The 57,671-nt window shown below is 72.2% G+C and carries 45 protein-coding genes and 2 tRNA genes (1 of these 47 running past the window's edge); 22 read left to right on the top strand and 25 right to left on the bottom strand.

Translation table 11 applies throughout. From position 1 onward, the window contains the following. The 3 genes from J2X60_RS13855 to mnmA all read right to left on the bottom strand — a co-directional run. Positions 1-1,130: the 5' portion of an alpha/beta hydrolase gene (locus J2X60_RS13855; RefSeq protein ID WP_309888265.1), read on the bottom strand. Its footprint begins 85 nt before the window's first position; 1,130 of the gene's 1,215 nt are visible here — the first part of the coding sequence; it begins with the start codon at positions 1,128-1,130; its stop codon lies off the left edge, out of view. 362 nt (positions 1,131-1,492) lie between these two features. Then, positions 1,493-3,832, bottom strand: a complete 2,340-nt coding sequence (gene ligA / locus J2X60_RS13850; RefSeq protein WP_309888263.1) for an NAD-dependent DNA ligase LigA — start codon at positions 3,830-3,832, stop codon at positions 1,493-1,495. A 68-nt stretch (positions 3,833-3,900) separates the two neighbouring features. Then, positions 3,901-5,007, bottom strand: a complete 1,107-nt coding sequence (gene mnmA, locus J2X60_RS13845; RefSeq protein WP_309888262.1) for a tRNA 2-thiouridine(34) synthase MnmA — start codon at positions 5,005-5,007, stop codon at positions 3,901-3,903. 56 nt (positions 5,008-5,063) lie between these two features. Here mnmA and J2X60_RS13840 point away from each other — a divergent pair, with 56 nt between their 5' ends. The 3 genes from J2X60_RS13840 (at position 5,064) to J2X60_RS13830 (ending at position 7,356) form a co-directional block, all read left to right on the top strand. Beyond that, on the top strand, positions 5,064-6,371 hold the full coding sequence (locus J2X60_RS13840) for an MFS transporter (RefSeq protein WP_309778935.1): 1,308 nt from the start codon (positions 5,064-5,066) through the stop codon (positions 6,369-6,371). Positions 6,372-6,458: 87 nt separating this feature from the next. Further along, a tRNA-Leu gene (locus tag J2X60_RS13835) sits at positions 6,459-6,542 on the top strand. A gap of 115 nt (positions 6,543-6,657) precedes the next feature. Further along, positions 6,658-7,356, top strand: a complete 699-nt coding sequence (locus tag J2X60_RS13830) for a DedA family protein (RefSeq protein WP_070416665.1) — start codon at positions 6,658-6,660, stop codon at positions 7,354-7,356. Positions 7,357-7,848: 492 nt separating this feature from the next. Here the strand turns inward: J2X60_RS13830 and rdgB are convergent, their stop codons facing one another. The 3 genes from rdgB to murI are packed head-to-tail and all read right to left on the bottom strand — an operon-like array spanning position 7,849 to position 10,018. Continuing rightward, complete coding sequence (gene rdgB / locus J2X60_RS13825; RefSeq protein WP_071302032.1) at positions 7,849-8,442, bottom strand: RdgB/HAM1 family non-canonical purine NTP pyrophosphatase; 594 nt, start codon at positions 8,440-8,442, stop codon at positions 7,849-7,851. Then, complete coding sequence (rph, locus tag J2X60_RS13820) at positions 8,439-9,176, bottom strand: ribonuclease PH (protein ID WP_309778933.1); 738 nt, start codon at positions 9,174-9,176, stop codon at positions 8,439-8,441. The genes rdgB and rph overlap by 4 nt, the downstream gene beginning before the upstream one ends. Further along, complete coding sequence (gene murI / locus J2X60_RS13815) at positions 9,173-10,018, bottom strand: glutamate racemase (RefSeq protein WP_070419170.1); 846 nt, start codon at positions 10,016-10,018, stop codon at positions 9,173-9,175. Before murI ends, rph begins: the two co-directional genes overlap by 4 nt. Positions 10,019-10,516: 498 nt before the next feature. On the opposite strand from murI, the gene J2X60_RS13810 reads away from it, so the two are divergent. After that, a complete protein-coding gene (locus tag J2X60_RS13810; protein WP_309888258.1) occupies positions 10,517-11,851 on the top strand; it encodes a nicotinate phosphoribosyltransferase in 1,335 nt (444 codons plus the stop codon). A gap of 9 nt (positions 11,852-11,860) precedes the next feature. Here J2X60_RS13810 and J2X60_RS13805 read toward each other — a convergent pair whose 3' ends face one another. The 3 genes from J2X60_RS13805 to J2X60_RS13795 all read right to left on the bottom strand — a co-directional run bounded on the left by J2X60_RS13805 (position 11,861) and on the right by J2X60_RS13795 (position 15,188). Beyond that, positions 11,861-12,121 carry a DUF3039 domain-containing protein gene (locus J2X60_RS13805; RefSeq protein ID WP_092384164.1) on the bottom strand — a complete coding sequence of 87 codons (261 nt, stop codon included), beginning with the start codon at positions 12,119-12,121 and terminating at the stop codon, positions 11,861-11,863. A gap of 146 nt (positions 12,122-12,267) precedes the next feature. Continuing rightward, complete coding sequence (locus J2X60_RS13800) at positions 12,268-13,839, bottom strand: ABC transporter permease (RefSeq protein WP_309888256.1); 1,572 nt, start codon at positions 13,837-13,839, stop codon at positions 12,268-12,270. Continuing rightward, a complete protein-coding gene (locus tag J2X60_RS13795) occupies positions 13,815-15,188 on the bottom strand; it encodes an ABC transporter ATP-binding protein (RefSeq protein ID WP_309888254.1) in 1,374 nt (457 codons plus the stop codon). The genes J2X60_RS13800 and J2X60_RS13795 overlap by 25 nt, the downstream gene beginning before the upstream one ends. 321 nt (positions 15,189-15,509) lie before the next feature. On the opposite strand from J2X60_RS13795, the gene J2X60_RS13790 reads away from it, so the two are divergent. The 4 genes from J2X60_RS13790 (at position 15,510) to J2X60_RS13775 (ending at position 18,256) form a co-directional block, all read left to right on the top strand. Continuing rightward, positions 15,510-16,205, top strand: a complete 696-nt coding sequence (locus J2X60_RS13790) for an NTP transferase domain-containing protein (protein ID WP_070416669.1) — start codon at positions 15,510-15,512, stop codon at positions 16,203-16,205. 44 nt (positions 16,206-16,249) lie between these two features. After that, entirely contained in the window at positions 16,250-17,074 is an 825-nt protein-coding gene (locus J2X60_RS13785; RefSeq protein WP_396127802.1) for an ABC transporter permease, read from the top strand. Beyond that, positions 17,074-17,844, top strand: a complete 771-nt coding sequence (locus J2X60_RS13780) for an ABC transporter ATP-binding protein (RefSeq protein WP_070416671.1) — start codon at positions 17,074-17,076, stop codon at positions 17,842-17,844. Before J2X60_RS13785 ends, J2X60_RS13780 begins: the two co-directional genes overlap by 1 nt. A 109-nt stretch (positions 17,845-17,953) precedes the next feature. Continuing rightward, positions 17,954-18,256 (top strand): hypothetical protein, encoded by a 303-nt coding sequence (locus tag J2X60_RS13775; RefSeq protein ID WP_309778929.1) that lies wholly within the window; start codon positions 17,954-17,956, stop codon positions 18,254-18,256. A 46-nt stretch (positions 18,257-18,302) separates the two neighbouring features. Here the strand turns inward: J2X60_RS13775 and J2X60_RS13770 are convergent, their stop codons facing one another. From J2X60_RS13770 to J2X60_RS13750, 5 genes are all read right to left on the bottom strand, one after another. Further along, entirely contained in the window at positions 18,303-19,535 is a 1,233-nt protein-coding gene (locus J2X60_RS13770) for a CDP-glycerol glycerophosphotransferase family protein (protein ID WP_309888251.1), read from the bottom strand. Between the two features lie 42 nt (positions 19,536-19,577). After that, positions 19,578-20,486, bottom strand: coding sequence for a glycosyltransferase (locus J2X60_RS13765; protein WP_309888249.1), 909 nt, complete (start codon positions 20,484-20,486; stop codon positions 19,578-19,580). Next, positions 20,483-21,301: a CDP-alcohol phosphatidyltransferase family protein gene (locus tag J2X60_RS13760; RefSeq protein ID WP_071294999.1), complete on the bottom strand. Its 819-nt coding sequence runs from the start codon at positions 21,299-21,301 to the stop codon at positions 20,483-20,485. Before J2X60_RS13760 ends, J2X60_RS13765 begins: the two co-directional genes overlap by 4 nt. Positions 21,302-21,310: 9 nt before the next feature. Then, positions 21,311-22,354, bottom strand: coding sequence for a glycosyltransferase family 2 protein (locus J2X60_RS13755; RefSeq protein WP_309888247.1), 1,044 nt, complete (start codon positions 22,352-22,354; stop codon positions 21,311-21,313). A gap of 238 nt (positions 22,355-22,592) precedes the next feature. Then, positions 22,593-24,623: a trypsin-like peptidase domain-containing protein gene (locus J2X60_RS13750; protein WP_309888245.1), complete on the bottom strand. Its 2,031-nt coding sequence runs from the start codon at positions 24,621-24,623 to the stop codon at positions 22,593-22,595. Between the two features lie 192 nt (positions 24,624-24,815). Here J2X60_RS13750 and J2X60_RS13745 point away from each other — a divergent pair, with 192 nt between their 5' ends. Then, entirely contained in the window at positions 24,816-26,018 is a 1,203-nt protein-coding gene (locus tag J2X60_RS13745) for an aminotransferase class I/II-fold pyridoxal phosphate-dependent enzyme (RefSeq protein WP_309888243.1), read from the top strand. Positions 26,019-26,552: 534 nt separating this feature from the next. On the opposite strand, the gene J2X60_RS13740 is transcribed toward J2X60_RS13745, so the two are convergent. From J2X60_RS13740 to J2X60_RS13725, 4 genes are all read right to left on the bottom strand, one after another. Next, a complete protein-coding gene (locus J2X60_RS13740) occupies positions 26,553-27,368 on the bottom strand; it encodes a carbon-nitrogen hydrolase family protein (protein ID WP_070416678.1) in 816 nt (271 codons plus the stop codon). A 217-nt stretch (positions 27,369-27,585) separates the two neighbouring features. Next, positions 27,586-27,662 (bottom strand) — tRNA-Met (locus tag J2X60_RS13735). A 64-nt stretch (positions 27,663-27,726) separates the two neighbouring features. After that, entirely contained in the window at positions 27,727-30,720 is a 2,994-nt protein-coding gene (locus J2X60_RS13730) for a UPF0182 family protein (protein ID WP_309888239.1), read from the bottom strand. 240 nt (positions 30,721-30,960) lie between these two features. Then, positions 30,961-32,070: a S16 family serine protease gene (locus J2X60_RS13725; protein ID WP_309888236.1), complete on the bottom strand. Its 1,110-nt coding sequence runs from the start codon at positions 32,068-32,070 to the stop codon at positions 30,961-30,963. A gap of 106 nt (positions 32,071-32,176) precedes the next feature. Between J2X60_RS13725 and J2X60_RS13720 the strand changes: the two genes are divergently transcribed. Both J2X60_RS13720 and J2X60_RS13715 read left to right on the top strand, forming a co-directional pair. Beyond that, positions 32,177-33,553 carry a zinc-dependent metalloprotease gene (locus J2X60_RS13720; RefSeq protein ID WP_070416680.1) on the top strand — a complete coding sequence of 459 codons (1,377 nt, stop codon included), beginning with the start codon at positions 32,177-32,179 and terminating at the stop codon, positions 33,551-33,553. 59 nt (positions 33,554-33,612) lie between these two features. Next, positions 33,613-34,470, top strand: a complete 858-nt coding sequence (locus tag J2X60_RS13715; protein WP_309888235.1) for a hypothetical protein — start codon at positions 33,613-33,615, stop codon at positions 34,468-34,470. Here J2X60_RS13715 and J2X60_RS13710 read toward each other — a convergent pair. Both J2X60_RS13710 and nudC read right to left on the bottom strand, forming a co-directional pair. Next, on the bottom strand, positions 34,361-36,124 hold the full coding sequence (locus J2X60_RS13710; RefSeq protein WP_309888233.1) for an ATP-dependent helicase: 1,764 nt from the start codon (positions 36,122-36,124) through the stop codon (positions 34,361-34,363). The two genes, J2X60_RS13715 and J2X60_RS13710, sit on opposite strands and share 110 nt — an antisense overlap. Continuing rightward, the gene (gene nudC, locus J2X60_RS13705; protein ID WP_071294993.1) at positions 36,121-37,056 is read right to left on the bottom strand and encodes an NAD(+) diphosphatase; all 936 of its coding nucleotides are present in this window, start codon (positions 37,054-37,056) and stop codon (positions 36,121-36,123) included. The genes J2X60_RS13710 and nudC overlap by 4 nt, the downstream gene beginning before the upstream one ends. 108 nt (positions 37,057-37,164) lie before the next feature. Between nudC and J2X60_RS13700 the strand changes: the two genes are divergently transcribed. Then, positions 37,165-38,163, top strand: a complete 999-nt coding sequence (locus tag J2X60_RS13700; RefSeq protein WP_070416684.1) for a phosphotransferase — start codon at positions 37,165-37,167, stop codon at positions 38,161-38,163. A gap of 210 nt (positions 38,164-38,373) precedes the next feature. Here the strand turns inward: J2X60_RS13700 and J2X60_RS13695 are convergent, their stop codons facing one another. Together J2X60_RS13695 and J2X60_RS13690 are read right to left on the bottom strand one after the other, a co-directional pair. Beyond that, positions 38,374-41,646, bottom strand: a complete 3,273-nt coding sequence (locus J2X60_RS13695) for an ATP-dependent DNA helicase (protein ID WP_309778918.1) — start codon at positions 41,644-41,646, stop codon at positions 38,374-38,376. Continuing rightward, positions 41,643-44,798, bottom strand: a complete 3,156-nt coding sequence (locus tag J2X60_RS13690) for a PD-(D/E)XK nuclease family protein (RefSeq protein ID WP_309888229.1) — start codon at positions 44,796-44,798, stop codon at positions 41,643-41,645. The genes J2X60_RS13695 and J2X60_RS13690 overlap by 4 nt, the downstream gene beginning before the upstream one ends. An 84-nt stretch (positions 44,799-44,882) precedes the next feature. Here J2X60_RS13690 and J2X60_RS13685 point away from each other — a divergent pair, with 84 nt between their 5' ends. Continuing rightward, on the top strand, positions 44,883-45,107 hold the full coding sequence (locus J2X60_RS13685; RefSeq protein WP_070419176.1) for a DUF3107 domain-containing protein: 225 nt from the start codon (positions 44,883-44,885) through the stop codon (positions 45,105-45,107). Between the two features lies 1 nt (position 45,108). Next, positions 45,109-45,405: a hypothetical protein gene (locus J2X60_RS13680; protein ID WP_070416685.1), complete on the top strand. Its 297-nt coding sequence runs from the start codon at positions 45,109-45,111 to the stop codon at positions 45,403-45,405. A gap of 19 nt (positions 45,406-45,424) precedes the next feature. Here J2X60_RS13680 and J2X60_RS13675 read toward each other — a convergent pair whose 3' ends face one another. Then, positions 45,425-46,141 (bottom strand): ferritin-like fold-containing protein, encoded by a 717-nt coding sequence (locus tag J2X60_RS13675; RefSeq protein WP_070416686.1) that lies wholly within the window; start codon positions 46,139-46,141, stop codon positions 45,425-45,427. Between the two features lie 82 nt (positions 46,142-46,223). Between J2X60_RS13675 and J2X60_RS13670 the strand changes: the two genes are divergently transcribed. Continuing rightward, entirely contained in the window at positions 46,224-47,738 is a 1,515-nt protein-coding gene (locus tag J2X60_RS13670; RefSeq protein WP_309778915.1) for a DEAD/DEAH box helicase, read from the top strand. 82 nt (positions 47,739-47,820) lie between these two features. On the opposite strand, the gene J2X60_RS13665 is transcribed toward J2X60_RS13670, so the two are convergent. Next, positions 47,821-48,693, bottom strand: coding sequence for a PHP domain-containing protein (locus J2X60_RS13665; protein ID WP_083403228.1), 873 nt, complete (start codon positions 48,691-48,693; stop codon positions 47,821-47,823). Between the two features lie 70 nt (positions 48,694-48,763). On the opposite strand from J2X60_RS13665, the gene J2X60_RS13660 reads away from it, so the two are divergent. Further along, positions 48,764-50,248 (top strand): aminopeptidase P family protein, encoded by a 1,485-nt coding sequence (locus J2X60_RS13660; protein ID WP_309888226.1) that lies wholly within the window; start codon positions 48,764-48,766, stop codon positions 50,246-50,248. A gap of 9 nt (positions 50,249-50,257) precedes the next feature. Then, on the top strand, positions 50,258-50,746 hold the full coding sequence (locus J2X60_RS13655; RefSeq protein ID WP_309888225.1) for a GNAT family N-acetyltransferase: 489 nt from the start codon (positions 50,258-50,260) through the stop codon (positions 50,744-50,746). Between the two features lie 365 nt (positions 50,747-51,111). Here J2X60_RS13655 and J2X60_RS13650 read toward each other — a convergent pair whose 3' ends face one another. Continuing rightward, on the bottom strand, positions 51,112-52,080 hold the full coding sequence (locus J2X60_RS13650) for a general stress protein (protein WP_309888223.1): 969 nt from the start codon (positions 52,078-52,080) through the stop codon (positions 51,112-51,114). A gap of 104 nt (positions 52,081-52,184) precedes the next feature. Between J2X60_RS13650 and J2X60_RS13645 the strand changes: the two genes are divergently transcribed. The 5 genes from J2X60_RS13645 to J2X60_RS13625 all read left to right on the top strand — a co-directional run bounded on the left by J2X60_RS13645 (position 52,185) and on the right by J2X60_RS13625 (position 57,519). Next, positions 52,185-53,504 (top strand): magnesium transporter MgtE N-terminal domain-containing protein, encoded by a 1,320-nt coding sequence (locus tag J2X60_RS13645; RefSeq protein ID WP_070416690.1) that lies wholly within the window; start codon positions 52,185-52,187, stop codon positions 53,502-53,504. A 52-nt stretch (positions 53,505-53,556) separates the two neighbouring features. Beyond that, positions 53,557-54,054: a DUF1003 domain-containing protein gene (locus J2X60_RS13640; protein WP_070416691.1), complete on the top strand. Its 498-nt coding sequence runs from the start codon at positions 53,557-53,559 to the stop codon at positions 54,052-54,054. Further along, a complete protein-coding gene (locus J2X60_RS13635; RefSeq protein WP_309888221.1) occupies positions 54,047-55,207 on the top strand; it encodes an Mrp/NBP35 family ATP-binding protein in 1,161 nt (386 codons plus the stop codon). Before J2X60_RS13640 ends, J2X60_RS13635 begins: the two co-directional genes overlap by 8 nt. Positions 55,208-55,217: 10 nt before the next feature. Beyond that, positions 55,218-56,066 (top strand): class I SAM-dependent methyltransferase, encoded by an 849-nt coding sequence (locus tag J2X60_RS13630; RefSeq protein ID WP_309888219.1) that lies wholly within the window; start codon positions 55,218-55,220, stop codon positions 56,064-56,066. A gap of 160 nt (positions 56,067-56,226) precedes the next feature. Continuing rightward, positions 56,227-57,519, top strand: a complete 1,293-nt coding sequence (locus tag J2X60_RS13625; protein ID WP_309888217.1) for a carbohydrate-binding protein — start codon at positions 56,227-56,229, stop codon at positions 57,517-57,519. The last annotated feature ends 152 nt before the right edge of the window (positions 57,520-57,671 follow it).

Here is a 57,671-nt window from a genome sequence, read left to right as displayed (position 1 = left end):
CGCCGGACCTGCTCGCGGACGAGGTCCCCGCGGCCGACGGCGATGAGCGCGACGTCGTGCAGCGACGCCGTCCCCGGCTTGAGGTAGTCGTTGTGCCCGACCGGTCGGCGGAACACCTCGCCGGCCTCCTGCACGTCGACGCCGCCGGTCAGGTCGAGCACCGTCGATCCGAACCCCGCGGAGCCGGGATCGGTGCCGAAGTACCCGGAGCCGGCGATCGGGTCGCTGTGCGCATCGCCGACGAACACCTGCCCGGCGCTGACGGCCAGGTCGGCCGAGGTGCGCACGTCGCTCCCCGGCGAGCCCAGGACCGTCAGGGTGTCCGCGCTCATCTCCCCCGAGGCCAGCGCCATGAGCGCCGCGGTCGACCCGTACGAGTGCGCGACGATGTTCACCCGCGGTTCGTCGCCGTCGCGGATCTCCCGGAGCCCGCCGACCGTCCGGGCGAGGCGCTCCCCGCCCGTCTTGGCCATGCCGAGCGACATGATGTTCGACAGGTCCGGCGTGCGGTACCCCATCCACGCCACGACGGCGACGCCGTTGCCCGAGCCGGGCGCGGCCAGACCGGCCACGGTCGCCTGCTCGGTGTAGAGGTCGTTCGCGGTGTTCGTGAAGTCCGCCATCTGGCCGGTCACGGTGAAGAACATGCCGGGGACGACGACCGTGACGTCGGCGGCGGTGTCCAGGTCCCCGACGGCGATGGCCGCGCGCCCGGCCCCTCGCGTGTCGAGCGTGATGAGGTACCGGTCCGGTGCACCGACCTCGTGCACGAGTGCGTCGCGGACCTGGCCGAGCATCGCGGTCACGGCGGCCGCGGCCGAGTGGTCGGCGAGACCCGTGGCGAGGACCGCCCGGTTCGCACGGTCCCGGACCGCGTAGGGCACGCCCTCGAGGTTCCCGACGACGGACGGCGCGAGGGTCGTCAGCGTGTCGCGCTCGTCGTCCGAGAGTCCGGACCACCAGGCGGTGACCTCGGCGGCGGTCGGCGGGTCGTCCTCGGCGGTCGCGAGCACGTGACGGTCCTGACCGGCACGGAGGAGGTCCGCGCCGCTGAGCGACGACAGGTCGGTGAGGAACGCCCGCCCGTGCTCGACGGTGACCCCACCCGACGCGGACGACGGCCCGGACACGGACACTGACGCGGTCAGGTGTACCCCGGTCAGGACCGGTGCGGCTCCTGAGGTCCCCTCAGGGACCTGTGCGGAAGCATGCGCGACGGCCGCGGAGTGGGTGGCGGGCGCGACTGGGGCCTCGACCACTCCGAGCGAGTGCATCGAGGCGGTGAGCAGAGCCGCGGCGATGAGCAGCAATCGGGTCTCCCCCGGGAAGGCCGTCCCGTCGTCCCCCTGCAGACGACGGGTGATGCTCTAGCGAGTGTAAGGAGAATAGCCTTCCCGACGACGTGCGCGCTGCAACTTGTCCCCCGAACTGGGTGCACACTCAGGCGCGCCGTACCTCGCAGACCGAGGCCGGACGTGCTCCTGAGTCGGACTCAGTCCTCGGGCTCGTCCCCGGCAGCGTCGCCGAGCGCCGACGGCCCCTCGGTCACCAGCAGGCGGAACTGCTCGGCGTCGATGATCCGGACCCCGAGCTGTTCGGCCTTCGTGAGCTTCGAACCGGCACCGGGACCGGCCGCGACGAAGTCCGTCTTCTTGCTCACGCTCGAGGCCGCCTTGCCGCCCGCCGCGATGATCGCCTCCTGCGCGCCCTCGCGGCTGTACCCCTCGAGGGAGCCGGTCGCCACGACGGTCAGCCCGCTGAGCACGCCGCCTTCCTCGTCCGCGGCGCCCGGTCCGGGGTGCCCGGGCGTGGTGAACTGCACGCCCGCCGCCGTCCAGCGGTCGATGATGTCGCGGTGCCAGTCGACCTCGAACCAGTCGAGCAGGGCGTCGGCGATGATCCCGCCGACACCGTCCACCGCGGCGAGTTCCTCGCGCGAGGCGGCCCGGATCGCGTCGAGCGACCCGAAGTGGTTCGCGAGCGCGCGGGCTGCCACCGGCCCGACGTGCCGGATGCTCAGGCCGACCATGATCCGCCAGAGCGGCTTCGTCTTCGCGGCGTCGATGTTCGCCAGCATCTCGAACGCGTTCTTCGACGGGTACCGGCTCGGTTCGCCCGTGTAGTCCGCCCCCCGCGCGTCGGGGTCGAACGGCGGGTCGCTCTTCTTGCGCGCCCGGCTGAAGGGCGTGACCCGCTTCGGCGCACCGTCGTCGGTGGTCTTCTCCATGCCGGTCTCGGCGTCACGGACGATGACCTCGATCGGGACGATGTCCTCCATCGTCAGGTCGAACAGGCCGGCCTCGGTCTCGAGCGGGGGCTGCTCGGGGTGGAGCGGCTGCGTCATGGCCGCGGCAGCGACCTCGCCCAGCCCCTCGATGTCGAGCGAGCCACGGGAGGCGATGTGCTCGACCCGGCCGCGCACCTGCGCCGGGCAGCTCTTCGCGTTCGGGCAGCGGAGGTCGATGTCGCCTTCCTTCGCGGGGGCGAGGGGCGTGCCGCACTCGGGGCAGTTCGTCGGCATGACGAACTCGCGCTCGGTGCCGTCGCGGAGTTCGACGACCGGACCGAGCACCTCGGGGATGACGTCGCCGGCCTTCCGGAGCACGACGGTGTCCCCGATGAGGACGCCCTTCGCCTTGACGACCTGCTGGTTGTGCAGGGTCGCCTGGCGCACGACCGACCCGGCGACCTCGGCCGGGGCCATCACCGCGAAGGGCGTGGCGCGACCGGTCCGACCAACGCTGACGACCACGTCGAGGAGCGTCGTGTGGACCTCTTCCGGCGGGTACTTGTACGCGATCGCCCATCGCGGGGCGCGCGACGTCGACCCGAGTTCCTCGTGCAGGGCGAGGTCGTCGACCTTGATCACGATGCCGTCGATCTGGTGCTCGACCGAGGCCCGTCGCTCGCCGTAGTCCTTGACGAAGGCCAGCACCTCGTCGATGGAGTCGAAGACCCGGTAGTGCGAACTCGTCGGCAGGCCCCACGTCTGCAGGAGCTCGTACACCTCGGACTGCGCGCGGACGTCGGTGTCCCGTTCGAGTTCGCGGACGGGCCACGCGCCGATGCCGTGCACGAGCATGCGCAGCCGACGGAGCCGGTCCACCATGAGCTCGCGCTTCGCCTCGGACTTGCCCTCCTCCTTCTGGCGGAGCGATCCGGCTGCAGCGTTGCGCGGGTTCGCGAAGACCCGCTCCCCCGCGTCGCGCTGCTTGGCGTTCAGTTCGTCGAACTGCTCGACCGGGAAGAAGATCTCGCCACGGACCTCGACGAGGGGCGGGTGCCCGGAACCGGACAGGCGGTCCGGGATCGTCCCCATCGTGCGGACGTTGCCGGTGACGTCCTCGCCGACGACCCCGTCACCGCGCGTCGCGGCCGAGACGAGCCGACCGTTCTCGTACCGGAGGTTGATCGCGAGCCCGTCGATCTTCAGCTCGGTGAGGAACCGGACGCGCTCGGCACCGGCGTCGCGCTGCACCTTGACCGCCCAGTCGACGAGTTCGTCCGGGCTGAAGACGTTGTCGAGGCTGAGCATCCGTTCGGCGTGCTCGACCGGCGCGAACTGCACGGTCTGCGCCTGGCCGCCCACGGTCTGGGTCGGGCTGTCCTCGGTGAGGAGTTCCGGGAAGCGCTGCTCGATCGCGTCGAGGCGGTGGACGAGCCCGTCGTACTCGCCGTCCGCGACCGTCGACCCGTTCTCGTCGTAGTACGCGTGCCGCAGCTCGTTGATGCTGGACCGGAGCCGGTCGACCTCACGCTGCGCCTGCGCCGCGTCGAGTGCGGCGGGGTCGATCGTCTCGAACGTCGAGTCCGCGGGCGTCGTGTCGCTCATGCCCTCAGTTCTACCGGCAACCACCGACCGGACGCGCAGCCGACGGGCAACCCGGGAGCGCCGCGCGGTCAGACGGCGGCGGCCACCGCCGACACCGTCGCGTCGATCGTGCACTGCCCGAGCACCCGGGTGCCGACGTACACGACCGCGGTCTGCCCCGGCGCGACGCCCGAGAGCGGCTCGTCGACGTCGATGACCAGCTGGGCGTCGGTGACCCGTGCGGTCGCGGGCACCGGGTCGGCGTGCGCCCGGATCTGCACGTCGCACGCGAAGGGCGTGGACGGGTCGGCCGGCGCGGTGCCGGCCCAGGTGAAGCGCGACCCGGACATCGAGGTCACGTCGAGCGCCTCCTTCGGGCCGACCACGACGGTGTTCTCCTTCGGGCGGATCTCGAGCACGAACCGCGGCTTGCCGTCCGGTGCCGGTCGACCGAGGTGCAGTCCGCGCCGCTGTCCGACCGTGTACCCGGTCGCCCCGTCGTGCGCACCGACGACCGTGCCGTCCCGCTCGACGACCTCGCCGGGGGCCGCGCCGACGCGGTCCGCCAGCCAGCCCCGGGTGTCGCCGTCCGGGATGAAGCAGATGTCGTAGGAGTCGGGCTTCTGCGCCACGGTGAGGCCCCGCGCTGCCGCCTCGGCCCGGACCTCGTCCTTCGAGGGCGTCGCTCCGAGCGGGAACATCGCGTGCTGGAGCTGCTCGGCGGTCAGGACGCCGAGGACGTACGACTGGTCCTTCGCCCACGCCGCCGAGCGGTGCAGCTCGCGCGCCCCGTCCGGACCGGTGACGATCGAGGCGTAGTGCCCGGTGCAGACGGCGTCGAACCCGAGGGCGAGCGCCTTCTCGAGCAGCGCCGCGAACTTGATCCGCTCGTTGCAGCGCATGCAGGGGTTCGGCGTCCGGCCGGCCTGGTACTCGGCCACGAAGTCGTCGACGACGTCCTCCTTGAACCGGGCCGAGAAGTCCCACACGTAGTACGGGATGCCGAGCGCGGACGCGGCGCGCTGGGCGTCCATCGAGTCCTCGATCGTGCAGCAGCCGCGGCTGCCGGTGCGCAGGGTCCCGGGCATGCGGCTCAGCGCCAGGTGCACACCGACCACGTCGTGCCCGGCGTCGACCGCCCGGGCTGCGGCCACCGCCGAGTCGACACCACCGCTCATCGCCGCCAGAACTCGCATGGCTCCAGGGTAACCCGCCGACGAAGCGGTACCGCGGGCGTACCGTTGTCCGAGCGATGACCTCCGAGACCCCTGCCTTCGACTTCCGGTCGGTCCTGCTGTCCGGGTTCCTGCCCGCAGCGCTCTTCGCGATCGGCGAGGGCGCGATCATCCCGATCATCCCGATCGCGGCGAGCTCCCTCGGCGCGAGCCTGGCGTTCGCGGGCTTCGTCGCGGCGCTCATCCTCGTTGGCGAGCTCATCGGGGACGTGCCGTCCGGGGTGGTGGTCGCCCGCATCGGGGAGCGCAACGCGATGATCGGCGCGGCGGTCGTCTCGGTCGTCGGGCTCCTGGTGTGCACGGCCGCCCCGAACGCCTGGGTCCTCGCGCTCGGGGTGTTCCTCGTCGGTGTCTCCACCGCCGTCTTCGCGCTCGCCCGGCACGCCTACATGACGACCGCGATCCCCCTGCACATCCGGGCACGGGCGCTGTCGAGCCTCGGCGGCGTGTTCCGCTTCGGCTACTTCGTCGGTCCGTTCATCGCCGCCGGTGTCGTGCACCTGACGGGCACCACGCAGAGCGCGTTCTGGATCCACATCGTCTGCTGCCTCCTGGCGGCGGTGACGCTCCTCGTCCTGCGCGACCCCGCGACGGGCGCACGCGGCTTCCGCAGGCCGAGCCGCGCCTCCCGGCTCACGACGGACGACGCGACGAACGCGACGGGCGCGACCACGACGGAGCCGCCCACCGACACCGGTGCGCAGTTCGTCCAAGAGGAAGCGCACGGCCTCTTCCGCACCATCCGCGCGAACCGGGCCGTGCTCCTCCGGCTCGGCAGCGGTGCCGGCCTGATCGGCGCGCTCCGCGCCGGCCGCCAGGTCATCCTGCCGCTCTGGGCGGTCAGCGTCGGGCTCGACGACTCGACCGCAGCGCTCGTCATCGGCATCGCCGGTGCGGTCGACTTCGCGCTCTTCTACACGAGCGGGCAGATCATGGACCGGTGGGGCCGCCTGGCGAGTGCACTCCCCTGCATGGTCGGGCTCAGCATCAGCTACTTCCTGCTCGCGTGGTCCGGGCACCTCGACGCCCGGGTGGGCTGGTTCGTCGCGATCGCGATGGGGATGTCGCTCGCGAACGGGGTCGGGTCGGGCATCCTCATGACGCTCGGCGCGGACCTCGCGCCGCGGGACCACCCGGCGCCGTTCCTGGGCGCCTGGAGGTTCACCGGCGACTTCGGGCAAGCCGCTGCACCGCTCCTCATCTCCGGCGTGACCGCCGTCGCGTCGATCGCGGTCGCGAGCGGGGTGATGGGGGTGCTCGGCCTGGTCGGCGCGGGCATCCTGTTGCGGTACGTGCCGCGGTACCTCCCGCGGAAGCTGCGCTGACCGTCCGCCGAACGGCCGGTCGGGGCGGCCCAGGAGGCGCGGATCACGTCCGGCGCGCGGGCGGCGCTCGGTAGACTGCCGCTGCTCGCGGGAGTGGTGGAATCGGTAGACACGCAGGATTTAGGTTCCTGTGCCCCTGGCGTGAGGGTTCGAGTCCCTCCTTCCGCACCAGAAGTTGCGTCCTCACGCATCTCATACCACCGAGGGACGTTGCCGTCATCGGCGGACGGTACCCTCGTCCTGCGGGACGCCTCCCCGTGTCCCCGCCTCCACGACCGGAAGAACCATGCACTCCGTCGCACTCGCCCTGATCCCCTGGCTGGATCCGCAGTACATCCTCGACAACTTCGGGGCCATCGCCGTGTTCGTGGTGTGCGCCATCATCTTCGCCGAGACCGGGCTGCTCGTCGGCTTCATCTTCCCGGGCGACAGCCTGCTCGTGATCACCGGCCTCTTCGCGTTCGACCGCGGCGGCGAGATCGGCGGCATCCCCGTCTGGATCGCCGCGCTGATGATCGCCGCGTCCGCGTTCCTCGGCGGCGAGCTCGGCTACTACATCGGCAAGAAGGCCGGCCCGCCCATCTTCGAGCGCAAGGAGAGCGGGCTGTTCTCCAAGGCGAACGTCGACCGCACGAACGCGTTCTTCCACCGGTTCGGGCCCCTCGCGGTGATCCTCGCCCGGTTCGTCCCCGTCGTGCGGACGTTCCTGCCGATCGCCGCCGGTGTGGGCCGGATGAACTACAAGAAGTACTCGCTGTACAACGCGATCGGCGCCGTCGTGTGGGGCGTCGGGGTGACGTTCCTCGGGTACTTCATCGGGCACATCCCGTTCGTCGCGCACATCGTCCGCGAGTACATCGACATCATCCTGCTCGCGGCCGTCGTCGTGACGGTCGTGCCGATGGCGCTGACGTACTTCCGGAACGCGCGCAAGGCGAAGCGCGACGAGGCCGCGGCCGAGGCGGGGACCGAGCCGCAGCGCTGACGGTCCGTCCTGCCGGACAGGAGGCGCGGTGCCGGCTGGCGCCGCGCCTCCTGTCCGTCGCGGGCCGTGCCGGCCCGGGCGCTCGCGCCGGGCCGCTCGCCCGCGCCGCCGAGCGGGCGAAATACGTCCCCCTCGGCACCCCCCGGCGGCACATTCCGCCCGCTCGCCGCACGCCCGCGGCTGCGCCGCCCCCTCGGCCGAGCGGGCGAAGTACGTCCCCCTCGGCGGCTTCCGGCGGCACATTCCGCCCGCTCGCCGCACGCCCGCCGCGCCCAGCCGCCGCCCCTCGGCCGAACGGGCAAAATACGCCCCGCTCGGCGCCCCCGCGCCGCACATTCCGCCCGCTCGCCGCACGTTCCGCCCGCTCGCCGCGGGCCCGCGGCGGCGCCGGGCCCTCGCACAACCAAAGACAACCCGAGCCACGTCGCGACGTGGCTCGGGTTGTCTTTGGTTGTGCGGACGCGCAGCCGCGTGCAGACGCTCAGCCGCGCGTCAGACGCCGAAGTACTCCCGCACCACCGGCGCGATCCCACGGAACGCCTTGCTCCGGTGCGACAGCGCGTTCTTCTCCTCGCGCGTCAGCTCCGCCGACGTCCGATCGGCGTCGTCCGGCCGGAAGACCGGGTCGTACCCGTGCCCACCGTCGCCGATGGGCTCGGTCGTGACCTCGCCGTTCCAGACCGCCTCGACCACGTGCTCGGTGCCGTCCGGCGTGACGAACGCCGCGGCGCACACGAACGCCGCCGTGCGCTCGACGACCCCGTCGAGGTTCCGCAGCAGCAGCGCGATGTTGTCCGCGTCGACCCGCGTGCCGGCGTACCGCGCCGAGTGGATGCCGGGAGCACCGTCCAACGCGTCCACCGCGATGCCCGAGTCGTCGGCGAGCGCCGGGAGCCCCGTGTGCGCGACCGCCGCCCGGGCCTTGATGAGGGCGTTCGCGGCGTAGGTGTCCCCGTCCTCGACGGGCTCCGGGCCGTCGTACCCGACGAGCTCGACGCCGTCGCCCAGCGCCGACCCGAGGATCTCGCGCAGCTCGACGACCTTGCCCTTGTTGTGCGTCGCCAGGACCACCGTGCGGGAGGTCACGCGAGCCCCAGCACGGACTTCTGGATCGCCGCGAGGGACTGGTTGCCCGCGAGCCCGAGGTCCAGCAGCACGTTGAGCTCGTCGCGGTCGAAGGGTGCGTGCTCGGCGGTCCCCTGCACCTCGATGAACTTGCCCGAGCCGGTCGTGACGATGTTCATGTCGGTGTCGGCGGCGGAGTCCTCGGTGTACGCGAGGTCGAGCATCGGCTCGCCCTTGACGATCCCGACGGAGATGGCCTGCACGCTGTCGAGCAGCGGGGTCGCCTTCTTCGCCACGAACCCGCGGTCGCGCCCCCACTCGATCGCGTCCACCATCGCGACGTACGCGCCGGTGATCGACGCCGTGCGGGTGCCGCCGTCGGCCTGGAGCACGTCGCAGTCGATGACGAGCGTGTTCTCGCCGAGACCCTTCGTGTCGACGACCGCGCGGAGCGATCGGCCGATCAGGCGGGAGATCTCGTGCGTGCGCCCGCCGACCTTGCCCTTGATCGACTCACGCTGCATGCGCTCGTTCGTCGAGCGGGGCAGCATCGAGTACTCGGCGGTGACCCAGCCGGTGCCCTTGCCGGCGAGCCACCGCGGGACGCCGTTCGTGAAGGACGCGGTGCAGAGCACCTTGGTGTTGCCGAACGAGATGAGCGCGCTGCCCTCGGCCTGCGTGCTCCACCCCCGCTCGATCGTGACGGGACGGTGGTCGGTCGCGGTGCGGCCGTCGATGCGAAGCGTGTCGCTCATGGGGTCCTTTCGATGCGGGGCAGCGTGATGGCCCCGGTCTGGAGGTGGCCGACGCTGGAGACCTCGGGGCCGAGGAAGCGTCGGGCGAGTCGGATGAAGCCGTTCTTGTCGTCGCCGGTCGCTTCGAACGAGTAGGTCGGCGGCTCGGTGGCAGTGCGTTCGAGTCCGTGCTCGACGAGTCGTCGGTACACGTCGTTGGCGGTCTCCTCGGCGCTGGAGACGAGCGTCACGTCCGGACCCATCACGTACTGGATCGCGGCGGACATGAGCGGGTAGTGGGTGCACCCGAGGACGAGCGTGTCGACGTCGGCTGCGCGGATCGGTGCGAGGTAGCCCGCAGCGACCTCGCGGAGCGCTGGGGAGGAGGTGTCCCCCGCCTCGACGAACTCGACGAAGCGCGGGCATGCCGCGAGGCTCAGACTGATGTCCGACGCGACCGCGAAGGCGTCCTCGTACGAGCGCGACGCGATGGTGCCGACCGTGCCGATCACGCCGATGCGTCCGGTGCGGGTCTGCTTGACGGCGGCGCGTGCAGCGGGCTGGATGACCTCGACGACGGGGATGCCGTACGCCTGCTCGTACCGTTCGCGGGCGTCCCGGAGCACCGCGGACGAAGCGGTGTTGCACGCGATCACGAGGGCCTTCACACCCTGTTCGACGAGGTCGTCCATCACCTCGAGCGCGTAGCGACGGACGTCCGCGATGGGCTTCGGGCCGTACGGCGAGTGCACGGTGTCGCCCACGTACCGGATGCTCTCGCGTGGCAGCTGGTCGATGATGGCGCGGGCCACCGTGAGTCCGCCCACCCCGCTGTCGAAGACTCCGATCGGTGCATCCGTCACGACACCAGCGTACCGAGCGTGCGGGCCCGCCCGCCCCGCGAGCGGGCGAACACGCACCGCTCGCCGCGCCGACACGGCAGGTACCGCCCGCTCGCGTCCACGGCCCGCCCAGGAGGCGCGAGCCGACCCCGCCAGGCCGCCCCGCGCCTCCAGGCGGCCACCTAACCCGCGAGCGGGCGAAACACGCACCGCTCGCCGCACCGACGCAGCACATACCGCCCGCTCGCGACCGCGCGGGTCCGCCCGCCCCGCGGGCGGGCGAAATACGCACCCCTCGCCGCGCGCACACGACGGAATCCGCCCGCTCGCGTCCACGTCCCGCCCGGGAGGCGCGAGCCGACCCCGCCAGGCCGCCCCGCGCCTCCAGGCGGCCACCCCCACCCGCGAGCGGGCGGAACACGCACCGCCCGCCGCGCCGACCCGGCACGTACCGCCCGCTCGCGCGCGCCGGCCGGCGGATCCGTACCTCCGAGCCCGGGCGACACTAGTGTCGGAGAGGTGACCAGCGCGCTCCTCACGGACCAGTACGAACTCACCATGGTCGACGCGGCCCTCAAGGACGGCACGGCCGACCGCCGGTGCGTGTTCGAGGTCTTCGCCCGCCGCCTGCCGGACGGACGCCGCTACGGTGTCGCCGCGGGCCTCGGCCGGTTCCTGACCGCGCTGACGGACTTCCGGTTCGGCGACGACGAGATCGCGTTCCTGCGCGACCGCGGCGTCATCGATGCCGGGACGGCCTCGTACCTCGCCGACTACCGGTTCACCGGGGACATCCGGGCCTACCGCGAGGGCGAGGTCTTCTTCCCGAACTCCCCCGTCCTCCAGATCGAGGGCACCTTCGCCGAGGCCGTCGTGCTCGAGACCCTCGCGCTGAGCATCTTCAACGCCGACAGTGCGATCGCGAGCGCCGCCGCACGCATGGTCTCCGCTGCCGACGGTCGTCCGCTCGCCGAGATGGGCTCCCGGCGCACCGGCGAGTGGAACGCCGTCGCCGCCGCCCGGGCCGCGTACATCGCGGGCTTCGGGGCGACGAGCAACCTCGAGGCCGGGCGCACCTGGGGCATCCCGACGATGGGCACCGCGGCGCACGCGTTCACGCTCCTCCACGACTCGGAGGAGGACGCCTTCCGGTCGCAGATCGACGCCCTCGGGACCGGCACGACGCTGCTCGTCGACACCTACGACATCGAGGCCGCGGTCGACACCGCGGTCCGGCTCACCGACGGCAAGCTCGGCGCGGTCCGCATCGACAGCGGCGACCTGCCGTCCGTCGTGGCGTCGGTCCGCGCACAGCTCGACCGGCTCGGGGCGACCGACACGAAGATCACGGTCACGAACGACCTCGACGAGTACACGATCGCGGCACTCCGCGCGGCGCCGGTCGACTCCTACGGCGTCGGGACCTCGGTGGTCTCCGGATCGGGCCACCCGGCCGCGGGCATGGTCTTCAAGCTCGTCGCACACCGCGACGCGAGCCACCGCGACGCGGGCCACCGCGACACAGCCGACGGCGGTACGAACGACGACGGCTGGGTCCCGGTCGCGAAGAAGTCGGCCGAGAAGGCCACCGTCGGCGGACGCAAGCAGGCGGGCCGCCGCCTCCGGAACGGCATCGCCACCGCCGAGGTCGTGCTGACCACGGGTCAGGTCGGGCCGGACGAGCGCCCGCTGCTCGTCCCCGTGGTGACGAACGGCGTGGTGGACCCGGCGTTCCTCGGCGTGCAGGGCGTCGAAGCTGCCCGCGCGCACCACAAGATGGCGAAGGCCGAGCTGCCCGCCGACGCGTCACGCATCGGTCGGGGCGACCCGGCCATCCCCACGCTCGTCATCTGAGCGTCGGCGTCACTCCGCCTTCATCTTCTCGTAGATCGCCTTGCAGTCGGGGCAGACCGGGAACTTCTCGGGGTCGCGCCCGGGGATCCACTTCTTCCCGCACAGCGCCTTGACGGGCTTGCCGGTCAGGGCCGACTGCAGGATCTTGTCCTTCTTGACGTAGTGCGAGAAACGCTCGTGGTCGCCGGGCTCGATCGCCTCTTCCTCGAGGAGCTTCTCGAGCTCGCGGTCCATCACGTCGAGGCCGCCACCGGGTTCCGTCATGCTCATGCGTCCAGGGTACGACGACCGGGCGCGCGCCGCGACGGTCCGCGACGCGCGGGGGGCGTGGCCGACCCGTGACGGCCTGGAGGCGCGGGGCGGGGTCGACCCGCGCCTCCAAGCCGTCAGGTGGTCACCCCGGGGAGCGACCCGGCTCAGTTGCGCTGCGCTGCGGCCAGCAGGTCCGGCCCGTGGCGGTCGAAGAGGCGACCGCCGATCGCGACGCCCGCCACCAGCACGACCACGCCGACCAGGACCCCGACGACGAGGGTCAGGACTCCCCACGGCTCTGGGCCGTCGACGAAGGCGAGCACCGCGAGCCACGCCGCGGGGACGGAGCAGACCAGGATCCCGACCACCATCGACGACTGCGCGACCGAGGCGAGGACGCCGGCGGCCTGCGGCTGCTGGAAGGGGTGGTCGCCCGGTCGGACGGTCGGGTACGGCAGCAGGACGGACACGACGCTCGACAGCCCGAGGCCGGACAGGAGCGCACTCGTGCTCACGCCGACCAGCAGCGGGAAGGCCGTCCAGTCGCCGAACAGCCACGCGGAGACCCACGAGCCGGCGACGAGTGCGGGGATGCCCACGGTGAGCACCGGCACGAGGCGACCGAGTCGGTCGCTCCAGCCCGGGGCTCCCGAGGCGACGTGCAGCCACACCGCGGTGTTGTCGTACGAGACGTCGTTGTGCGGCAGGAAGCCCGCGATGAGCGCCATCAGCGGCAGCGGCACCAGGGCGGTCCAGTGCCACGGCACGCCGGCCACCCCGAGCGGGATGACGACGAGCGGGACGAACACGATGATCAGGTAGGACGCGCGGTACCGCGGGTCGCGTCCCCAGTAGGTGAGGGCCCGTGCCGCCACCGCGCCGACGGGCGTGGAGCCGAGCGTGTCGAACCATCCGAGGCCCCGGTACCGACGGGTCCGCGCACGGCCGTCGACGGTCTCGAGCGCCCGGCCGACCACGGCCCACCAGGCGACGCCGAGCAGGGCCACGACGACCACCGCGATGACGAGCTTGACGATGCCCTCGCCCACACGGCCGCTCGCGACGTCGGCCGGGACGGCCCAGGCGGCGCCCCACGGCGTCCACCCGGCGATGTCGGCGACGCGCTGCATCTCGGCGCCGGCCGGGTCGAGCCAGTCGACGCGGAGCAGGAGCGACACGGCCGGGATCGCCAGCACGACGATGACCAGCGCGACCAGCCAGCCGGCGTCCCGCGACCGGTGCGGACCGATCAGGGACGCTCCGACGGCGCTGCCGACGCGGATGAGCAGGGCGCACGTGGCGATGGCGAGGAGGGCGGCGACGACGCCGAGGACGCCGACACCCGCACCGCGCATCCACGCGACCGACTGCGCGACGACCACGACGGCGACCGCGACGACCGGGACCCCGATGAGTCCGGCGACGCCGAGCCCGACCGCCAGGTCGCGTCGGCCGATGCCGAACACGGTGAAGCGCCGCGGATCGAACTGGTCGCCGCGCCCGACGACGAGCGGGACGACCGTGAACGCGAAGGCGATGAGCGTGCCGACCGGGACGACGACCGAACGTGCGACCTCGGGTGCGGCGTCACGGAGCCCGACGACCTCGATCGCCACGAGCACCGCGGCGACGAGTCCCGCGAGGCTGCCGAGCACGACGAGGACCGAGCGGCGGGCGCTCCCGCGGACCTCGCCCGCGAGCAGGTCCGCCCTCAGCCGGAGAAGCTGTGCAACCATTCCATGCTCTCTGCCACGACGCGGCCGCCCGCGAGCTCGACGAACTTGTCCTCGAGGCTCTTGCGCCCGCGGACCTGCGCCATCGTGCCGGAGGCGAGGACCTTGCCGCCGACGATGATGGCGACGGAGTCACACGTGCGCTGCACGAGCTCCATGGAGTGGCTGGAGAGCACCACCGTGCCGCCCCCGCGCGTGTAGCGACGGAGGATCTCGGTGATGGTCGCTGCGCTCACCGGGTCGACGGACTCGAACGGTTCGTCGAGCACGAGCACCCGGGGCGAGTGGATGAGCGTCGCCGCGAGGGCGATCTTCTTCGCCATGCCCACGGAGTAGTCGGCGACCTGACGGCCGAGCGCCTCGCCGAGACCGAACGCCTCGGCCAGGTCACTGCTGCGCTTGCGCGCGGTGGCACCGTCGAGCCCGCGGAGGGTCGCCGAGTAGTACAGCAGCTGCGCGCCGGTCAGCCGGTCGAACAGCCGGAGCCGGTCCGGCAGCACGCCGAGGTCCCGCTTGGCGGCTGTCGGGTCGGCCCACACGTCGTGGTCGAGCACGGTCACGCTGCCGGCGTCGGGGCGCAGGAGTCCGGTGACCATCGACAGGGTGGTCGTCTTGCCGGCGCCGTTCGGGCCGACGACGCCGAAGATCGAGCCCTGACGGATCTCGAGGTCGACCTCGTCGACGGCGAGGGTCTGGCCGTAGCGCTTCACGAGGCCGTCGGCACGGAGGACGACGGGCTGCTGGGGCTGCTTGGCCGTGGGCGCGGGGCGCTTCGTGCCGCTCGGGCGCTTCTTCGCGGACTTGGTGTCGGGCGCCGCGGTGTCCGTTCCGGTTGCGGTGTCCGTCGGGGTCGCGCGGTCGGTCGGGGTCGCGCGGTCGGTCGCGTCCGTGCCGGCGGGCGCGTCCGTCTCATCGGTCGCGTCCGTCTCATCCGCCCCGTCGCGCGGTCCAGGAGGCACGGTGCCGGTCGTCCCCGCCGTCTGCGTCGGGCGGGTGGCACGTCCCTTGCCGCCGCGCGCCTTCGCGGGGCGGCGACCGGTGGTCGTCGGCGCCACCGCCTGCGCGGCGACGCGGTCCGCCCCCGTCTCCGTCTCCGTCGTCTCGGTGGCCGTCGTGTCGTCGGTCATCGTGTCCTCAGCGGAGGCGTCGTGTGCATCCCCGTCCCCCATGTCGTCGTCAGCGGCGTCTCCCGCCGCAGTGGCGTCGTCGTCCTCGGTGGCAGCGTCGCCCGAGGTGTCATCGTCGCCGTCGGCGGCCGCTTCGGCCTCGGTGTCGGCGTCCGCTTCCTCGGTCAGCCAGGCAGCGTCCGACGTGGCGTACACGTCGTCGTCGTCCCCTGCTGCTGCGGCCACCGCCCCACCGTACCAACGCTCACCGGACAGCGGGGGACGCCTCGGGCGCAGGGTCCCGAATCTCCCGCGCTGTGTCACGAATTGAGCACGAAGCGGCCGAGACCGTACCCCGGCGGAGAGTCGTTCCGTATCATTCACCGAGGCACGACGAAGTGTTCACCACTTGGAAACCTGCCCCGGCCGGTGTCCCCGTGACGATCCCTCCCTGCGAATGCGCGCAGAGACGGCGGTCTTCCCGGGCAGATCGGATCTTCCGGGAGCACACTCGACGAGGCCCGCCCGTGCCCCAGGGCGCGCGGGCGGACACCAGAAGGGACCAGCATGACCACGCAGATCGTCATCCTCGCAGCGGGGATGGGCAGCCGCCTCGGGCGCAGCCTGCCGAAGCCGCTGACCGAACTGAGCGACGGCCGCACCATCATGCAGCAGCAGTTCGACAACATCCGTGCGGCGTTCGGTTCGAGCGCACGCGTCACCATCGTCGTCGGCTACAAGTCGGAGTACATCGTCGAGGCCTTCCCCGAGGCGAACTTCGTCTACAACGAGTCCTACGACTCCACGAACACCTCGAAGAGCCTGCTCCGCGCCCTCAAGGCGACGGGCAAGGGCGGCGTGCTCTGGATGAACGGCGACGTCGTCTTCGACCCTCGTGCCCTGGTGCGTGCGGCCGACATGATCGACGAGGACCGCTCGTTCGTCAGCGTCAACACCGACAAGGTCTCCGACGAAGAGGTCAAGTACACCGTCGACGCCGAGGGCTTCATCCACAAGCTGTCGAAGCAGGTCGTCGGTGGCCTCGGCGAAGCCGTCGGCATCAACTACGTGTCCTCGAAGGACAAGCAGGCGCTCATCCGCCAGCTCGGTCGCGTCGACGACCAGGAGTACTTCGAGGGCGGCATCGAGGCTGCCATCGCCGAGGACGGGCTACTCTGGAGCCCGATCGACATCTCCGACCTCTACGCGGTCGAGATCGACTTCGCCGAGGACCTCGAGCGCGCGAACAACCTGTTCGCCTGAACCAGCGTCAGGACCCCCTCGGCGGTTCCGCCCGAAGGGAAACCGTGACCACAGCGAGTGCGCCGACCGTGCCCGCGGCTGCCGCACCAGCGGCGTCCCGGAGCGCCGGTCGGCGCTATCGTCATGCCCTCTGGCTGCTGACGATCCGAGACCTCCGCGTCCGCTACTCGACCTCGGCGCTCGGCTACTTCTGGTCGATCCTCGACCCGCTCGTGATGTCGGCGATCTACTGGTTCGTCTTCACGCAGGTGTTCCACCGCGGGTCGGTCGGCGAAGAGCCGTACATCGTGTTCCTGCTGTCGGCGCTGCTGCCGTGGATGTGGTTCACCGGTGCCGTCTCGGACTCCACGCGGGCGTTCATCAAGGAGACCAAGCTCATCCGGTCGACGACGATCCCGCGCAGCATCTGGGTCGCCCGGGTCACGGCGTCGAAGGGCATCGAGTTCCTCCTCAGCCTGCCGGTGCTCGCCGTGTTCGCGATCGCGACGGGGGCGCACTGGCACTGGGAGATCGCGCTCTACCCGCTCGCGATCGTGCTGCAGTGCGCGCTCGTGTACGGGCTCGGCCTGATCGTCGCGCCGCTCGTGGTCTTCTTCCGTGACCTCGAGCGTGCGGTGAAGCTCGTGCTCCGGTTCCTCTTCTACGCATCGCCGATCATCTACGGCACGTCGGCACTGCCCGACAAGCTGCACGACCTCGCGGCCTTCAACCCGCTCAGCGGCATCTTCGGCATCTACCGCGCGGCGTTCTTCCCGTCGCAGCTGAACTGGTTCGAGGTCGGGGTGTCCGTCGTCGTCACCGTCGTCGTCCTCGCGATCGGACTCGTCGTGTTCCGCCGCAGCGAGCACCGCGTCCTGAAGGAGCTGTGATGACCGCCACCGAGCAGACCAGCCGCAGCGCGACGGTCGCCCCCGTGATCTCGGTCCGCGACGCCGGCATCCGGTTCAAGCGCAACCGCCGGGCGAGCCGGAGCTTCAAGGACCTCTTCGCCGGCAGCAACCGCCGCAAGCGCGCGGACGAGTTCTGGGCGCTCCGGGGTGTGTCGTTCGACGTCCGCCCGGGTGAGGCGATCGGGGTCGTCGGCCGCAACGGTCAGGGCAAGTCGACGCTGCTGAAGCTCGTGGCCCAGGTCATGCTCCCCGACGAGGGACGCATCCACGTCGGCGCCGGGGTCGCACCCCTGATCGAGATCACCGGTGGCTTCGTCGGAGACCTCTCGGTCCGCGACAACGTCTACCTCACGGCGGGACTGCACGGCATGTCCCGGGCCGAGATCCGCGACGCCTTCGACGAGATCATCGAGTTCGCCGAGATCGGCGACTTCGTCGACACCCCGTACAAGCACCTGTCGAGCGGCATGAAGGTGCGCATCGCGTTCGCGGTCATCTCGCGCCTCGACGAACCGGTGATCCTGGTGGACGAGGTCCTGGCGGTCGGCGACAAGGGGTTCCGCGAGAAGTGCTACAAGCGGATCGAGGAGCTCCTCGCCGGTGGCCGCACGCTGTTCTTCGTCTCGCACAGCGACAAGGACCTCCGCCGCTTCTGCGAGCGTGGGCTGTACCTCGACAAGGGTCGCCTGCAGCTCGACGGCACGATCGAGGAAGCACTGCAGCGGTACTCGTCCGACTACGCCGTCTGACCACCGATCCCCGTCCACAACCAGGGTCCCCAGGGCCGCTCTCCACAGCCGCCACTCCCCCGAGCCGAACCGGCCGCCGGACGTCAGACCCTCACCCTACGGTGACGGCATGCACCACCCGACACCGGCCTACCCCGTCCCGTTCTCGATCGACCGTTCCCGTGCCCCGCGCCGCTACGACCTGCTGAACACCGGCGACGAACCCGTCGACGGCATCACGCTCACCCACCTCGGCACCGGCTACTGCCCGCCGCTCGCCGTGCACCGGCTCGAACCGGGTCGGTCGCTCTCGATCGCCGTGTTCGGCGCCGCCACCGACGACACGGGCGTGGTGATCGTCCGCTGGCGTCGACCGGACCGCTCCGAGTACCTCTGGCGGATGTCCCTCGTGGGTGACGCCCGTGCTGCCTGACCGTCCTCGTCGTGCCACCGCCGACCGGTGGGTCCGGGTCGGTCCCTCAGTCCTCGCCGCGCGCCGCCGCGACGGTCTGCCAGCGGGCGAGCAGCCGTTCGACCGCGTCGTGCAGCCGCTTCGTCGCCGCACCCGGCGTCGTGTCGCCGAAGTACCGCTCGACCCAGTGCTGCAGCTTCGCGAGCTCGGCGGCGTCGTTCGCCGCGGCGTCGACCCGCGCGACGACGTCCTGCGCATCGGACGCCGTCAACCAGTTGGCGTCGCTCAGGTACCCGCGCTCGTCGACGTCCGCCTCGGGCGAGACCGGCCGGGTCACGATGAGCGGCTTGCCCACGGCCAGCCGGTCGTAGATCATCGCGCTGATGTCCGTGATCGCCACGTCCGCTCCGGCGAGCTGCCACCCCAGCCCGGCACCGTCGTCGTACACGTGGTGGGCGCCCGGGTCGGCGGCGTTGGCGCTCGCGATGGCAGCGACGATCCGCTCGTGCGCCGCCTTGTACGCGGCGTCGCGCACACCGCTGCGAGGGTGCGGCCGGTAGACGAGCCGGTGCGTCGGCGACGCGAGCACCCGTTCGGCGATCGTGGTGCCGTGGCTCGCGATCGACCCGTACGCGGCCGCTGCGCGGTCCCCCTCCCACGTCGGCGCGTAGAGCACGACCGTGCGGTCGTCGGCCGGGTACGGCGCGGCGCCGACGAAGTGGTCGGCCTGCGGGCGACCGATCGAGATCGTCCGGGCATCCAGGTCGTAGTCCCACAGGGCGTCCGACAGCCGTCCACGAGCGGCGTCACCTGCGATCAGGGCGTAGTCGTACGCCTTGAACTGGTTCGTCGTCATGTACATCTTGTCGCTCTCGCCGTGGTTCACGAACACGTGCCACATGCGCCCGTACCGCATCATCTGGAAGTTGCGGGCGTTTTGGTTGACGTAGAAGACGATCTTCGGGGCCTGCTCCTCGACGAACTGCTCGAGGTCGACGACCTGGCGCGCGTAGACCACGGGCACCGGGGACTCGTCGAGCAGGGTGAGCATGGTGCCGGGGCTCCGCGCGATGATCGCGACCGGGTGGGTCGCCGCGAGTTCGGCGAGGGGGGCGTACCACTGCCGCACCTGGTACATGTTCACGGGGCCGTCGGCGAAGTAGACGGCGATCTCCACGGTGCCCGGAGCAGGGGCCGCCACCGACGGCAGTCGGCGTGCGAGGTCACGACGGCTGCGGCGCGACTTGAGCAGGCGGTCGGCGAGCCGCAGGGCCGTGCGCGCGTCGCTGATGATCGGCATGGTCTCTCTTCCTGGGTCCGGGGACGGTTCGGTGCGGGCGGGTCAGACGACGGGCGGACGGCCGGCGAGCGTCATGCGGCCGATCGTGAGCCAGCCCATCACCTGCACGGGGCCGCAGTCGCTCCGCCAGCCTTCGCGGACGCCACCGAACCAGGTGGCGAGCCGCTGCGGGTGTCGCCACCAGCGAGCGACCTGGATGGCCGCCCACGACCCGACGTACACCGGTCGGAGCACCGCCGGCAGGTTGCGCCGAGCCAGCCAGACCCGGTTCCGAGCGTTCAGCCGGTAGTACTCGGTGTGGCGTGCCGGGTCGATCGCGGGGTGGTACGTGACGAGGTCCCCGGCGTACCAGGTCCGTCGGCCGGCATCCCACACGCGCCACGCGAGCTCGATGCCCTCGTGCGCGTAGAAGTACTCCGCTCCCCAGCCGCCGGTCGCGCGGTACACGTCCATCGGCAGGACGACCGCTCCTTCCCACACCGAGAACACCGGCGATGAGTGATCGGGCTCGCCCTTGCGGATCCGCGGGATCCAGCGCGTCGGGTTCGCAGCGCCGGTGGGGTCGACGACCCGGGGTTGCACGAGACCGAGCGACGGATCGCGCTCGAACAGGCCGATCGCGTCGCGCAGGAACGTCTGCGACGGCACCGAGGCGTCGTCGTCGAGGAAGAACACGTAGTCGCCGTCGACCACCTCGGCCCCGGCGTTCCGCCCGGCGGGGATGCCCACGTTCTCGGGCAGGGCCAGCGCGCGGACGCCCTCGGGCAGACCGGTCGGCTCCCAGCCGTTGCCGACGCACACCACGTCGAGGTCGACGTCCTGCTGCGCGAGCACGCTCTCGAGTCCACGACGCAGGTCGTCCGGGCGGGTCCCCTGCGACAGGCTCACCACGGCGACACGGGGCCGCTCGCGGTGCGGGACCGCGTGACGACGGAGCGTGCCCGGCGTCACCCGCGGACCCGCTTCGACGAGATGATCGCGACGAAGTGCCCGAACGTCGCCAGCACTGCCAGTGGCAGGAGCGCGCCCACCAGGATCCGGTCGGCCAGGGGATGACCGATCACGAGCGCCAGTAGCGCGAAGACGAACGCGAGGATGCTCAGCTCGACCGAGTGGTACAGGCGGTGGAACGGCAGGAACCGGGCGGCGCGGCGAAGCGTGGCGAGCCGTCGTCCGGACGGGGCGGTGCCGGCGTCGCGACGGTCGACGAGCTTGTCGAGCCCGGCGTTCGCCCGTGCGACGTGCACCATGTCGTTGAGCGCCTTGTTGAGGACGATCACGAGTCCCAGCGCGCAGCCGATCGTGGTCCACATCCAGTCCGCGCCGTGGATGGGCCACGTGGCCGCACGGACGCCGAGTGCGATGGGGATGAGTCCCTCGGTCGTGTAGTGCCCGACCTTGTCGAGGAACACGCCGGCGGGCGAGCGGGTCCCCCGCCACCGGGCGACCTCGCCGTCGCAGCAGTCGACGAGCATCTGCAGCTGCCCGAGCACGAGCGCGAGCGCCGCGCCCCAGATGCCCGGGATGAGCAGGGCGGCCGCGACGCTCCACCCGACGAGGATCATCAGGCCGGTCACCTGGTTCGCCGTCACGCGGGTCTTCAGCAGCACCCACGTCAGGTACGGCGAGACGTCCCGCAGGTACAGCGACGCCGTCCAGTGCTCGGCGTTCGCCCGCGAACGGACCTCGTCCGGTTGGGCGACGGCACGGAGTTCGGCGATCGAGGTGGGGCGGGCGTTCCCGCGGCCGGTCGTGTCATCGGTCAAGAGGTCAGGTCACCGTCCCGTGTGCGTGGTCAGCTCGGACGTCCGGGTCAGGAAGCCGATGATGAAGCCGAGTCCCCACCCGACGTGGATGCACGGCAGCACCACGACGAGCCAGAGGAGCGTCGGCAGCCCCGACCGCCGGGCGACCGCGACGGCCCCCAGCACGACGAAGACGATGTAGACGGCGGGCACCACGAAGCCGAGCAGCGCCCACGCCGCCCCGGTGCCGAGTGCGGCACCGATGATCCCGACGATGCCGGCGACGATGCCGAGCGCCATCGCGGCGACCATGGCCGGAGGCACGAAGTAGCGCAGCCCGTTGTTGGCGGGGAACCGGCGGGCGAGCTCGCCGCGCCACAGCCCCGTGGCGACGAACTGCCGGACCAGACGCTTCAGGCTCGGCCGCGGGCGGTACGTGACGACGAGCTCCGGGGTGAACCACACCGTGCCACCGGTCTGCCGGAGCCGCCGGTTGAGCTCCCAGTCCTGGCCGCGCTTGATGCCCTCGTCGAACAGCCCGACCGCGAACAGTCGCTCACGCCGGAACACGCCGAGGTACGCCGTCTCGGCCGGACCGGCCTGGCCGCCGACGTGGTGCGGCGTGCCACCGAGCCCGACGCGGCTGCCGTACGCGAGCGCCACGGCGCGTTCGAACGGGGTCCGCCCCTCGGCGCGCATGATCCCGCCGACGTTGTCCGCGCCCGACTCCTGCAGCACGCGCACGGCGATCCGCGTGTAGTCCTGCGGCAGCACCGAGTGCGCGTCGACACGGACCACGACGGGGTGCACGGACGCGCGGATCGCCACGTTCAGCCCGGCAGGCGTCGAGCCGGCCGGGTTCTCGATCGCGCGGATCCGGGGGTCGGCCGCGCTCATCTCGGCGACGAGTTCGTTCGTGCCGTCGATCGACGGGCCGAGGGCGAGGATGACCTCGAACGGACCGGAGTAGTCCTGCTCGAGCAGACTCTGGACGGCTGCCCGGACCTCGGTGACCTCGTTGAGGACGGGCATCACGTACGAGACGCCCGGCAGGGGCTGTCCGTCTGTCTGCATCGGTACCTCGGGGTCCTCACCTGGGTGCACGGGACGCACCGCGGACGGTGCCGCCCCGCAAGAGCGACCCTGAGCCTATCAAGTCGCCGCGGGTCGTCGGGGCGACCGGCACACGGACGGGAGGTGGGCCCCACCCGGCCGGTACCGGCGCGACGCGGAGCCTGCGGAGCGTCGTGACGGCCGAGACGGGAGGGACGGTGCCACCTGGCACCGCGCCTCCCGTCCGTCGCTGGTCGCGTCAGCCCTTGTAGGTGCCGAGCGTGACGTCCGCCTCGCGCGTCTGACCGCCGCGGATGAAGGTGATCGTGGTCTTCGCGCCACCGGCGAAGTACCGCACCTGCGCCGTGAGGTCGGTCGCGTCGGACACCGTCGCCGAGCCGATCTTCGTGACGACGTCGCCCTTCTGCAGTCCGGCCTTGGCCGCCGCGCCACCGGACGACACCGACTTGATGAGGCCGCCCATCTGCGTGGCGTTCGCGTCCTCGGCGGCGTCGCCCACGGTCGCACCGAGCAGCCCGTGCGTGGCGGAGCCGTTGTCCTTGATCTCGTTCGCGACCCGCTTGACGAGGTTCGACGGGATCGAGAAGCCGACGCCGATGCTGCCGGACTGGCTCGACGACGAGTCGGACGAGCTGCCCGCGCTCGCGATGGCCACGTTGATGCCGATGAGCTTGCCCTTGGAGTCGAGCAGCGCACCACCCGAGTTGCCGGGGTTGATCGACGCATCGGTCTGGATGACCGGGAGCGACACGGTGCTGTTCGTCGACGAGTTGCTGCCGTTGCCGCCGTTGCCCCAGAAGTCGAACGGACCGCCGCTCGAGCCGTTCCCGCCCTCGTTCGAGTCGCCGCCCTCGGTGGGAGCGCTCGAGGTGACCTGGATGCTGCGGCTCAGGGTCGAGACGATGCCGTCCGTCACCGTGTTCGACAGGCCGAGCGGCGCACCGATGGCAACTGCGGTGTCGCCGACGTTGAGGTCGGAGGAGTCCGCGAAGCTGATCGGCTTCATGTCGGTCGCGTCGATCTTGATGACCGCGAGGTCGACCGTCGGGTCCGTGCCGACGAGCTTCGCCGGGTAGATCTTGCCGTCCGAGGTCGTCACGGTGATCGTGCCGTTGGAGCTGTCGCCGTCGAGCGTCACCACGTGGGTGTTGGTGACGATGTAGCCGTCCTTGCTGAAGACGACGCCGGAACCGGTGCCGGCCTCGCTGCTCGACGAGACGTTGATCGTGACCACCGAGGGGGTCGCCTGCGCGGCCACCGCGGTGACGACCGTGGCGTTGTTGTAGTCGTTGACGGTGAGGTTGCCGCCGCCCTGCGCGCTCGACGACCCGACGACGTTGCTGCCGTGCTGCGTGTTGGACGCGGCGAGCCAGCCGGCGCCGCCGCCGACGAGGCCCGCGATGACGACGCCGGCGATGATCGGGAGGGCGAGTCGACCACGGCCGGTGCCGGTGCGGCGGCCGGGGGCTGCTGCTCCGACGCCTGCTCCGGCTGCGCCTGCTGCTCCGGCGGCCCCGGCGGCCCCGGCGGCTCCGGTGTCGAAGTAGTGGCCGTTGCGCTGGTTCGAGCCGTCGACGTCGCCGAACGCGCTCGTGGGGGCCTGGGCGGACGGGGCTCCGGCGTATTCGGAGGCCGATGCCGGCGCCGAGGTCGGCTGGGCGTACTCGCCGTAGCGGGGCTGCTGGCCGTACTGCGCCTGCTGTCCGTACTGCGACTGGCCGTACTGCTGCCCGTACTGCGGCTGGCCGTACTGGGACTGGCCGTACTGCTGCTGGTCCTGGCCGTACTGCGGCTGGCCGTACTGGGACTGCTGGGCGTGGTCGGTGCCGTACGGGGTGCCGTGCGCGCCGTACCCGGCCGGCGCCTGGCCGTACTGGCTCGTCTGGCCGTACTGGCTCGCCTGGCCGTTCTGGTCCGGCTGGCCGTACTGGCTCGCCTGACCGTACTGGCTCGCCCGGCTCGTCTGACCGGCGTCGGAGTCGTGCTGGGACAGCGTCGGGTACGGCGCCGTGTACCGGTCGGTCGGGTGGTCGTTCGAGGCCGCGATGACATCGGGGTCGCTCGCGGGAGCGATCACGTCGGTGTGGTCCGCGGAGCCGTCGTGCGGAGAACGGTCGCTCGTCGGAGCATCGCTGCTCGGAGCGTCGTCGCGGAACGCGTGGTCGAAGTGCTCGGAGTCGTTCGGCGAAGCGTCCTCGGATGCGGCCTTCGCGGCCGCGTCGTCCGGACGGATGTCGTCGCCCTGCCCGTTGGGCGTGGTGTCGGTCATGCTGGACGTGCTCCTTTCAAGCTCGTGCAGTCTGTCGCACCCACCTGAGCGGTGCTCCTGGTGACGCTGCAAGCGACCTATGGCGATCTTATGCGTGGGCTGTGCGGCCGTTCCCGAGATGCCCGCGGCCCGGCCGCTAGGTTGGGGTCCGTTCAGCGCCGCGAGTGCGGTCGACACCTCGGAGGGAACCACATGCGCCACGCAGGACCCTGGTTGCGAGCAGCAGAAGGAGCGATGCTCCTCGGCCCGGACGGCGTCCCCGCGCCGACGGTGTTCGCCGAGATGAGTGCGCTCGCGGCGGCCACGGGCGCGGTCAACCTCGGGCAGGGCTTCCCGGACGAGGACGGTCCCGCCGAGGTCCTCGAGGCAGCGGTCGCAGCCATCCGCGACGGCGTCAACCAGTACCCGCCCGGACGCGGGACCCCGGACCTCCGAGCGGCCATCAGCGAGCACCAGGCCCGGTGGTACGGCCTCGAGGTCGATCCCGACCGCCAGGTGCTCGTCACCGCCGGCGCGACCGAGGCCCTCGCCGCGACACTCCTCGCCCTGGTGGAGCCGGGCGACGAGGTCATCACCTTCGAACCGTTCTACGACGCGTACGGCGCGCTCATCGGTCTCGCCGGCGGGACCCACGTGACGGTGCCGTTGCGGGCGCCCGACTTCCTCCCGGACGAGGACGCCCTCCGCGCCGCGTTCTCCGACCGGACCCGTGCGGTGCTCGTGAACACCCCGCACAACCCGACCGGCCGTGTCCTCCCGACGGAGGTGCTCACCACGATCGTCGAACTGGCCACGAAGTACGACGCCGTGATCGTCACCGACGAGGTGTACGAGCACCTGACCTTCGACGTCCCGCACGTCCCGATCGCCACCCTGCCCGGTGCCGCCGATCGCACCGTGACCATCTCGAGCGCTGGGAAGACCTTCAGCACCACCGGCTGGAAGATCGGCTGGCTCACGGCGGCGCCGGCGCTCGTCGACGCGATCACCACCGTGAAGCAGTTCCTGACCTTCGTGAACGGCGCGCCCTTCCAGCCCGCCGTGGCGACCGGGCTCCGACTGCCGGACAGTGTGTTCGCCGGCATCGCCGCCGAGCTGTCCGCCAAGCACGACCTGCTCGCCGCGGGACTCCGAGCGGCCGGCTTCGAGGTGATGCGCCCGGACGGTGGGTACTTCGTCATCGCCGACACGGCTGCGCTCGGGTACGAGGACGCCCGGGCGTTCTGCCTGCAGCTCCCCGAGCTCGCCGGGGTGGTCGGTGTACCGGTCTCGGCGTTCGTCCGATCCGATCACGCCGACGGCTACCGGTCACTCGTGCGGTTCGCCTTCTGCAAGCGGCGCTCGGTGCTCGAGGACGCCGCCGCTCGGCTCGCCGGTCTCGCCCTGCGCGGCTGACTCCCCCGCGGGCGGGCGGACCGTACCCGCCCGCCACCGCGAGTGGGCGGTATCAACCCGACCCGCGCCTCCAGGCCCTTGCATTTCGCCCGCTCGGCACGAGCGCCACCGCGAGCGGGCGAATATGTGCCCGCCCGCGCCTGCCGAGCGGCGCATTTCGCCCGCTCGGCACCCGCGCCACTGCGAGTGGGCGGAATGGGATCCGCTCGTGCCTCCAGAGCAACGCATTTCGCCCGCTCGGCGGGGCGCACACACGTACGCCTCCCCCGCGCCCCACCGCGAGCGGGCGGTATCAACCCGGCCCGCGCCTCCAGGCCCACGCATTTCGCCCGCTCGGCACGGGCGCGACCGCGCCCACCGCGAGCGGGTGAATAAGTACCCGGTCGCCGCTGCCGAGCGGCGCATTTCGCCCGCTCGGCACCAGCGCCACTGCGAGTGGGCGGAATGGGATCCGCTCGTGCCTCCAGAGCAACGCATTTCGTCCGCTCGACGGGGCGCACACATGTACGCCTCCCCCGCGCCCCGTCGCGCGGGTCAGGGGCGGGGCGTGACCTCGTAGCGGCGGAGCGCCAGCGACGGATTCGTGCGGCGCACGGCGTCCGTCACGGCGGTGTCGATCCCCGCGACGAGCATCCCCGGGACCGCCCCGGCAGCGGCGACCGCGACGCCCGAGGGGTCGAGGACGACCGAGCCTCCGATGCCGACCGGCGGCGTCTGTCCCACCCCGACCACCCACACGGTGTTCTCGATGGCACGGGCGGTGAGCAGCGTCCTCCAGTGGTGCTCCTTGCCGGGGCCACGGACCCACTCGGCGGGCAGGACCACGACGTCGGCGGCGCCGTGTTCGGGTGCGGCCAGGCGCCGGGTGACCTCGGGGAACCGCAGGTCGTAGCAGGTCTCGAGGCCGACGCGCAGCCCGCCGAGCTCGAACACCGGCAGCTGTTCGGGGTCGCCGGACTCGATGTGGTCCGACTCCTTCGAGCCGAACGCGTCGTAGAGGTGCACCTTCCGGTACGTCGCAGCGATAGACCCGTCGGGCAGGACCGCGACGAGGGTGTTCCGGAAGCGGTCCGGGACGTCAGCGGCTTCGGCGACGCCGACGATGAGGGCGATGCCGACCTCGCGGGCGACGGCCTGCAGACCGGTGACGAACGGACCGCCCAACGGTTGGGCGGCGGCCACGAACCGGTCGTCGATCTCGGCGGTGAAGTACGAGGTGTACTCCGGCGTGACGAGGAGGTCGGCGTGTCGGGCGGCGGCGTCGACTGCCGCGCCGCGGACGGTCTCGAGGTTCGCGACGGGGTCGTCCACGGGTGCGAACTGCGCCGCGGCGACGGTGAGGGTGCCCATCCGCCGAGCGTACCGGGCGGCCCGAGACTCGGCTCCGCGGACGTTCCTCGCGCAGTGCGGGCGCGAAACTGTCCGCCCGGCCGAGACTCGGCGCCGCCCACCCGCACACGCGCCCACCGGCACCGCACACGCACCCACCGACACCCCACACGCCGGCCAGCACGCGCACGCGAAGAAGGCCCCGGTCCGATTGGACCGGGGCCTTCTCTGTGACGCTTGGTTGCGGGGGCAGGATTTGAACCTACGACCTCTGGGTTATGAGCCCAGCGAGCTACCGAACTGCTCCACCCCGCGGCACGTTGAACAGCCTACACGGGGCCGTGGCGGGGCACAAATCGAGTGCCCCGCCACGGTGTGTCTAGTTCGAACCCTCGGCCTCGGTGGCGGCCTGGATCGCGTCCTGCAGTCGCTGGTCGGCCTCGGCGGCGGCGACCAGGTCGTTCTCCGCGTAGGCGTCCTGACGGTCCTGCAGCGCCTGCTTGGCGTCGTTCAGGGCCTTCTGCAGCGCCGCGTTGTCGACCGTGCCCGAGCCCGAGCCGGAGCCCGACGACGAACCGGAGTCCGACGAACCCGAACCGGACTCAGAGCCCGAGCCGGAGTCCGAACCCGCCGACGCACCCGAGTCGCTCGAGCCGCCCGACGCACCGGAGTCACCGGCCGACGCACCCGAGTCGCCACCGAAGAGGCTGTTGAGCGCCTCGTCGAGGGTGTCCTCGAACGCGATCTTGTCGCCGAACGCCACGAGCACCTTCTGCAGCAGCGGGTACGAGCCGCTCGACGTCGACTGCACGTACACGGGCTGCACGTAGAGGAAGCCGCCACCCACCGGGAGCGTGAGCAGGTTGCCCTGCTTCACGGTCGAGTTCCCGCGCTTGAGGATGTTCAGCTCCTGCGAGACGGTCGAGTCACCGTTGAAGAGACTCTGCACCTGTCCGGGCCCGGGGATGTTGTCCGTCTTCGGCATCGTCAACAGCGTGAGCTTGCCGTAGCCGGACCCCTTCTTGCCCTTCCCCGCGCCTCCGGCATCGGAGTCCACGGCGAGGTACCCGGTCAGCACGTTCCGGTTGTTCGCCCCGGCCGACTGCTGCGGGATGTAGGTCGTGTACAGCGTGTACGCGGTCCCCTGCCCCGGCACCTTCATCGTGAGGTAGTACGGGTCCTGCAGGTTGCCCTTGGCCGTCGTCGTGGTGGTCGCCCCGAGCGCGTTCGTGCCCGAGTTGGTCGTGGTCGACGCGTCCGAGGTGTCGGTGTCGTTCGTCCCCGAGGTCGGTTCCTGCGGCACGTTCCAGGCGTCGTCACCCGAGTAGAACGAGTTCGCGTTCGTGACGTGGTAGGTGCCGAGGATCGACCGCTGCACCTTGAACAGGTCGGTCGGGTACCGCACGTGGTCGAGCAGCTCCGCGCTCATGCCCGACACGGGCTTCGTCGCCGTCGGGAAGATCTTCTGCCACGTCTTGAGCACCGGGTCCTTGGTGTCCCAGGCGTAGAGCGTCACCTTGCCCGTGTACGCGTCGACCGTGGCCTTCACCGAGTTCCGGATGTAGTTGACCTGGTCGGTCCGGTACGCCGAGCTCTCGGCACCCGCGATCGTGTCGGAGAGGCTCTGGCTCTGCGAGTACGGGTACGCGTCGCTCGTCGTGTAGCCGTCGACGACCCACTGGATGCGGTGGTCGACGATCGCCGGGTACGCGTCGTTGTCGAGGGTCAGGTACGGCGCGACCTTCTGCACGCGGGTGATCGGGTCGCGGTCGTAGAGGATCTGCGAGTCCTGGTTCACGGCGTTCGACAGCAGGATCTGCTCGGACTGGAACTTCGCGGCGTAGACGAGCCGGTTGAAGAAGTTGCCGATGCTCGGGCCGCCGTCGCCGGCGTACGTCGTCGTGGCGTTGCCGCCGCTGTCGTCGTTCTCGTCCGAGCCGGACGGGTAGTCGAGCTCGACGTTCTTCGAGCCCTTCGGCGCACCGACGATCGAGTACGCCGGCGAGGTCTCACCGAAGTACACGCGCTGCTGGAAGTCGCCGAGGGCACCGTTGGACGGGATCCCCGACTCGAGGAACACCGGCTTGCCGTCGCTGGCGCGCTGGTTGCCGTACGCCGCCGTCACGCCGTAGCCGTGCGTGTAGACGAAGGCACGGTTGTACGGGGTGTTCGCCTGCGCGCTGAGGCCGTCGAGGTCGATGTCGCGCACCGCGATGACGGTGTCCTCGGTCTCGCCCTTGACGTCGTAGCGGTCGACGTCGAGCTCCTTGGGGAACTGGTAGTACTGCCGGTACTGCTGCAGCTGGCTGAAGGTGTCCGAGACGATCTTCGGGTCGATCAGGCGGATGTTCGCCGTCGTCTGCGCGTCCTGCGCGAGGGCGCCGGAGCTCGCCTCGGTCGTTGCGTCGTAGTTCTGCTCCTGGACGCCCGCGACACCGTAGGCGTCACGGGTCGCCTTGATGTTCCGCTCGATGTACGCGGACTCGAACGTCCGCTCCGAGGGCTTGACCTGCAGGCGCTGGACGATCCAGGGGTAGATGCCGCCGATGACGATCGCCGCGACGAGCAGCAGCCCGGTGCCGACGATCGAGATGCGCCAGCGGCCGATGACCGCGGTCACGATGAAGAGGATCGCCACGATCGCGGCGATGCCCGCCATGATCTCGCGACCCGGGATGACGGCGTTCACCTCGGTGTACTGCGCACCGGTGATGAGCGAGTTCGACTTCGTCAGCGCGGCGTACTGGTCGAGCCAGAGGCTCACGGCCTGCAGCGCGACGTAGACGGCGGCGGTGATCGCGAGCTGGATGCGCGCGGCCTTCGAGATCCGGACCTCGCGGCCGCCGAAGCGCATCGCGCCGTACAGGTAGCACGCGGCGAGCGCGGCCAGCCCGGCGATGAGCACCACGGCCGACGAGTACGCCACGATCGCGCGCCAGAACGGCAGTTCGAACACGTAGAAGCCGATGTCGAGCCCGAACTGCGGGTCGGTCTTGCCGAACGGCGTCCGGTTGAAGTACTCGAGCACCATGCTCCACCGGCCGGCGGTCGACAGCCCGGCGAAGATGCCGAGCACGACCGGGATCCCGATCATGACGGCACGGCGCAGCGGCTCGATGACCTGCTGGTAGCGGTCGAGCTGGGAGTTGAGCTTCGCGTAGACCGGCCGGAACCGGAACGCGATCGCGATGCTCGCGTAGACGGGCACCGCCATCCCGAGGAACCCGGCGAGGAACATCAGGGTCCCGGCGATCCACCGCGTGGTCAGGACCTGCTGGAAGCCGAGCTGCGCGAACCACGCGTAGTCGGTGTACAGGCTCGCGAAGATGAAGAAGGCGATCACCAGTGCGGCCAGCACGATGATCGTGACCACGATCGGGACCCGCGGCGAACGCCGCCCCGAGGTGGACGAGGTTGTCGTCACTTGATGTGCTCCAGACGTGTCGAACCGGCGGGCCCGGCGCGGCGGGCCGTCAGTGCATCGATCCTATGTGGCGCGAGCACCCCTGAAACTGTACGGAGACTCAGGATGGTGGGTCGCGCCTCCTGGAACACGGTTCGGGAGGCACGGATCGCGACGGCCGCGGACGTCGCCTGGAGCGCGTGGCCGGGTCTACGACGTGCAGCGCGCGAGCTTCGCGGTGCTCTTCCCGGAGGCGATCGTCTGCAGGTCGGTGACCGCCTGGTCGAGCGTGGCGACCTTGTAGACGTCGAGTCCGTCCGGGACGTGGCCGACGACCTCGCCGCAGTTGTCGGCCGGGGCGAGGAAGACGGTCGCGCCGGCGTCCTTCGCGCCGTAGAGCTTCTGCCGGATGCCGCCGATCGCGCCGACCTCGCCGTCGGCGGTGATCGTGCCGGTGCCGGCGACGTGCTTGCCGCCGTTGAGCTTGCCCGGCGTGATCTCGTCGATGATCCCGAGGGCGAACATCATCCCGGCCGACGGGCCGCCGACGTCCTGGAGCTCGATGGAGACGCGGAACGGGAAGTCGTACTGCTCGGTCACGCCCACGCCGATCAGGGCCGTGCCCTGCTCGCTCCGCGGCGTGAGCTCGACCGTCTTCTCGGCGCCGTCGCGTTCGACGACGACCGTCGCCGGACCCGAGGTGCCGTGCTTCGCGACCAGCTCACGGAGCGAGGTCGCGTCGGCGTTCTCGGTGAGCGAGGTCCCGTCGAAGGAGCGGATGACGTCGCCCTTCTCGATGACGCCGTCGGCCGCGGAGCCCTTCTGGACCGTGCCGACCTCGAGGTCGGTGGGCAGCTCGTACCCCTGCTGGATGAGGGCCGCGGCCACGGCGGACTGCTGCGACTGCTGCATGTCGGCCGTGTCCTGCTGGTTGACCTGGTCGGTGGTGACGCCCTCGGGGTAGATCGCGGACGCCGGGATGACCGCCTCGGACTTCGTGAAGAGCGCCCGGATGACGCTCGTCCAGGAGGGGCGGTTCGTGGCGTCGCCCTGGATGCCGACGGTGAGCATGTCGAGCGCGCCGGCGGTGGGGTAGGTCGGGTGGCCGTCGACCTGGATGAGCTTGACCTGCTCCGCGTCCTTGCCCGTGCCCTGCTCCTGGGTCCCGATGGTGTTGTACACCGGGCCGGGGACCTCGATCAGGTAGGGGCTCGGCAGCAGGCTGGCGAGGAGCCCGAGGACGACGGCACCGATCACGAACGCCCAGCCGACGGTCCGGGAACGGGGACGACGACGGGGCTCGGCGGCGAAGAGGGTCACGAGAACGTCCTTCCACGGGAGCTGTTCGCCCTCGGCGCAGCGGTTCGGGCGTTCCCACGGGGGCGTCCCAGGCGCGGCCCCGTGAGCAGCGATTAGCGTAGTCGTCATGCCTGATGAACCGCAGCCGGGGCCGGACGACGACTTCCAGGAGATGCTCCGGAAGCTCCTCTCCGGCGAGGGCCAGATCGACCCGTCGCAGCTCGCCGGTGCCGCCGGACTGCCGAACGACCCGGCCTTCGTCGCGAATCTGATGAGCCAGCTGCAGCGTGCCGCGCAGTCGGGCGGTGACGGCATCGACTTCTCCGTCGCGTCCGAGCGCGCCACCGCGATCGCCCGTGAGGGCGGCCACCCGGTCGACCCCGCGACCTCGCAGGCGGCCGACCAGGCGTTCCAGGTCGCGGCGCTCTGGCTGGACGAGGCCACCTCGGTCGCCGAGCTCACCGCGACGCCGAGCCTCTACACGCGCGAGCAGTGGGCGAAGGCGACGACGCCGGTGTGGGCGCAGATCGCGGAACCCGTGGCGCTGAGCATCTCGAACGCCCTGACCGAGGCGATCGAGCAGCGTGCCCCCGAGCAGCTCAAGGCGATGCTCGGCGACGTCTCGAAGGCGATGCGCGGCGTCGGCGGCGCACTGTTCGCGATCCAGCTCGGCCAGGTCGTCGGGCAGCTCTCGAAGGAGGTCGTGTCCGGCGGCGACGTCGGCGTGCCGCTCCTCGACGAGCAGGTCGCCGCACTCCTGCCGCAGAACGTGGCCGAGTTCGCCGAGGGACTCGACGTCCCCGAGGACGAGGTCCGCATCTACCTGGCCGTCCGGGAACTCGCGCACGCACGGCTGTTCCGTTCGGCCCGCTGGCTCCGCCTGCACATCATCTCGTCGATCACCGACTACGCGCGGGGCATCCACATCCCGTTCGACCGCGTCGAGGAGCTCGCGTCCGAGATCGACCCGACGAACCAGGAACAGCTCCGGGACGCCCTCGCGTCCGGTGCCCTCATCCCGCCGCGCACCGAGGAGCAGGAGGCCGCCCTCGCCCGCCTCGAGACGATGCTCGCGCTCGTCGAGGGCTGGGTCGACACCGTGACCGCCGCGGCCACCGAGCGTCTGCCGAAGTCCGGCGCGATCGCCGAGATGGTCCGACGTCGTCGTGCGGCCGGTGGTCCGGCCGAGTCCGCGTTCGCGACGCTCGTCGGCCTCGAACTCCGCCCCCGCCGCCTCCGCGAAGCAGCGGCGATGTGGCAGCGGGTCACCGACGAGCTCGGCACCGAGCAGCGCGACGCGCTCTGGTCGCACTTCGACGCGGTCCCGACCTCGGACGACATCGACGCGCCGGACGCCTTCGTGGCCCGGCTGCGCAACCCCGGCCGCTCCGCCGAGGACGACGAGTTCGACAAGGCGCTCGAGGACCTGCTCAACGACGCCACCGGTGACCGTCCGCGCGAGGACGAGTCCGGCAACGTCGACGAGGGCGACGCTCCGAAGTAGTTCTCCACAGATCCGCCGTCCCTGCCCCGCGCGGGCGCCTGGTCCGCCAGCGTGGGGGCATGGGCATCCGCATCGATCCGACCCTCGAGTTCGTCTGGCGCGACCCGACCACCGTCCAGCTCGGGGTCGATCCTCCCCGCGCCGTCGTGCCGGTCCCGAGCACGGCCGAGGAACGGTTCCTCTGCGCACTCCGCCGCGAGACCGGCCGTGATGCCCTCTCCGGGGTCGCCGCGGCGAGCGGGTGTCCGCCCGGTCTCGCCGCGCGCGTGCTCGGGGACGCCTCGCCCGCGGTCGTCGACGTCCTGCCGGAACCGCTGGCCCGGGTCGAGGTGCACGGCACCGGCGCCCTGCCGGACGCGGTCGCCGAACTGCTCTCGGGCGAGGGCGTCACGGTCGCGCGCACGACCGCGCCGCGTGGTGGACCGGTGACCGTCCCCGACCCGGATCCCCAGCTCGCCGTGGTGGTGGCCGACCACGTCGTCGACCCGGCGGTCCGCGCTGCCTGGACCCGGCGGGGTACCGCCCACCTGCCGGTCGTCGTCGGGGACGGACGCGTGCGCCTCGGGCCGTTCGTCGTCCCGGGTGCCGGGCCGTGCCTCCACTGCGTCGAGTACGCGCACGTCGACGACGACCCGTGCTGGCCGGCCATCGCGGCGCAGGTGTGGGGCCGCCCCGCGGCACCGCTCTCGCCCTACCGGATCGCGGCGGTTGCGGCGGCTGCGACCCGGATGCTCCTCGAACGGCTGCCGTCCCGCACCCAGCACCCCGGTCCGGACCAGCTGGTCTTCGAGCGCGACGACCTGTCGGTCAGTCGGCTCCCGGTGACGTTCCATCCGCGCTGTTCGTGCCGAGCGCTGCCAGGAACCGACTCGCCACCCGGGCTCCCCCACGCGTGGAACCCTGTCGCGACCACGTGACCGTCACCGACCGGCGGGCACGGGTCAGCCCGACGTAGAAGAGCCGGCGTTCCTCGTCGATCTCGGCGTCGGTGGTGGCGTACGAGATCGGGAGCAGCCCCTCGGCCGCACCGATCACCACGACGTGCGGCCACTCCAGGCCCTTGGACGAGTGCAGCGTGGCGAGGGTCACGGCGTCCAGCTCCGGCTCGTGGTGCGTCGCGGCACGGTCCACCAGGTCCTGCGTGAACTGCTGCATCGTCGTGCCGGCGGGAGCGTCCTCGGCGAGGCCCATGATCGCCTGCAGCGCTTCCCACTGCTCGCGCACGGCGCCGGTGCCCTCCGGTGGCGTCGGCGTCCACCCGCTCACCTGCAGCACGAGGCCGACCCGCCGGGTGAGCTCGTCGTCGGTCTGCCGGACGGCCTCGCCCCGCATGTGGTGCACCGCGAGCTTGACCTCGGGGCGGTCGAAGAAGCGGGTGCCGCCCTGGACCCGGTACGGGATGCCCGCGCGTCCGAGCGCCGACTCGACCGCGGCGGCCTGGGCGCCGAGGCGGTAGAGCACCGCGACGTCCCCGTAGGACGCGCCCGAGGCCGGGTCGGCGACCAGCGACGCGATGGTCCGGGCGACCGTCTGCGCCTCGTCGCCGTCGTGCACGCACGCCAGCACCTCGGGCCGTGGTCCGGGCTCGGTGTGCTGCGCGACGAGGTCGAGGGCGCCCGGTTGCCCGCGCATGAGCGCGTTCGCGGCGTGCACGACCTCGCGCGTGGAGCGGTAGTTCCGCTCGAGCCGCAGCACGGATCCGCGGGGGAACTCCGAGCCGAAGCCGAGCAGGTAGCGACTCGACGCCCCCGCGAACGAGTAGATCGTCTGGCTGGCGTCGCCGACGACGCAGACGTCGTCCCGGCCGCCGAGCCACGCGCGCAGCAGGTCGTGCTGCACGGGCGAGACGTCCTGGTACTCGTCCACGACGAAGAAGCGGTACTGCTGCCGGACGTACGACGCCACCCGGGGTTCGGACTCCACCATGCCGAGCGTCGCGAGCAGGACGTCCTCGAAGTCGAGCTGCCGCCGGTCGTCCTTGAGCTGCTCGTACGCGCGCATGAGGTCGAGGACCCGGCGCGGCGCGGTGTCGCGCGGCATCACCCGTTCGGCCGCCGCGGCCTCGTACTCGTCGTACGAGAGCATCTGGACCTTCCGCCACTCGACCTCGCCGGCCAGGTCGCGGAGCGTCGGGGTGTCCACCCGCAGGCCGACCGTGTCCGCCGCGTGCGCGATCATCCGCCCCTTGGACTCGACGATCTTCGGGGCGTGGCCGCCGACGGTGTCCGGCCAGAAGTAGCTGAGCTGCGCCATCGCCGCGGCGTGGAACGTGCGCGCCTGCACCGTGCCCGCACCGAGGGAGCGCAGCCGCGACCGCAGTTCGCCGGCCGCCCGGGTGGTGAAGGTCAGGGCGAGGACGTGGTTCGGCGCGTAGGTGCCGGTGGCGACGCCGTACGCGATGCGGTGCGTGATGGCGCGGGTCTTGCCGGTGCCGGCGCCGGCCAGGACGGCCACGGGACCGAGCAGGGTCCGGGCGACGGTGCGCTGTTCGGCGTCGAGGGCGGCGAGGAGCTCGTCCGGCGACGGCGGTCGGAGCGGCTCGGCCGGGGCCCCGGCGGCGGCGCTGCTCACGGCAGGTCCAGCGGCCCGCCGTACCACTCTTCGATGATGGCGCGGGCGATCGACGTCTTCCCCGGCAGCAGCAGGGTGTCGCCCGCACGCTCCCGGATCTCGTCGCGCGAGAACCACCGGACGTCGAGGATCTCCACGCCGTCCGGCCGAGCCGTCGTCGGGTCCCCGTCCACCGCACGGGCGCGGAAGCCGAGCATGAGCGACGCCGGGAACGGCCACGGCTGCGAGCCGAGGTACTCGGGTTCCTCGACGCGGACGCCGGACTCCTCCCAGACCTCGCGCCGGACGGCGTCCTCGAGCGACTCCCCCGGCTCGACGAAGCCCGCGAGCAGCGAGTACCGGTCCGCATCCCACGCCGCGTTCGACCCGAGCAGGATCCGGTCGTCGGCGTCGGTGACCCCGACGATGATCGCCGCGTCGGTGCGCGGGAAGTGCTCGTGTCCCTCGGGATCGCGGCGCACCCAGCCGCCGGTGACCACGTCGGTCGCGGACCCGGTGCGGGGCGAGAAGCCGTGCACGGCGTGCCAGTTCGCCATCGCCACGGCCTCGACCGCGAGGCCCTGGTCGCGCGGCGACAGCTCGGTCCCGAACATCCGCAGGCTCTCCCACGCGTCGTCGGCCGGTTCGATCCGGGCGGCGGTCTCGGCGTCGAGGAACGCGGCGACGAACCGGGTGCCGGCGGGCGCATCGGGGGCGTCGGACACGGCGCGACCGAGGTACAGCGTCACCGCGTCCACCGGCACGGCATCGGCGGAGACGAAACGGAGGGTGCCGTCGGCGTTCCGCAGCATCTCGGAGCCGCGGACGGGCAGGTACCGCGTCGACGGGTCGTCCCGCAGCACCCGGTCGAGGTCGTCCGTCGTGCGGAACTCCGCGTCGCGGTCGAGGTCGTTGCGGGAGAGGGGCAGCCTCGCGGCGAACTCGACGGTCACAGCAGGGGGCTCCTCGGGTCGGATCGGGTCGGCGGTGCGGGAGCCCGGGCTGCCGCGGGCCAGCGTGGCGCACGCTCGACCACCGGCTGCGGACCTACCCTGAGGGGCATGGCGGGATCCCAGTTCACTCTAGCCGCGTTGGCGACCACGGCCGTCTCAGGCCTCGTCGTCACGGGCACGCGCACGCTCGGCTCGGCCGCGTCCGGGGACTACGAGTCGGCCGTCCTCCGCGACGCCGACGGCGCCTGGTCCGCGATCCGCCGCCCACGCAACCAGCGAGCCGAGGCCCGGCAGTCCGCCGACCTCGTCGCGATCCGGGCGCTGAGCGCCGGGATCCGCACGCGCCTCCCGTTCGGCGTCGCCGAGTACCGCGGACAGGCGCCGATCGGCTCGACCCGCGCCATCGTCACCTCGTACCTGCCCGGGACGCACCCGAAGCTGCAGGCCCTCGTCGAACGACCGGAGCTCGCGACCAGCGTCGGCCGGGCGATCGCCGCGATCCACCAGCTGCCGACGAGCTTCGTCACCGACGCCGGTCTGCCGTCCCTCACCCCGTTCGAGGTCCTGCGCTCCGCCGTCTCCGTGATGGACCGCGCGGTCGCCACGAAGCTCGTCCCGGCGGCGCTCAAGGAGCGGTGGGAGGGCGCGGCGCGCGACCAGCAGCTCTGGCAGTTCACGCCCACCGTCGTGCACGGGTCGCTCGGCACCGAGACGATCCTGGTCTCCGGCGACGACGTCTCCGGCGTCATCGACTGGGGCGAGCTGCGGCTCGGCGACCCGGCGAAGGACCTCGCGTGGGTGCTCGCCGGCCGCAAGGACGCGTTCGACACCGTCCTCAGCGCGTACGAGGCGAACGGCGGCGGCCGGGACCGGCAGCTCGCGCAGCGCGCGCGGGTGCACCACGAGCTCGAGACCGCGCAGTGGCTGCTGCACGGCGTGCAGGTGAAGAGCACCGAGGTCGTCGACGACGCGGTCGCGATGATGCACCGGCTGGTCGACGCGGTGCAGACGCCGAGCGCGGCACCGCTGCAGTCGGTCTCGCCGGAGACGATGGAGATCGGCGAGGTCGAGCAGCTGCTGTCGTCGACCGAGCGTCGGCACGGCTGACGCGCTTCGGCGCGGCTGACGCGTGGTGGCCCTGGACGCGCGGCTCGCCTCCGCCCCGTCGCCGGCGGTCCGCCGCGCCACCGGTTCGGATCGAACCACGGTTCCGACATCGAACCAGCGTCCGCGCGTGGTTCGACGTCGGATTCGTGGTTCGACGTGCGGGCCGGCGTCAGCGCGGCCGGCCGGCGCCGAGCCGGCGCCGAGCCGGCGTCAGCCGATCGCGTCCCGCCAGGCGCGCTCGAGTCCGGCGCGGTCGAGGAGTTCGCGCGGCCGGACCTCGAGGTCGTCGGCCACGAAGTAGAACACCGCGTCGACCTCGTCGATCGGGCGCCCGGTGAACTCCGCGTAGGCGACCCGGTACAGGGCGAGCTGCAACTGCCGCTTCGCCAGGTCGTCGTCGCCCGACGGGGCCTTGCCGGTCTTCCAGTCGACGACCTCGGCCCGGCCGTCGATCTCGTAGACCGCATCAAGCTTGCAGACGACGCTGTGGCCGAGGAACGGGATGTGGATCTCCCGTTCGACCTCGATCGGTGTCAGCTCCGCCCACCGTGACCGGGCGAAGGTCGCCTGGAAGTCGGCGAGCCGACGGGCGTCGTCGTCGGTGACCGCGACGTCCGCCGAGGCGTCGACCACGTCGTCCGGGTCGAGGTCGAGTTCGTCCGGCCAGGCGTCGAGCGTCTCGAGCGAACCGCCGCTGCGGGCACGCTGCTCGACCCACTGGTGGAAGAGCGTGCCGAGGCGGGTCGCGCGGTACGGCCGCTCCGGCATCGGGCGCCGCAGCCGCTCGGCCACGGCGTCCGGTTCGGCCAGGTAGTCCTTGAACCCGGACGCCGGGACGCGGTGCGGGACGACCACCCGGTGCCGGGCCGACCGGTTCGCGGCGCGCTCGGCGAGCAGCAGGTCGATGTCGGCGCTGAACCGACCGGCCGCCCCGGGGTTGGCGTTCCGCACGCGGTCGGCGGCGGCGACCACCCGGGCGGCGCGCTGCCCGAACGGCACGTGCGGCCAGGACTGCGTGGCCCCGGCGTCACCGAGGGGGTTCTCCTCGTGCTCGGTCGTCTCGGGGACGGCGGCGGCGTCCACGACACCGGCGTCGACGAGGTCCCGCAGGTACCGACTCGGTTCGGTGGGTCGGACCCCGCCAGCCCAGAACGAGCCGGAGACGAGCAGGTCGTGCTTCGCCCGGGTGAGCGCGACGTAGGTGAGGCGGCGCTCCTCGTCCTCGTTGCGGGCCTTCACCTGTTCCTTGTAGGCGTCGATCGCGAGCGTGACGTCCTTCTGCGTGTCGTGCCCGCGCCAGTGCAGTCGCGGCAGCTCGTCGGCGTCGCCCCGGAACTCGTACGGCAGCCGGCCGAAGCCGATCCACCCGGAAGAGCCCTCCAGCGGGCGGGCCGGGAGCGCACCCTCGACCAGTCGGGGAACCGCTACGGCGTCCCACTCGAGGCCCTTCGACCCGTGGATCGTCAGGATCTGCACGGTGCCGGCCTCGGGCTCCTCGGAGCGGGGACCCATGTCGTCGCGACGGGCAGCGGCGTCGATCCAGCCGAGGAACGCACCGAGGTCGGCCCGGTCGTCCGTGGTCACGAAGCCCGCGAGCTCGTCGATGAAGGCGTCGAGGAACGCCCCGCTCCCCTGCTCGTGCGCGGCGACCTCGATGTCGAGCCGCATCTCCTGCACGACGAGCGTGACGAAGTCGACGAGGTCGCCACTGGCCCGGGACCGGAGCGCCTGGAGCTGGCGGCCGAGTTCGCGCATCCGGAGGCGTCCGGTCTCGCTGATGTCGGCGAGCGCGCCGTGGTCGTCCGGGGCGGTGGCGACGAAGTCGAGGGCGTCGACGATCGAGCCGTGCTCGCCCGCGGCGACCGATGCCCGGAACGCTGCGGTGACGTCGTCGTCGAGTCGCTGCTGGGTGTGGTCGCGGCCGAACAGCCAGCGGGCCAGGGCGTGGAGGGCGGCGATGTCCGCGGCGCCGATCCGCCACCGGGCACCGGCGAGCAGCCGGATGAGGTCGTTGCCGGCGCCGGGGTCGTGCAGCACGCGGAGGCACGCGACGAGGTCGACGATCTCCGGCCTCTGCAGGAGTCCGCCGGTGCCGAGCACGTGGAACGGCACGCGACGGTCGCCGAGGGCGGCGGTGAACGCGGCGAGGTCCTTCCGCGAGCGCAGCAGGAGCGCCATCGACCCCGTCGGGTCAGAGGCGCGGCGCGCGGCGAACCACTCCGCCACGGCGGCGGCCTCGTCCGGGAGGGTCTCCGGGAACACGGCGTGGACCGTTCCGGCGTCCGCACCGGGTCGGGGGACGAGGCGCTCGACGTCGACCTCGGACGCCTCGGACAGGGGCGCGACGACGGCGTTGGCGCCGGCGAGGACGTCGACCGGGTTCCGCCAGCTGGTGGAGAGCGCGAAGGTGACGGGGCGTGCGGCGTCGGCGCCGTCGTCGGACGTTCCGCCGAAGTCGCGCGGGAATCGAGCGAGGTTGGCGGCACTCGCCCCGCGGAACCCGTAGATCGACTGGTGGGGGTCGCCGACCGCCATCACCGGGTGCCCGCGGAAGAGCCGGGCGAGGAACCGCGTCTGCACGACCGAGGTGTCCTGGTACTCGTCGAGGAGCACCACGCCGTACCGCTGCCGCAGGTCGGTGACGACGCGCGGTGCCGACTCGGCCGCGGCGAGGGCGAGCGCGATCTGGTCGGAGAACTCCACGAACCCGCGGTCCACCTTCTGCCGACGGAACTCCTCCACCAGGTCGACGAGGGGTTCGAGGGCACCGATCGCGGCGACGGCGTCGGTGATCGCCTTGTACGCGCCACCGCGGGCGTTCCCCGGCAGCTGGAGCAGCTCGGCGAACTCGATCGCGAACCGACGCAACCGCTCCGGTTCGACGAGGTGCTCGGACACCGCGCCGGCGAGCGAGACGACCGCAGCGGTCACGGTGTCGACGTCGCGGTCGAGCCCGGCCAGCCGGTCGTCCCGCGCCGCGACGACGACCCGGCGCGCGAGCTGCCAGGCGGACGGTTCGGTGAGCACCTGGGACTCGCCGTCGCGGCCGACGAGCAGCGCGTTCTCGCGGAAGACCGAGTTGGCGAACGCGTTGTAGGTCGACACCGTCGGCGCCTCGAACGCGTCACCGGCCTCGAGCAGCCCGACGTCCTCGAGCGCGCGGATGCGGTCGTTGATGCGGACCGACAGCTCGCCGGCGGCCTTGCGGGTGAAGGTCAGGCCGAGGATGCCGTCGGGGCGGACCATCCCGTTCGCGAGCAGCCAGACGACCCGCGACGCCATCGTCTCGGTCTTCCCGCTGCCGGCTCCCGCGACGACGAGCGCCGGGGTGAGCGGAGACTCGATGACGGCGCGCTGCTGCGCCGTGGGGCGCGGGCGTCCGAGGGCGTCGGCGATCGCGTCGGCGTCGTGCCGGGGCGGCTCGACGCGGTCGGGGTAGGCGGTGCGGGCGCCGTCGGGGCCGAGCAGCTGTTCCTCGTTCACCAGGTCACCTCGCCCACGACGTGGATCCGGCACTCGACGCCGGTCCGGGCCTTCTGGCAGTGGTCGTCGACGTTCGCGAGGAAGGTCCGTCCGGCCATGCCCGTCGCCACGGTGTGCAGCCGCTGGCGGTATGCCTCACGCGCGTCGTCGTCGAACGCCTGCTGCGTCCGCTCGGAGTAGGCACGGCCACTGCGGGCGTTCTGCACGAACACCAGCCGGGCATCGGCCATCGCCGAGCCGGCGGGGACCCCCTCGACCGCGCCGTCCTCGACCGCGAGCTGGTACGCGCCGAGCTGGGGGTGTTCGGGCATGTCGTTCTTCTCACTCGGCATCGAGCGCCCGGTCTTGAGGTCGACGACGCTGACCCGGCCGTCCGGGTCGACCTCGATCCGGTCGATGCTGCCGCGCATCCGTGCCGGCCCGGTGACGAGCGTGAACGAGGTCTCGGCGCCGAGCAGTCGGCGTCCGGCGCTCGCGAAGGTGCGGAGGTAGTCGCTGAGCCCCTCGATCATGCGACGGGTGCGGGCGCGTTCGCGATCGGCGATCCACGGCGACTCGAACGTCAGCTCGTCCCACCGGCCCTCGACGTGCTGCCACAGGGACTCCACGTCGACGGCGGTGGCGTGCTCCATGGTCTCGTGCACGATCGTCCCGATGCCCATCGCGGGGCTCGGGGCGCTGCCGCCGAAGGTCTGCACGAACCAGTGCACGGGGCACTCCTCGAAGGTGCCGATGCGGGAGGGCGAGACCGACACGGTCGGGGGCACGGGCTCGCCGCCCTCGTGCTCGGGTGCCGGCTCGGCGTCGAGGTCGACGAGGGGGTCGTCGGTCGAGGGCTCGGCGAGCCCGTACCAGTCGTCCGGAGCGGCGCCGGGGACCTCGGCCTCGGCCAGGCGCGCGAGGGCGGACGCGGCCTCGTGGTCGCCCGAGGCCACCACGCGCCGACGGAGCGATCCGGCGAGGCCGCGCAGGGACAGCGGGTGCACGGTCGGCTGCCGGTCGGGCGGCACGGGCACGAGGCGGACGAACGGCGAGGGCGCCTCGTCGTCGTTCGCCACCGTCCCGATGATCACCTGGGTGGTGGCGCGGGACACCGCACGGGCGAACAGGCGGAGTTCGTCGGCGATCACGGCGGCGCGGTCGTCGATCGTCTCGTGGTCGATCCCCGCGGCGGCACGGACCAGGCCGTCGGGGTCGAGCAGGCTGCCCCGTACCCGGGTGTTCGGCCAGACGCCGTCCTGCAGCCCGAGCACCACGACGACGTCGCACTCGAGCCCGATCGTGGCCGAGGGGGTGAGCACGCGGACCCGGCCGGCGGTGCGGTCGGGCCCGATCGAGTCCTCGGGCAGGTCGGCGCCGAGCAGGTCGTCGACGAACACCCGCGCGGGGGCGTTCGGCGTCCGCTCGACGAACCGCTTCGCCGCGGTGAACAGCCCGACCACGGCGTCGAGGTGCCGGTCGGCCTCGGCCGCGCCGACCCCGCCGGCAGCCGACTGGCCGCCCCAGGCGCCGGCGAGCCCGCTCCGTTCCCAGAGGCCCCAGAGGATCTCCTCGATGCTCGCACCGGACTCGGCGTCGTGGTGCGCCTGCACCAGGCTCCGCGCGAGCCGCGTCGCGCGTCGGGCGAACCCGGCGTCGACGGTCGCCAGGCGCTCGGGCGCGCCGAGTGCGTCCACGAGGAGTTCGTCGGCCGTGCGGGTACCGCCACCGGCGAGTTCCTCCCGCCGCAGCGCGAGGCGGAGCCGCCGCATCGCCAGGGTGTCGAGCCCGCCGAGCGGCCCGGTCGCGAAGGACGTGGCGAGCACCGGGTCGAGCGGGAGGACTCCGAGCGCGACGGCCGCGGCGTCGAGCAGGGACCGCGCCGCGGTGTCGTCGCGGGGTCGGACGGGTGCGGCCCCGGCGGTCGCGGGGACCTCGGCCACGGAGAGCGCACGGACGAGCTCGGGGATCGCGGCACCGCTGCGGGTGACGACGGCCATCCGGTGCCACGGCACGCCGTCGAGCAACCGGTGTTCGCGGAGCCGCCGGGCGATCGCGACGACGAGCGCCGCACGGCTCGCGCCCTCGAGGTGCACGACGGCGTCGGGTCGGGCGTCCGCCGTGGTCGCCACGGCGGTGCGCTGCCGTCCGGCCGCGGCGGCACCGATGCGCGCCGTGATGCCGGAGACGAGCGCGCGGACGGGTGCCGCGTGCCGGTGCACCGTGCCGAGGACCAGCTCGTCGACGCGGTCCACACCGAGCCGGGAGGCCAGGCGGCCGAGCACGTCGGGCTCGGCCCCGCGGAACGCCGACGCGGCGATGTCGGGGTCACCGAAGGCGACGATCTGCACGCCGGAACGGGCGAGCGCCCCGAGCAGCGCGATCTCCCCCTCGACGAGCTCCTGCGTGTCGTCGACCACGACGAGGCGCAGCGCGGCGACGCTCGCCGGGACCTGCCCCCGCAGGACGGCGGCCGTGGCGTAGGCGACGAGTTCGGCGGCGTCGAGGCTGGTGGCGCGGAACGAGGTCACGGCGGCGCGGTACTCGTCGACGAAGTCCCCGACGGCCCGCCACTCCGGACGCCCGGTGTCGTCCCCGAGTTCGCGCATGTCCTCGGGCTCCACGCCCGCGGCGACCGCCCGCATCATGACGTCGCGCAGCGCGGTGCGGAAGCCGGCGCGTTCGCGGACGACGGCGGTGATCGGTGCCGGCCAGTCCGGACCGGTGCCGTCGGTCTCGTGCCCGTCGAGCAGGTCGGCGATGATGCGGTCCTGCTCGCCACCGGTCAGCAGGGTCGGGGTCTCGAGGCCCTGGACGGCCGCGGCGTGCGCGACGAGCTGGAAGGCCAGCGAGTTCACCGTCCGTGCGAGTGCACCCGGCATCACCCGGTCGACCGAGGCGGCGAGTCGGTCGCGGAGCGCGGTGGCGGCCGTGCGGGCGCTCGTCAGGGCGAGGACGGTGGCGTGACCGTCGGGCGAGATCGCGTCGTCGCGCGTGAGCCGTGCTGCCACCAGCCGCGACAGCGTGGTCGTCTTGCCGGTGCCCGGTGCGCCGATGACCGCGGCGTGCCGGCCGTCCGGCAGCGCGAGCACGGCGGCCTGCGACGGGTCGGACGCCAACGCCCGCGCGACGCCCGTGGCCTCGGGTGCGGGCGTGAGCGTCGTCTGGGGCACCCTCGTACGGTAACCGCAGCGACCGACAGTGCGCCTGCGGCGAACGCCCGATGGCCGTCGGGGCCGCTCGGATACGCTGTGCTCGTGGACATCAAGATCGGCATCACCAACAGCCCGCGCGAGATCGCGTTCGAGACCGCCCAGACCGCCGACGAGATCGAGAAGGCCGTCGCGGCCGCGCTCGACGACAAGGCGACGCACCTCTCGCTGCAGGACGACAAGGGCCGTCGGTTCATCGTCCCCGTCGCGTCCCTCGCCTACGTCGAGGTCGGCGCGGAGGAGTCCCGTCGCATCGGTTTCGTCGCCTGACGTGGAGCTGCTCTTCGCGGTCCTCGGCGGGCTGATCCTCGGGGCCGTCGCGCACGTGGTCCTGCCGTGGCGCTCGAGCCGTGGCTCCCTGCTCGGCCCCGCGGTCGGCGGTATCGTCGCCGCGGTGCTGTGGGAGGCCCTGACCTGGGCCGGCTGGCAGTACGACGCGACCTGGATCTGGGTCGTCGCCCTGGTCGGTGCCGGTGTGGTCGCCCTCGTCGCGGAGTGGGTCCTCGGCAAGCGCCGTACGGCTGCCGACGCGGCGTACTACGAGCGCGTCAAGGCCTCCGGCGCCTGACCCGGGGGCCGTCAGGCCGTCAGGCCGTCAGGCCGAGCGCGTCCATCCGCCGCGTGTGCGCAGCGATGAGCTCGGTCCAGACCGGCTCGAGCCGTTCCTGGTCCTCACGAGCGTGCGACGCGAGCGCCGACCGGGCCACGAGTAACGTGTCCCCGACGAGCCGCCGCCCCCACATCGCCAGTCGCGACCCGACCTGCGGGTCCTCGGCGATGCGTTCGGTGAGCTCCTCGACGACGGCGGCTTCCTCACGCGCGTCGAACACGGTCTTCAGGCGCTGCCGGACCTCGGCCGGGAGCGACCGGAGCAGCGAGCCGAACAGGTCGTTGAGGATCCCCGCGGTGACGTAGCCCGTGAGCATCGACTCGTACCAGTCCGCGCCGCTCGTGCGCTCGAGGAACAGGTCGATCGCCTCGCGGTGGGGCGCCATCAGCGCAGCCGGGTCACCGCCGGTCCGTTCGATCTCGGCGACGATGGCGCGGTGCCGCTCGAGCGCCGTCGTCGCGAGCACGCCGGTGACGAGCCGTCCGGACAGGGTCGGCGCACCGGCCCCGGCGCGGCCCATCGTCTCGTAGAGCGAGAGTTCGAGGTACGCCGCCTGGCCCAAGTAGACGTCCAGCTCGGGGCTGACGTCGTCGAGCTGCAGACGTTCCACGGGCGAGGCGTTCCGCGGGTTCCGCGACGCGAGCCACGCGGACGCGAGCTCCGCCGCGCGCTTCCGGTTCCACCACGACACCACGGCTCCAGCATAGGGGCCTGGAGAACCGAGCCCGACCCGCCGGTAGACTGGTCGGGACTTCCACCAGAACTAAGGTGATTCTTTGACTTTCGCAGACCTCTCCATCGAGCAGGACATCGTCGACGCGCTCGCGACGAAGGGCATCCTCGAGCCCTTCCCGATCCAGCAGCAGACGATCCCGCTCGCCCTCACCGGCCAGGACATCATCGGCCAGGCCAAGACGGGTACGGGCAAGACCTTCGGCTTCGGCCTCCCCCTCATCCAGCGCCTCGGAGCCGACCCGGCGCCCGGCGTCAAGGCCCTCGTCGTCGTGCCGACCCGCGAACTCGCGGTCCAGGTGACCGAGGACCTCGAGCTCGCCACCTCGAACCGCCCGACGACCATCGCGGCGATCTACGGCGGCAAGGCGTACGAGGGGCAGATCGAGCAGCTCAAGGCCGGCGCCCAGATCGTCGTCGGCACCCCCGGGCGCCTGATCGACCTGCAGCGCCAGCGCCTGCTCGACCTGTCGCACGTGCAGGAGGTCGTCCTCGACGAGGCTGACCGCATGCTCGACCTCGGGTTCCTGTCGGACATCGAGCGCATCTTCCAGGCCATCCCCGAGGTGCGGCACACGATGCTGTTCTCGGCGACGATGCCCGCGCCGATCGTGGCGCTCGCCCGCCGCTTCATGAGCCGCCCGGTGCACATCCGCGCGACCGACCCCGACGAGGGTCTGATGCAGGCGAACATCAAGCACCTCATCTACCGCGCGCACTCGCTCGACAAGGACGAGGTCATCGCCCGCATCCTGCAGGCCGAGGGGCGCGGCAAGACCGTGATCTTCACCCGCACGAAGCGTGCCGCCGCGAAGCTCGTCGAGGAGCTCAAGGACCGCGGGTTCAACGCCGCAGCGGTGCACGGCGACCTCAACCAGGAGCAGCGCGAGCGTGCCATGGCCGCCTTCAAGGCCGGCAAGCGCGACGTGCTGATCGCCACCGACGTCGCGGCCCGCGGCATCGACGTGGACGACGTCACGCACGTGATCAACCACACCATCCCGGACGACCCGGACACCTACCTGCACCGTGCCGGGCGCACCGGTCGTGCGGGCAAGACCGGCATCGCGGTCACGTTCGTCGACTGGGACGACCTGCACAAGTGGACGCTGATCGACAAGGCGCTCGAGTTCGGCATCCCCGAGCCCGTCGAGACCTACTCGTCGTCGCCGCACCTGTTCGAGGAACTCGACATCCCGGCCGGCACCAAGGGCCGTCTGCCCGGCGCTTCGGCGCACGCGGCATCGGCCGGCGGCCCCGCCGAGAAGCAGTCGGGCGACCGTCCGCGCAGCGGCTCGCGTCCGCCCCGCACCCGGACGCGGTCCGGCTCGGGTCCGGCATCCGGTTCCGGCAACGGCTCGGGAGGCGCGGCACGGTCCGCCTCGCAGCCTGCGGACGCCGAGTCCCCGGCCCGGTCCGGTGGTGGCGAGGGCGCACCGGCCGACGGTTCGACGGACGGCGCCGCGAAGCGTCGTCGTCGGCGTCGCCGCCGCGGGAGCGGCAGCGGCTCGTCCGAGGCGACCGCCTCGGCGCCGCAGGGGTCGTCGGACGGCGAGTAGCGCCTCCAGGCCGTCACCGAAGGGTCCGTCGCCGACGCGACGGGCCCTTCGTCGTCCCCACCCGCCGGATCGGCCGCGCTGGTCAGGCCAGGCGGGAGCCCGCGCCGACGACGGGCGCGCTGCCGGTCGCCTCGGAGCGGATGGCGTCGAACGCCGCCAACGCCGTGCGGTGCTCGCCCAGCCGGTTCGGCTTGCCCGTGCCGTGGTAGTCGCTCGACCCGGTGACGAACAGGCCGTACCGCGTCGCCCAGTCGAGCAGGGTGCGCTTGCCGTGCGCGAGGTTCTCGCGGTGGTCGACCTCGAGCCCGCCGAGCCCGGCCTCGACCAGTTCGCGGAGCATCGGCTCGTCGATCACGATCCCCCGCGACGACGCGGCGGGATGGGCGATGACGGGGACGCCGCCGGCCTGTCGGATGAGCTCGACGCCCCGGAGCGGGGACGGCGCCTCGTGCGGCTCGTAGTACCCGGACGCCGGGTGCAGGATCCCCCGGAACGCCGCGCTGCGGTCGGCCTCGAGCCCGCGGGCGACGAGGGCGTCGGCGATGTGCGGGCGGCCGATCGTGGCCCCGTCGCGGGACTGCGCGAGCACGTCGTCCCAGGTGATCGGGTGGTCGCGGCCGATGCGGTCGACCATCCGGCGGGCCCGCGCGAGGCGTCCGTCGCGGATCCGTTCGGTCTCGGCGACGAGCGCCGGGTCGGCGGGGTCGACCAGGTAGCCGAGCACGTGCACGCTGCGGTAGCCGACGCGGGTGCTCAGTTCGAGACCCGGGAGGAGCGTGACCGGCAGGTCGCGGACGGTCGCCGTGGCCTCGTCCCACCCCGCGGTCGTGTCGTGGTCCGTCAGCGCGACGGCGTCCAGTCCGGCGGCTGCTGCCGCCCGGACGAGGTCCGCGGGTCGCTCGGTGCCGTCGGAGACGCTCGAGTGCGCGTGCAGGTCGATGAACGGATCGGGCACGTCGACAATGCTATCCACAGGTGAGCGGGCGCACAGGCCGCGGAGCGACGGGCGGTGCGATGATGGGTGCATGTCCGACACCACGCCCCGCGCGACGAGCAACCGTTCCACCACCCCCGGATCCTCGACGTTCAAGGACTACATCGGCTCGCAGTGGGCCGATCGTGACCGTCCGCTGCCCGAGCCCCGCGAGCAGGCCGCCTTCGCTGCCGAACGCCGCGCGAAGCTCTCCGAGCTGCACCCGGGCCGGACGATCGTCGTGCCGGCCGGCCAGGCCAAGGTGCGGTCGAACGACTGCGACTACCCGTTCCGCCCGCACTCCGCGTTCGCACACCTGACCGGTTGGGGCACCGACACCGTCGTCGGCTCCGTGCTCGTCATGACGCCGAACGGCTCCGGGCACGACGCCACGCTGTACTTCCGCGCGACCGCCGGCCGCGACTCCGAGGAGTTCTACGCCAACCCCGAGATCGGGGAGTTCTGGGTCGGCCCGCGCCCCTCGCTGGACGAGGTCGCGGCGGACCTCGGTCTCGCGACGGCCGACCTCGGCGCGTTCGACGCCGTGCGCGCCGGACTCGACGCCTCGGCCCTCGTCGTGCGCGACGCCGACACCGACCTCACCCGTGGGCTCGACGACCGGATCGGCACCGCCGTCGGTGGCGCGCCGGAGGCCGACGGCGTGCCCGCGACGGACGACGCCCTCGCCCGCGACCTCTCCGAGCTGCGCCTCGTGAAGGACGCGTACGAGGTCAACGAGCTCCGCAAGGCCGTGAACGCGACCAAGGCCGGCTTCGACGACGTCATCGCCGACTTCGACGCGGTCCTGGCGCACCCCCGCGGCGAGCGCATCGTCGAGGGCACGTTCAACCGCCGTGCCCGCGCCGACGGCAACACCGTGGGCTACGACACGATCGCCGCCTCCGGCCACCACGCCTGCATCCTGCACTGGACCCGCAACGACGGCGCCGTCGAGCCGGGCGACCTGATCCTCATCGACGCCGGGGTCGAGGTCGACTCGTTCTACACGGCCGACATCACCCGCACGCTCCCGGTCAGCGGCACCTTCACCGACGTGCAGCGCCTCGTGTACGAAGCCGTGCTCGAGGCGGCGGACGCGGCCTTCGCCATCGTGAAGCCCGGCATCACCTTCCGTCAGGTGCACGCCACCGCGATGGAGGTCATCGCCCGCAAGACCGCCGAGTGGGGCTTCCTGCCCGGCAGCGCCGAGGAATCGCTCCAGCAGGACAACCAGTTCCACCGCCGCTACATGGTGCACGGCACGAGCCACCACCTCGGCCTCGACGTGCACGACTGCGCGAAGGCCCGGCGTGAGATGTACATCGACGGCACCGTGCAGGCCGGCATGGTCTTCACGATCGAGCCCGGCCTGTACTTCCAGCAGGACGACCTCACCGTGCCCGAGGAGTTCCGCGGCATCGGCGTCCGCATCGAGGACGACATCCTCGTGACCGAGGACGGCGCCGAGAACCTGTCCGTCGGCATCCCCCGGACCCCCTCGGAAGTGGAGGGGTGGATCGCCCGCTCCGGCCGCTAGCCTGAGCGGGTGACGACACCGGAGGTCTCCCCCAGCCCCAGCGAGAGCGCGTTCTCGATCGACGTCGAGCACTTCGACTCCCCCGACGCCCAGCGGCTCCGCGCCGCCCAGCGCCTGGAGATCGACCGTGCGTACGGCGGCGACACCGAACCCGGCAACAAGCCGACGGCGGAATCCATCGCGGTGTTCTTCCTCGCGCGGGACGACGACGGTACGCCGCTCGGCTGCGGCGGGCTGCGGGTCGTGCAGGACGGCATCACCGAGATCAAGCGGATGTACGTCCGGCCGGAGTCCCGGGGTGCCGGTGTCGCGGCGGCGCTGCTGCGGCGGTTGGAGGACGCTGCGCTCGACCTCGGTTCGCCGGCGCTCGTGCTGGAGACCGGGAACGAGCAGAAGCGTGCGATCGGGTTCTACGAGCGCGAGGGGTTCACGCGCATCGCGAACTTCGGGCCGTACGTCGGGGTGCCGACCTCGATCTGCTACTCGAAGGTCCTCTAGCCCGGGCCCCGAGCGGGCGAAGTACGTCCCGCTCGCAGCACCTCGGCGGCCGTTCCCGCCCGCTCGACGATCCGCGCGCGGCGTGTCCCGCCCGCTCGACGACCTGCACGCGGCGTGTCCCGCCCGCTCGACGATCCGCGGGCGGGACGGCCGCGCGCCGAGGTCGCGGAAACGGCCGCTCCCCGCGACGGGGAGCGGCCGTTCGTGCGACCTCGGCGGACGTGAGCGGCGCGTCGTGCGGCCTCGGCCCCGGCCTCGGCGCCGGCCCCGTCGTGCGGCCTCGGCCCCGGCCTCGGCGCCGGCCCCGTCGTGCGGCCTCGGCCCCGGCCTCGGCGCCGGCCCCGACGTCGGCGGCCGCCAGCGACTCAGCGCGACTCGTCGTCCTTCGGCGCCGCGGACTCCGCGGACTCGGCGGAGCTCGGCGCCGGCGGCGTCGCCCCGGTCACCCGCTCCCCGTAGCGCGGCGGCTCCTCTGCACGCGGCTGCTGGGCGGACGCGGGCGCTGCCGGCGCGGGAGCGGTCGCCGGGGTCTCCCCGTAGCGCGGCCCCTCGTTCGTGCCGTAGCGAGGGGTCCCCGTCTGCGCGCCGGAGGGCGGCGTGCCGGGCTGCTGCGCGCCTCCTGGCTGGTGGTGCGGTGTGGCGTGCCCGCCGTACGGCGATCCCTGTTGACCGGCGCCCCACCCGCCGCCGGACCCGGCCGACTGCCCGCCGGAGCCGGGAGCACCGGAGCCGGACCCGGGCCCCGGACGCCACGGCTGCTGCGGCGGCTGCCCCTGGAACCCGGCCCCCGGCCCGCTCTGCGGTCCCGGGGCACCCGGCGTGCCGGGGTTCCAGTGGGTGGCGGGGGCGAGACCGGCCTCACCGAGGATGCGACGTGCCTGACCCACGAGCTGCGGCTCGACGACGATCTGGTAGTTCGTCGCGAGGACCTGGTGCACGCTCGTGAAGTCCCGCTGCCGCTTCGTGATCGCGAACGAGACGATGCCGTAGAGCATGCCGAACGCCGCACCGATGATGGCGGCGGCGAGGATGAGGCCGCCGGCGCTCGGCGAGAAGAGCGTCAGCACGATGCCGAAGAAGATGCCGAGCCAGAGGCCGGACAGCGCGCCGGCGATCGCCGCACGGCCGTACGTCATCTTGCCGGTGACGCGCTCGACGGTCTTGAGGTCGTTGCCGACGATCGAGAGCTGGTTGACCGGGAAGTCGGCCTCGGCGAGCTTCGCCACCACGCGCTGGGCGTCGGGGTAGCTGTCGTAGGTGCCGAGGACGTCGCCCTTGGGCAGCGTCGGGAAGGCCTGGGCGGTCCGGCCGCCGAACGGGCTCTGATTGCTCACACAGCCATCATTCACCGCACACCTTGCAATCGCACGTGCACTCTCAGGGAAGCCGCCGACCGCCACGGCGGATCCGGCCAGACGCACCGACTACGCTGGGTCGGGTGAGCGCCACGAAGGTCTTCGTCGCCCGCCTCGCCGGGTGCTCCGTCTTCGACCCCGCGGGAGACCGCGTCGGCCGCGTCCGAGACGTCCTGGTGGTGTACCGCCGGGCCGATCCGCCGCACGTCGTCGGTCTGATCGTCGAGGTCCCGGGCAAGCGCCGGATCTTCGTGAGCATCGGCCGCATCACCTCGATCGGTGCCGGGCAGGTCATCACGACCGGCCTCGTGAACATGCGCCGCTTCGAGCAGCGCGGTGGCGAGGTCCGGGTGATCGCGGAGATGCTCGGCCGCAAGGTCCTCATCAAGAAGGAGCGCATCCGCGCCACCATCGAGGACGTCGCGATCGAGGACCGCGGGCAGGGCGACTGGGAGGTGTCGCAGCTCTTCCTCCGCAAGCCGAAGACCACGCCGTCCCCGTTCGGCAAGGGCCCGACGACGTTCGCGACCTGGAACGAGGTCACCGAGGACGAGCTCCCCGGCGAGGCCCAGTCCGCCGAACACGTGATCGCCGCCTACTCCGACCTGCTGCCGGCCGACCTGGCGTCGACGCTGCTCGACCTGCCGGAGGAACGGCGGTTCGAGGTCGCCGAGGAACTCCCCGACGACCGGCTCGCCGACGTGCTCGAGGAGATGCCCGACCAGCAGCGGATCGAGATCCTCACCCGGCTCGTCGACTCCCGTGCGGCCGACGTGCTCGACCACATGCAGCCGGACGACGCGGCCGACGTCCTCGCCCAGTTCTCCGACGAGCGCAGCGAGGCCCTCCTCCAGCTCATGGAGCCGGAAGAGGCGCAGGACGTCCGCATGCTCCTCGAGTACGAGCCAGACACCGCCGGTGGTCTCATGACGACCGAACCGGTGATCGTGTCCGCCGACGCCACCGTCGCCGAGGGGCTCGCACTCGTCCGCCGTCACGAACTCGCGCCGGTGCTCGGCGCCGCCGTCTGCGTGACGCTGCCGCCGTACGAGCCGCCGACCGGCCGGTTCCTCGGCCTCGTGCACTTCCAGCGGATGCTCCGCTACCCGCCGAACGAACGACTCGGCACGCTCATCGACCAGCAGACCGACCCGGTCCGCGTCGACGCGAGCGCGGCCGAGGTCACGCGCATCATGGCGACCTACAACCTGCTGTCCGTCCCCGTGGTCGACGATGCCCACCGTCTCGTCGGGGTGGTGACGATCGACGATGTCCTCGACCACGTCCTGCCGGACGACTGGCGAAGTCAGGGCGAGGGGGAACCCTCACCGCTTCCGCGCCAACGCCCACGCAGGACGCCCGTGACGACGGGAAGGAGGACCACCCGTGGCCCGAACGGATGACGACCGCCGCGATCGCGAGCGGACCGATGCTCGACTCGACTCCCCCAAGGGCATGCGCACCCGCGTCCTGCCGACCCGGCGCCGAGGTCGCGGTGACGCCTTCGGTCGCGCGACCGAGGGCATCGCGCGTGCGATGGGAACGCCCTGGTTCCTCGTCGGCCTGACCCTGTTCTGCGTCGTCTGGATGGGCTACAACACGCTCGCCCCGAAGCCCTGGCAGTTCGACTCCGCGGCGATCGGCTTCACGGCCCTGACGCTCGTGCTGTCCCTGCAGGCGTCGTACGCGGCGCCGCTCATCCTGCTCGCCCAGAACCGGCAGGACGATCGCGACCGCGTGCAGTTCGAACAGGACCGGCAGCGCGCCGAACGGAACCTCGCCGACACCGAGTACCTCGCCCGCGAGGTCGTGGCGCTCCGCCTGGCGATGCGGGACATGGCGTCGAAGGACTTCATCCGCGCCGAGATCCGCTCGCTGCTCGAGGAACTCGACCGGCGCGACGCCGAGGACGCCGGCTTCGCCGACGAGTCCGGCACGACGGCCCGTGGCTGACGGCGGCCGGTCGGACGAGCAGCTGGGCAGCGCGGTCCTCGCAGCGCTCGGCCGCGTGATCGACCCCGAGATCCGCCGGCCCGTCACGGAGCTCGACATGATCCGTGGTGTCGACGTGCAGCCAGGAGGCGCGGTGCGCGTCGACCTGCAGCTCACGATCGTCGGGTGCCCGGCCGCCGACACCATCGAGCGCGACGTACGTGCGGCCGCCGGTTCCGTGGACGGCGTCTCCAGCGTGGCGGTCGACGTGTCCGTGATGGCCCCGGCGACGCGCGCCGCACTCACCGAACGACTCCGCGCGGGGAGACCCCGGGGCGTGCAGTTCACCCCGGACTCGCTCACCCGGGTGATCGCGGTGACGAGCGGCAAGGGCGGCGTCGGCAAGTCGACGGTGACCGTGAACCTCGCCGCCGCCCTCGCGGCCCGCGGGCAGCGCGTGGGCATCGTGGACGTCGACGTGCACGGCTTCAGCGTCCCCGGGCTGATGGGGCTCACCGACGCCGCGGGCGTGGCCCCTCGCCCGACCCGGGTCGACAGCATGATCCTGCCGCCGGTCGCGCACGACGTGAAGGTCGTCTCGATCGGCATGTTCGTGGACGACGTCTCGACCGCGGTGTCCTGGCGCGGTCCGATGCTGCACCGCACCGTCTCGCAGTTCCTCACCGACGTGTACTTCGGCGACCTCGACGTGCTCCTGCTCGACCTGCCGCCCGGTACCGGTGACGTGGCGATCTCGGTCGGCCAGCTGCTCCCCCACGCCGAGGTCCTGGTCGTCACCACGCCCCAGGCGGCCGCTGCCGACGTGGCCGAACGGAGCGGGATCGTCGCCCGTCAGACCGGGCAGCGGGTGATCGGCGTCGTCGAGAACATGGCGGGCCTGGTGCAGCCCGACGGGTCGGTGCTGCACCTCTTCGGCGAGGGCGGTGGCGCCGAGACCGCCCGCCGGCTCTCCCGCGACCAGGACACCGCCGTCCCGGTGCTCGGCAGCGTGCCGCTGTCCGTGCCGCTCCGCGAGGGCGGGGACGCCGGCATCCCGGTGGTGCTCGGCGCTCCCGAGGACCCGGCAGCGGTGGCGCTGGCGGCGATCGCGGACCGCATCGGCACGATGGGACGGGGGCTGTCCGGCCGGAAGCTCGGGCTGTCGCTGTCGTAGGGTCGGGTGCATGAGCACTGATCACGTCAGCGTCGACTGGGAGCAGGCCCGGGACACCAACCGCGCGAACTGGGACGACCGGGTGCCCATCCACGAGGGCGCCTACGAGATCGACGCCCTGACCGACCCGGACCAGCGCTCGACCGTCGTCCGCGACGACCTGCCCGCACTGCGACCGTGGCTGCCGGACGGCTCCCTCGCCGGCCTCGACCTCTGCCACCTGCAGTGCCACATCGGCACGGACACGGTCTCGCTCGCGCGCGAGGGCGCCCGCGTCACCGGCGTCGACTTCTCGCCCGCGGCGCTCGCCTCGGCCGCCGGGCTGTCGGCACGCCTCGGCCTCGACGTGACCTGGGTCGAGACGGACGTCCTCGACGCCCGGGCCGCGGTGGTGGGCGACTTCGACGTCGTCTACACGAGCATCGGGACGATCTGCTGGCTCGACGACCTCGACCGGTGGGCCGCCCAGGTGTCGGCGCTCCTGCGACCGGGCGGCGTGTTCTTCATCCGCGACGGCCACCCCGCGCTGTACGCACTCGACGAGGACGCCGACGGGCTCGTCACCCGCTACCGGTACTTCGCGGACGGCTCCGCCCAGCAGTGGGACGACGCCGGCACCTACGCGGGCGACGGCACGGTGTCGAACACCCGCACGTACGAGTGGCCGCACCCGCTGTCGGAGATCGTGAATGCCCTGCTCGGCACCGGGCTCCGGCTGCGCCGACTCGACGAGGGTCGGACGCTGCCGTGGCGGTTCAGCCCGCGCATGGTCGACACCGGGGACGGCTCGTGGGAGTGGCCCGGCGAGGACCGCGACCGCCTCCCCACGACCTTCACGATCGTCGCGTCGAAGGACTGATCCGCCAGCCGGTCGACGCTGCCTGTACGTCCTTTCATGGACAGGTCGTTCCACTGCGGGGCAATATGCAGGGGTATTCCACAATGCTCCTGCGGAATCGGGTCCGCAGGGGCTCCACCCGTGTCCGGCAACGCCGCCGGACCGAGGACAGGAGAACCGTGTGAACAGCAGGACCAGACCCAGGATCGGACTCGTCGCGGCCCTCGCGGCTGCACTGGCGGGCGGGTCCGTCGCAGCAGCACCGGCCATGGCGGCCACACCGGCGTGCGCCACCGCGTGGAGCGCGGGCACCGCGTACAGCGGCGGCGCGACGGTGAGCGAGAGCGGCACGAACTACACCGCGAACTGGTGGACGCAGGGCGACGACCCCGCGACCCACTCCGGCGCGACCGGCAGCGGCCAGCCCTGGACGTCCACGGGAGCCTGCGCCGGCACCGGCAGCGGCGGCGGTACGACCAACCCGGGCGGCGGCACCACCACCCCGGGCACCGGCGGCAGCGGCGGGACGGCGAAGGGCCTGGTCTTCAGCCCGTACAAGGACGTCACCGTGAACCTCGACTGGAACACGAACGTGATGAACACCGCCGTCACCGGCACGCGCATCCCGGTCGTCGGGTCGAGCAACAGCCTGGTGTCAACCCGGGAGCCGGGTCTCAAGGCGATCACCCTCGCCTTCGCCACCGGTACCTGCGGCAGCGAGAACTGGGGCGGTGTCGCCGCGGACGCGTTCGCGAGCGCCAACATCCCGAAGCTCGACGCCGCGGGCGTGGACTACATCGTGAGCACCGGCGGCGCGGCGGGCTCGTTCAAGTGCTCGGGTACGGCGCTGCAGAGCTTCATCGCCCGGTACGCCACCCCGCACATGATCGGCGTCGACTTCGACATCGAGAGCGGGCAGTCCGCCGCCGACGTGCAGAACCTCGTCAACGCCGCAGCGCTCGCGCAGTCGAAGTACCCGGGGATGCGGTTCTCGTTCACCCTCGCGACCCTGGCCGCCAGCGACGGGAGCTTCGGCGGCCTCAACAGCACCGGTGACGCCACGGTCAAGGCCATCAAGGCGTCGAGCCTGACGAACTACACCGTCAACCTCATGACGATGGACTTCGGCCGCGCGACGAGCGCGAACTGCGTCCTGTCCGGATCGACCTGCGAGATGGGCAAGTCCTCGATCCAGGCCGTCACGAACCTCGAGCACACGTACGGCATCGCACCGTCGAAGATCGAGGTCACCCCGATGATCGGCGTGAACGACGCCTCCGACGAGGTCTTCACCCTCGCCGACGTCGACACGCTGTCTGCCTACGCGAAGGCGAACGGGCTCGCCGGGGTCCACTACTGGTCCCTCGACCGTGACACCCCGTGCTCCTCGACGACGGCGATGTCCACCTGCAGCTCGGTCCCGAGCGCACCGGCCCTCGCGTGGACGGACCGCTTCCTGGCCGACCTGCAGTAGTCGCCACCACCAAGGGACTGGAGGCGGGGGGGGCGCGGGGGCCCCCCCCCCCCCCCGCGGGGGGGGGGGGGGGGGGGTGGGGGGGGGGGGGCGCGGGTGTGGGGGCAACCCCAACACGGATCCACGGGGGGGCTGGGCCCGGGCGGTCAAGA

The sequence above is a fragment of the Curtobacterium sp. 320 genome, assembly GCF_031455235.1.
Classification (GTDB): Bacteria; Actinomycetota; Actinomycetes; order Actinomycetales; family Microbacteriaceae; genus Curtobacterium.
The sequence above is the reverse complement of the archived record's forward strand: the minus strand, read 5'-3'. Positions and strand labels throughout refer to the sequence as shown.

What these genes read in the sequence shown, in the direction of transcription:
- J2X60_RS13770 (WP_309888251.1), bottom strand. Translation starts at nt 19,535, where the DNA reads ATGCCGATCATCAGCGACGCGCGCACGGCCCTGCGGCTCGCCGACCGC.
- J2X60_RS13775 (WP_309778929.1), top strand. Translation starts at nt 17,954, where the DNA reads ATGCACCACCCGACACCGGCCTACCCCGTCCCGTTCTCGATCGACCGT.
- J2X60_RS13630 (WP_309888219.1), top strand. Translation starts at nt 55,218, where the DNA reads ATGAGCACTGATCACGTCAGCGTCGACTGGGAGCAGGCCCGGGACACC.
- J2X60_RS13715 (WP_309888235.1), top strand. Translation starts at nt 33,613, where the DNA reads ATGGGCATCCGCATCGATCCGACCCTCGAGTTCGTCTGGCGCGACCCG.
- J2X60_RS13790 (WP_070416669.1), top strand. Translation starts at nt 15,510, where the DNA reads ATGACCACGCAGATCGTCATCCTCGCAGCGGGGATGGGCAGCCGCCTC.
- J2X60_RS13800 (WP_309888256.1), bottom strand. Translation starts at nt 13,839, where the DNA reads ATGGTTGCACAGCTTCTCCGGCTGAGGGCGGACCTGCTCGCGGGCGAG.
- J2X60_RS13780 (WP_070416671.1), top strand. Translation starts at nt 17,074, where the DNA reads ATGACCGCCACCGAGCAGACCAGCCGCAGCGCGACGGTCGCCCCCGTG.
- ligA (WP_309888263.1), bottom strand. Translation starts at nt 3,832, where the DNA reads ATGAGCGACACGACGCCCGCGGACTCGACGTTCGAGACGATCGACCCC.
- J2X60_RS13755 (WP_309888247.1), bottom strand. Translation starts at nt 22,354, where the DNA reads ATGCAGACAGACGGACAGCCCCTGCCGGGCGTCTCGTACGTGATGCCC.
- mnmA (WP_309888262.1), bottom strand. Translation starts at nt 5,007, where the DNA reads ATGCGAGTTCTGGCGGCGATGAGCGGTGGTGTCGACTCGGCGGTGGCC.
- J2X60_RS13745 (WP_309888243.1), top strand. Translation starts at nt 24,816, where the DNA reads ATGCGCCACGCAGGACCCTGGTTGCGAGCAGCAGAAGGAGCGATGCTC.
- J2X60_RS13750 (WP_309888245.1), bottom strand. Translation starts at nt 24,623, where the DNA reads ATGACCGACACCACGCCCAACGGGCAGGGCGACGACATCCGTCCGGAC.
- J2X60_RS13805 (WP_092384164.1), bottom strand. Translation starts at nt 12,121, where the DNA reads ATGAGCATGACGGAACCCGGTGGCGGCCTCGACGTGATGGACCGCGAG.
- J2X60_RS13700 (WP_070416684.1), top strand. Translation starts at nt 37,165, where the DNA reads ATGGCGGGATCCCAGTTCACTCTAGCCGCGTTGGCGACCACGGCCGTC.
- rph (WP_309778933.1), bottom strand. Translation starts at nt 9,176, where the DNA reads ATGAGCGACACGCTTCGCATCGACGGCCGCACCGCGACCGACCACCGT.
- J2X60_RS13740 (WP_070416678.1), bottom strand. Translation starts at nt 27,368, where the DNA reads ATGGGCACCCTCACCGTCGCCGCGGCGCAGTTCGCACCCGTGGACGAC.
- J2X60_RS13660 (WP_309888226.1), top strand. Translation starts at nt 48,764, where the DNA reads ATGTCCGACACCACGCCCCGCGCGACGAGCAACCGTTCCACCACCCCC.
- J2X60_RS13830 (WP_070416665.1), top strand. Translation starts at nt 6,658, where the DNA reads ATGCACTCCGTCGCACTCGCCCTGATCCCCTGGCTGGATCCGCAGTAC.
- J2X60_RS13640 (WP_070416691.1), top strand. Translation starts at nt 53,557, where the DNA reads ATGCGCACCCGCGTCCTGCCGACCCGGCGCCGAGGTCGCGGTGACGCC.
- J2X60_RS13840 (WP_309778935.1), top strand. Translation starts at nt 5,064, where the DNA reads ATGACCTCCGAGACCCCTGCCTTCGACTTCCGGTCGGTCCTGCTGTCC.
- J2X60_RS13720 (WP_070416680.1), top strand. Translation starts at nt 32,177, where the DNA reads ATGCCTGATGAACCGCAGCCGGGGCCGGACGACGACTTCCAGGAGATG.